The organism is Pseudomonas sp. MSSRFD41, assembly GCF_014230245.1.
Taxonomy (GTDB): domain Bacteria; phylum Pseudomonadota; class Gammaproteobacteria; order Pseudomonadales; family Pseudomonadaceae; genus Aquipseudomonas; species Aquipseudomonas piscis.
Map to the genome: position 1 here is coordinate 168007 of NZ_JACKZK010000007.1, position 57671 is coordinate 225677.

Sequence of the window (57671 nt, forward strand, 5' to 3'; positions counted from 1 at the left end):
TCACCGCGTTCATGGAGGCCTATGTTTATCCGGCTGAAGCGGTTTTCGAGCGCCAGGTTGCCGAAGGCGACCGCTGGCAGCCGACCGCCATCATGGAAGAGCTCAAGCTCAAGGCCCAGGCCGAAGGGTTGTGGAACCTGTTCCTGCCCGAGTCCGAACTGGGGGCCGGGCTGACCAACCTGGAATACGCGCCATTGGCGGAAATCATGGGGCGCTCCATGCTCGGGCCGGAGCCGTTCAACTGCTCGGCCCCCGACACCGGCAACATGGAAGTGCTGGTGCGGTATGCCAATGAGGAGCAGAAGCAGCGCTGGTTGCAACCCTTGCTGCGTGGCGAGATCCGCTCCGCCTTCGCCATGACCGAACCGGACGTGGCGTCGTCCGACGCCACCAACATGGCGGCCCGGGCGGTGCGTGATGGCGACGAGTGGGTGATCAACGGCAAGAAATGGTGGACCTCGGGTGCTTGCGATCCGCGCTGCAAGATCCTGATCTTCATGGGCCTGAGCAACCCGGATGCGCCGCGCCACCAGCAGCACTCGATGATCCTGGTGCCGGTGGATACCCCCGGGGTGAAGATCATCCGCCCGCTGCCGGTGTTCGGTTACGACGACGCGCCTCACGGTCACGCCGAGGTGGTCTTCGACAACGTCCGCGTGCCCTATGAAAACGTGCTGCTGGGCGAGGGGCGGGGCTTCGAGATCGCCCAGGGGCGCCTGGGCCCGGGGCGCATCCACCACTGCATGCGGTCGATCGGCATGGCCGAGCGCGCCCTGGAATTGATGTGCAAGCGTTCGGTGAACCGTACCGCGTTCGGCAAGCCACTGGCGCGGCTGGGGGGTAACATCGACAAGATCGCCGATTCGCGGATGGAGATCGACATGGCGCGCCTGCTGACCCTCAAGGCCGCCTACATGATGGATACCGCCGGTAACAAGGTGGCCAAGAGCGAGATCGCCCAGATCAAGGTGGTGGCACCGAACGTCGCCTTGCGGGTGATCGACCGGGCGATCCAGATCCATGGCGGGGCCGGTGTTTCCAGTGACTTCCCGCTGGCCTACATGTATGCGATGCAGCGTACCCTGCGCCTGGCCGATGGCCCGGATGAAGTGCACCGGGCGGCGATCGGCAAATACGAGATCGGCAAGTACGTGCCTCGGGAACTGATGCGCAGCGGCGGACACTGATAGCCGCTCTGGCAGCCTGTCGATGGGGGCATCGGCAGGCTGTGCATGGGTTCAATAGACCCACACTTCCACTCGCCGGTTCTTGATCCGGCCCTCGTCGAGATCGTTGGTGGCCACCGGCAACTGTGCGCCGAAGCCGCGGATCTCGCGCAACACCACGCCACTCTTCACCAGTTCCCTACGTACCGCCATGGCCCGCAGCTTGGACAGCAGGGCGGCGCGGCCGGGGTCGTCCTTGGCATCGCCGAAGCCGGCCAGGGTTACCTGGCGGGTCATCTTGCCATGCTGGCGCAGGTAGTCCAGGACCCGAGTCAGATCCTGGCGGGCCTTGTTGTCCAGGTTGGCGCTGCCTTCCTCGAAGCGAAAGTTCACGCTCAGGCGCTGGGCCTCCCGGGTCAGTGCCTGGTAAGCCTCGGGCATCTGCGGATTGGGCGCCACGCTCATGGCTTGCACGGTCTGGGCGACGAAGCCGTTGGCGGCCACGATGGCTTGTCCCTTGGCGCTCTGGGCGAAGCTCACCAAGGCCTTGGCCCAGGGGTTCTGGCTGTCGGGCGGCAAGTACAGGTACAGGCGGCGCGACAGCGGATAGTCCTCGGTGGCGATCAGGCTGTTGAGTGGCAGCATCGGTTGCGAATCGCCGTCGACGATGGCCACCGCCTTGGCCTGGCGCACATAGGGCAGGCCGATGAAGCCTATGCCCTGGGGATCCTGGCTGACGGCGTCGGACAGTTGCTCGCTGGATTCGAAACGCTTGGCACCGGGGCTCAGGGCCTTGCCGCGTCGGCCAAGGACCAACTCCCTGAAGGTGTCGTAGGTACCCGACTGGTCATCCCGGGCATACAGGTGCACCGGGCCGCCGATCCCGCCCAGGTCTTCCCAGGTCTTGGTCTCGCCGCTGAACAGTCGCGCCAGTTGCTCGGTGCTCAAGCGGGTCAGCGGGTTGCGTGGGTGGAGGATGATCGCCAGGCCGTCGATGGCGATGACTTGCTCGGCGTCGGGGCTTTTCAGGTCACCGAGGTTCTCCAGTTCCACCAGTTCACTGTCCTTGATGGGCCGTGAGGCGGCGGCCAGGTCGGCTCGGGCACTGTTCAGCGCGGCAAAGCCGGTGCTCGAGCCATGGGCGGCCACCTCCGCCCGGACCTGGCCGCCCTGGGCGGTCTGGCCGATGACCCGTTGCTCGTTGTCCTTGCTGCTGGCCTCGATCCTGATGCCATGCAGGCCCTGTTGTTCCATGAGCCCCTTGACCAGCGCCGGGCCCAGCCGGGCGCCGATGGTGTTGGAACCCTGGATACGCAGCACTGCGGTGTCGTCCGCCGCCAGGGGCAGGGCGGCGAATACCGACCAGGGTAGGGAATAACAAATGAAACCGATCAGGAACAGGCTGATGGTCCGGCACCAGATGTCTCGTTCACTGGCGGAGAAAACGCGGGGCATGGGGCACTGGCCTTCTATATAGAGGAAGAGGTAAGTGCCGGCGAGATTAAGTCAGGGAGATGACAGGCCTGTGACGAAGGACGCGTATCATCGTTAGATAGCGAAAGTCCTACGTCATAAATAGCTGTTTTCTCTAGATTTTTTGAGATTTTTCCTAAAGACCAGCCTTTGGGGCCTGCGTAGAGTGGACAACTTTGTCTGTAGGGGATTGGGGCGACTGCCAACGCGTTATCCCCGCAGATGCCCCGGCAGCGTGGAGCTGCCAGTTCTCGTGACTTTCAAAGGAGTTGCAGATGAGTGCCTGGTTTGAACTGAAGCAGTATGGCAGTGGTGCGTGCAGATTCTTGCTCAAGACAGAGGAGGCGCAGACCATGCTTCAAAGCGACCGCTACCCTTGCCGGGACAGTGCCGAGGCAGCCCTCGCACTGTTCCGCGCACACTGCGCCTCTCCCGAGCGCTACGTCAAGAAAATTTCGTCGGGCGGCAAGCCCTATTTCAAGCTCAAGTCCGGCAGTGAGGTGATCCTCGTCAGCCATCTTTACGATTCGCAAGAGGCCCTGGAGAGAGCCATCGGCGAGATTGCCAGCGCCGGCACCACGGACCGCATCCAGCGCGTCCAGCTCTAAGCGGCAGAAAGAAGCCCATCGTCAGATGGGCTTTTTCGTGCCTGGCGATCAGCTCAATTCGAGCCAGATCGGCGCATGGTCCGAAGGTTTCTCCATGCCCCGCAGTTCATAGTCGACCCCGGCAGCCTTGACCCGCGGCAGCAGGCCACGGGACGCCAGGATCAGGTCGATGCGCAGGCCACGCTTGGGTTCGTCCTCGAAGCCACGGCTGCGGTAGTCGAACCAGCTGAAGCGGTCGTTCACCTCGGGATTCAGGTGGCGGAAGCTGTCCACCAGGCCCCAGTTCTTCAGGCGTGCCATCCACTCGCGTTCTTCCGGCAGGAAGCTGCACTTGCCGGTCTTGAGCCAGCGCTTGGCGTTGTCGGCGCCGATGCCGATGTCGCAGTCTTCCGGGGAAATGTTCACATCACCCATGACCACCAGGGGCTGGTCGTTGCTGAAGCGGCTTTCCAGCAACTGTTGCAGGTCACTGTAGAAGCGTTGCTTGGCCGGGAACTTGGTAGGGTGGTCGCGGCTTTCGCCCTGGGGGAAATAGCCGTTCATGATGGTCACCGGCGTGCCGTCGGCGTCGGCGAAAGTGCCCCAGATGAAGCGGCGCTGGGCGTCTTCGTCATCGCCGTCGAAGCCCTTGTGCAGGGCCAGCGGCGCCTGGCGCGAGAGCAAGGCGACGCCGTAGTGGCTTTTCTGGCCGTGGTAGTGCACGTGATACCCCAGGGCCTGGACCTCGGCGAGGGGAAACTGCTCGTCGGCGACCTTGGTTTCCTGCAGGCCGATCACATCCGGCTGGTGCTTGTCGATCAGCGCCGCCAGCTGATGGGGGCGGGCGCGCAGCCCGTTGATATTGAACGAGACGATCTTCATGGTCGGCGGTCCTGGCAAAACAGCGATGCTAGCTGACAACGCCTGGGTCGACCAGCGTGGCAGTGCCGCCGATGCGCTGCTAATGTCCTTGGGCGCGGGAACGTTCAGCGGCGCGCCAGGTTCGTAATACAAGAGCGCGACCTTTCGAGCCGCGCCAGGGAGGAGTGACCGTCATGCCCGAGGCCAGCAATGCCATCGCCGATATCCACATGCTCGACAGCGGGTATTCCCGCGAAGCGCGGTCGCTGTTGTACCAGGCCTATCGCCACGAACCGACCTTCGGTTTCATCTTCGAGTCCGAGCGCCCCGGCTACGAGCAACGGGTGCGGGCCACGGTGCGCGAGCTGGTCAAGCAACACTTCTTGCAGGAGCTGCCTGCCATCGGCTTGCTGGTCAACGACCGGCTGATCGGCATCGCGCTGATCGCGCCGCCCCAGCGCCGGCTGGGCATCACCGAAAGTTGGGCCTGGCGGCTGCGCATGGTGTTGAGCACGGGCTTTCGCTGTACCCGGCGCTACCTGGAATACCATGACGCGGTGCAAGCCTGCCTGCCCAGCGATGCCCTGCATGTATTGCCACTGTTGGGCGTGCATCCGCAGTTCCAGGGCCAGCATTTTGGCGAACAGTTGCTGGAGGCGGTGCACAACTGGTGTGCGGTGGACGCCAACTCCCAGGGCGTGGTGCTCGATACCGGCAACCCGCGCTATCTCGCGTTCTACCAGCGCCAGGGTTATGCAGAGATCGGCGAGGTGGCGATAGGGCCGGTCCGCGAGCATGTGTTTTTCCATCCCAATCCACAGCGCTTACAAAGCGCAACAGGCTGAATCGAACTTTCCCCGTCCTCGAGCGCTCTATCGCCCTCCCAAGCTCGTGATAGCATCCGCGCCTATGAAGTTTTCCGGAAGATTCACCAGCGGTTTCTTGCTGCTGTTCAGCAGTTGCGCGGCGCTGGCGCAAAGCGAATTGGCGGTCAGGATCAAACCTGCCGACGACGAGTTGAAGGCCAACATCGAAGGTTATATCGGCGATCTTGGCGACCGAGATGAAGAAGCCCTGCTGAGGTTCAGCAGGGGTGCCGAGGAGCAGGCCAAGAAAGCCGCCCAGGCCCTGGGCTACTACCAGCCATTGATCTCCAGCGAAGTACGGGGCGGCGACAAACCGCGCCTGTTGTTGCGTATCGACCCTGGCGAGCCGGTGCACCTGCGCGAGGTGACCATCCGGGTCGAAGGCCCGGCCGCCTCCCTCAAGTCCTTTCGTACCCCCGACAGCGACCAGCTCAAGCCTGGCGCGGTGCTCAACCATGGGCGCTACGAAGACGCCAAGCGCCTGATCCAGAACCAGGCCTCGCGCTATGGCTTCTTCAGCGGGCGCTTTACCCGGCAGCAACTGCGGGTGGACCCGCTGGCCGGGGTGGCGGACATCGAGCTGGTCTACGACAGCGGCCCGCGCTATGCCCTGGGCAAGGTCAGCTTCAGCGGGGACTCGCTGTTCGATGAAGACCTGCTGCGGCGCATGGTGCCGTTCAAGGCCGGTACCGCCTACGACTCCGAATTGATCGCCGAACTCAACCAGGCCCTGCAGTCCAGTGGCTATTTCGAATCCGTGCGGGTGGATGCCACGCCTACCGCTGCCGAGCATGAAGTGATTCCGGTGGCGGTCCAGCTCGACACCCGCAAGCCCCGCACCCTGGGCCTGGGCCTGGGCTACTCCACCGACGTCGGTCCACGGGTCAAGGCCAACTGGACCCGGCACTGGGTCAATCCCCAGGGCCACAGCTATGGCTGGGAGGCAGAGGTCTCGGCGCCACGGCAGAACGTCGGGCTGTGGTACGACATTCCCCTGGACCCGCCCCTGACCGACAAGCTGCGATTTGCCGGCGGCTACCAGAACGAAGAAATCTCCGGCACCGATACCCTGAGCAAGCTGTTGACCCTGGGCCCCGAGTGGCACAGCAAGCTGCCCAGTGGCTGGCAACGGGTGGTTTCGCTCAAGTACCAGCGCGAAGAGTATCGGCTCGGCGATGACTCGGGCCTGAGCAACCTGCTGATGCCCGGCCTGACGTATTCCTATCTGCGCAGTGACAACCGTATCGATCCGCACAACGGTTATCGCATCCAGTTCGATACCAAGGTGGCCAAGGAGGGCCTGGGCTCGGACAACAACCTGTTGTACGGCACGGTGTTGCTCAAGGGCCTGGCCACGGCCTGGGACAACCATCGCCTGCTGGGCCGGGTGCAGTTCGGCGGGAGCGCCACCAACGGCTACAAATCGGTGCCGCCGTCCCTGCGTTTCTTCGCCGGTGGCGACCAGAGCGTGCGAGGCTACGACTACCAGAGCCTGTCGCCGAAGAACTCCAAGGGCGATCGCATCGGGGGGCGCTACATGGTCGCCGGCAGTGTCGAGTACCAATACTCGATCGCCGAAAAATGGCGCATCGCGACCTTCATCGACCAGGGCAACTCCTTCGACAAGCTGGAGTTGCCGAACCTCAAGACCGGGGTCGGGCTCGGGGTGCGCTGGGTCTCGCCGGTGGGCCCGATCCGGGTCGACCTGGCCCACGCCATGAATGATGACGGCGGTGTACGTTTGCACTTTTCCATGGGGCCAGAGCTGTGATGCGTGGGTTGAAGATAACGCTGCTGGCGATCCTGGCGCTGGTGGTCCTGGTCATCCTCACGCTGGCCGCGGTCCTCGGGACCCAGGCCGGCAGCCGCTGGGCCTTGCGCCAGGTGCCGGGGTTGAGCCTGGAGCAGTTCGACGGTCGCCTCGGGGGGCAGTGGAGCGCCGGGCATCTGCTTTGGCAGCAGGACGGCACGCGGATCGAACTGCGCGGCGTGCAGTTTTCCTGGTCGCCAGCCTGCCTGCTGCGCATGACCCTGTGCATCGAGCAACTGGAGGCCGACCAGGTCAGCCTGCAGTTTCCGGCCGGTGGCCAAGAGAGCCCGGGGCCCATCAGCTTGCCGGAGTTGCACCTGCCGCTGGCCATCGAGCTGGGGCGGGTACGGCTCGGCAGCCTGCTGCTCGACGGCAGCGAGCAACTCAAGAGCCTGCAACTGGCGGCCCACTGGACTACCCAGGGGCTGCGCATCGATGCGTTGCAACTGCAACGCGACGACCTGGCCCTGGCGTTGACCGGCCTGCTGCAACCCACGGGCGACTGGCCCCTGACTGCCCAGGGCCGCCTTGGCCTGCCGGCTCCCGGCGGCGGTCCCTGGGAGCTGGCGCTGCAGGTCGAGGGCGACCTGCTCAAGACCCTCAAGTTGCAGGCCGACAGCAGTGGTTACCTGCAAGGGCGCCTGAGCGGTGAACTGCAACCGTTGGCCCAGGACCTGCCGGCCCAGGTACGGATCACCGCGGATGGCTTCAAGGCCAGTGCCGACCTGCCGGATACCCTGCAATTGGACCAGCTGCAGCTCACCGGCAAGGGCGACCTGAAACGCGGCTACCAGCTCGTCGGCCAGGCCAGCCTGCCGGCCGAGCAAGGGCCGGTGGCCTTGTCGTTGCAGGGCAAGGTCGATGCCAAGGGCGCCCAGATCACCACCCTGGAACTGCAGGCCAGCGACCACCAGAGCCTCAAGCTCGAGGGCCAGCTGGACTGGAGCCAGGGCTTTGTCGCCGAGGCCCGGCTCGCCTGGCTGGATTTTCCCTGGCATCGCCTCTACCCACGAATCGAAGAGCCGGCCGTGGCCCTGCGCAAGTTCAACGCCGAAGTGGCGTACCGCGATGGCAACTACCTGGGCAACTTCCAGGGGGACCTGGAGGGGCCGGCCGGGGTCTTCAGCCTCGGCAGTCCGTTCAGTGGCGACCTGGGCCAGGTGCACCTGCCGCAATTGCAATTGACCGCCGGCCAGGGCAAGGCCCAGGGGCACTTGAACCTGCAGTTCGCCGATGGCCTGGCCTGGGATACCGCCCTGGACCTGTCGGCCATCAACCCGGCCTACTGGCTGGCCGAATTACCCGGAACCCTTGCCGGACCCTTGCGTAGCCAGGGGGAGCTGAAGACCCAGCAGCTCAAGCTCGCCGCCGACCTGGATCTCAAGGGCCGCTTGCGGGGCCAGCCCGCGCTGCTGCAGGCCAAGGCCGACGGCGCCGGCGAGCAGTGGCGCCTCAATACCCTGGACATTCGCCTGGGGGATAACCGGATCAATGGCGCGGGCAGCCTGCAACAGAAGGTCAGCGGCCAGTTGGACATCCGTCTGCCGCGCCTGGGCCAGCTCTGGCCGCAGTTGCGCGGCCAGCTCAATGGCCGGGTGGACCTGGCCGGGACGCTCGCGGCGCCCCAGGGCAAGGCGGAGTTGAACGGGCAGCAGTTGGCCTTTGCCGACAACCGCCTGCAAAGCCTCAAGCTCGATGCCACCCTCGATGGGGCGCAGAGGGCTCGCATCGAACTCAAGGGCAGTGGCATCCAGGCCGGCGATACCCAGCTCGGTAGCCTGACCCTGGCTGGCCAGGGCGACATCCGCAAGCAGCAGCTGCAACTGGACCTGCAAGGCCCGCTGTTGAAGCTGGCCCTGGGCCTGGATGGCACCCTGGACCAGGGCGCCTGGCGCGGACGGCTGGCCAGCGGTGAGGTCCAGAGCGGTGGCCAGGACTGGAAGCTGCAGAACCCGGCGCGGCTCGAACGCTTGGTCAACGGTACGGTCAACTTCGCCGCCCATTGCTGGGTCAGCGGCGACGCCAGCCTGTGTGGCGAAGACCAGCGGCTGATGCCCGAGCCGAAGCTGCGCTACCACCTCAAGCGCTTCCCCATCGACAGCCTGGCCCAGTGGCTGCCCAAGGATTTCGCCTGGAAGGGCCTGCTCAATGCCGATGTCCAGCTGGACCTGCCGGCCAGCGGCCCCAAGGGCCAGATCGTCGTGGATGCCAGTGGCGGCACCCTGCGGGTCAAGGACAAGGAGCAGTGGCTGGACTTTCCCTACCAGGCGCTCAAGCTCGACTCGCGGCTGGGGCCACGGCGCATCGACAGCCAATTGCAGTTCGATGGCGGCAAGCTCGGGCAGTTGATGGTCCAGGCGCAGATCAACCCGCTGCCCAAGAACAAGCCGCTATCCGGGGAGTTCCGCCTCAGTGGCCTGGACCTGTCCGTGGCGCGGCCGTTCGTGCCCATGGTGGAAAAGCTCAATGGCAACTTGAACGGCAGCGGCCGGCTGTCCGGCGGCCTGCTGGCGCCCCAGGTCAACGGCAGCCTGCAGCTCAGCGGTGGCCAGGTGTCCGGTTCCGAACTGCCCACCAGCATCGAGGACCTGCAACTGACCGCGCAGATCATGGGTGAGCGCGTGCGGCTCGACGGCACCTGGAAGGGCGGCAAGAGCGGGCAGGGCAGCCTCGATGGCAACCTCGCCTGGGGCCGGGAGCTGCTGGTGGACCTCAACCTCAAGGGGGCGCAACTGCCGGTGACGGTCGAGCCCTATGCGGCGCTTGAGGTGGCGCCCGACCTGAAGATCGCCCTGCAGGACAACCGGCTGGCGATCAGCGGCAAGGTGGCGATTCCCAAGGGCCAGATCACTGTGCGCGAGTTGCCGCCATCGACGGTCAAGGTCTCCGATGACACGGTGATCGTTGGCCAGCAGGCCGTCGAGGGCAAGGCGCCCATGGCCATGGCGATGAACATCGACGTGGAAGTGGGCCAGGACAAGCTGGCCTTCAGCGGCTTCGGCCTGACGGCCAACCTGCAGGGCCATGTGCACATCGGCGACAACATGGACACCCGTGGCGAGCTATGGCTCAACGATGGTCGCTATCGTGCCTACGGCCAGCGCCTGACGGTACGCCGGGCGCGGTTGCTGTTCGCCGGTCCCATCGACCAGCCCTACCTGGATATCGAGGCGGTGCGCCAGACCGACAACGTGATCGCCGGCATTCGTTTGAGCGGCAGCGTCGAGCAGCCGACGACCAAGATCTTCTCCGAGCCAGCCATGAGCCAGGAGCAGGCCCTGTCCTACCTGGTGCTGGGACGGCCGCTGAGCTCCGGCGGCGAAGACAACAACATGCTTGCCCAGGCGGCCCTCGGCCTGGGCTTGATGGGCAGTTCGGAGCTTACCGCAGGTATCGCCAAGAACCTGGGGATCCAGGATTTCCAGCTCGATACCCAGGGCAGCGGCAATGCCACCAGCGTAGTGGCCAGCGGCAACATCTCCGAACGACTCAGCCTGCGCTACGGGGTAGGGGTCTTCGAGCCAGCCAGCACCATCGCCTTGCGCTACAAGCTGAGCAAGAAGGTCTACCTGGAGGCCGCCAGCGGCTTCGCCAGCTCCCTGGACATCTTCTACAAGCGCGACTTCTAGCGCTTGCCGGCCTCGGCCACTGGCGCTTGGCGCGCCGGTGGCCGGGGCAGGTCTTTCCTTCGTTCATGGCCTCCTGCGGCCTTCGCGCGCCATCACCGGCCCTGCTTATAAGCCAGGTAAAGAGCATGCTAATTATTACATTGACATTCGCTGCCTAGGCAGTAACATCTCGTCACACACTCCCTGCCTAGGCAGCTAATTGGTGAGCAGATGAAGCATTTCCAACCGGACGACTTCCACAATTGCCATCTTGGCCTGCTGCTGGGGCGTGCCGCCTTGCTCAAGGACCGGATCCTCGACACCCACATGGAACCCCACGGCATCACCGCCGCGCAGTTCAAGGTGCTGATCATCATGGCCCAGTTCGGTGGCGATACCCCGGCCGAACTGTGCCGTCACTTGTCCCTGGATAGCGGTTCCATGACCCGCATGCTCGATCGTCTGGAACAGAAGGATTTCCTGGTGCGCAGGCGTTCCGAAGGCGATCGCCGCCAGGTGCAGCTGGTGCTCACCGAGGAAGGCCGCAAGCTCACCGACCGCTTGCCCGTCATCGGTGCCGAAGCGATGAACGAATTGACCGGTGCCATCACTCCCGAGGAGTTGGCCACCCTGGAACAGATCCTCAAGAAAATGCTGCTGGCAGCCGGTGACCCGATCACCATCCAGCGAGTAGGTGCCAAATGAGCAGTAGAACCTTGCGTACTCGCGCCAGCCTGGTGCTGATGGCCATGAGCCTGGCCGGTTGCGCCAACTACAGTGGCCTGGACACCGAGGGCGTGAGTCTCTCGGCCCAGAGCCTGGCCACCGGCCAGGCGCTCAATGGCGTCAGCCTGTCGCCGGCAGCCTGGCCCCGTGCCGACTGGTGGAAGAGCCTGGGCGACAGCCAGCTCGACGGCCTGATCCAGGAGGCCCTGCGCGACAGCCCGGACATGCAGATCGCCAGCGCTCGCGCGCATCAGGCCAGTGCCGCGGCCTATGCCGCCGATGCCGAGCGGATGCCGACCCTGGACGCCAGCGCCGGTGTCAGCCGTTCGCGCCTGGCCCGTGACCAGGATCCCCGAGGGCAGGGCGGAGCCTATTCCACGGTGCGCAACCTGGGCGCCCGCTTCAACTACAACTTCGATCTCTGGGGCGGTCAGCGCGCGGCCTGGGAAGCGGCCCTGGGCCAGGCCCGGGCCGCCGAGGTCGATCGCCAGGCCGCCAGCTTGAGCCTGGCCGCCGACGTCGCCCGGGCCTATAGCGACCTGGGGCGTGCCTATATCGTCCATGACCTGGCCACCGAGGACCTCAAGCGGACCCGGCAGATGCTCGACCTGAGCCAGCGGCGCTTGAGCGCCGGGATCGACAGCCAGTACCAGTACCAGCAGACCGAGAGCCTGGAGGCCAGCTCCCAGGCCAGCCAGATCGATGCCGAGAAGCAATTGCAGAGCGCCAAGATCGCCCTGGCGGTGTTGCTGGGCAAGGGACCGGAGCGCTCCGACGAAATCCGTCGGCCCAAGGTCCTGCAGGCCAGTGCCGTGGCGCTGCCGTCGGTGTTGCCGGCGGAGTTGCTGGGGCGTCGCCCCGACCTGGTGGCGGCCCGCTGGCGGGTGGAGGCGGCGAGCAAGGACATCGACGCCAGCAAGACCCGTTTCTATCCCAACCTCAACCTGAGCGCCAGTGCCGGTGCCGAGTCGGTGCTGGGGGATGCGATGTTCGGCTCCGCCAGCCGTTTCTTCAATATCGCCCCGACCGTCTCGCTGCCGATCTTCGACGGTGGGCGGCTGCGGGCCAGCCTCGACGCCCGGGATGCCGACTACGACCTGGCGGTGGCCCAGTACAACAAGACCCTGGTGACGGCCCTCGGCGACGTCAGCGACAGCGTCACCCAGTTGCGCGATATCGGCCGGCAGATCGCTGCCCAGCAACATGCCACCGACATCGCCCAGGAGTCCTATGACACGGTGGTCCAGCGCTACGGCTCGGGTATCGGCAACTACCTGGACGTGCTGAGCATCGAGCAGCAATTGCTGCAGACCCAGCGCCAACTGGCCACGCTCAACGCGCAACAGATCGACCTGTCGATCCAACTGATGCAGGCCCTGGGGGGCGGTTTCGACACCCAGAACCTGGCTTCGGCCAATCCCAGCCCCGCCCCGCAGACCAAATAATTCGAGGTATTTGTCATGGCTACCGCCGACACTCAAAACACTCCAAGCACTCCGGACACCGCCAACCCACGCAAGCGCAAGGTCATGCTGCTGGGGCTGGCGGCCATCGTCGTACTGGGCGGCCTGGGCGTCTACGCCTGGCATGAGCTCTATGGCCGCTGGAATGAAAATACCGACGACGCCTACGTCAACGGCAACGTGGTGGAGATCACCCCGCTGGTCACCGGCACGGTGGTCAGTATCGGCGCCGACGATGGCGACCTGGTGCATGAAGGCCAGGTGCTGATCAACTTCGACCCCAACGATGCCCAGGTCGGCCTGCAGAGCGCCGAGGCCAACCTGGCGCGGACCGTGCGCCAGGTGCGCGGCCTGTACAGCAATGTGGATGGCATGCGGGCCCAGGTGGCCGCGCAGAAGGCCGAGGTGCAGAAAGCCCAGGACAACTACAACCGCCGCAAGAACCTCGCGGCCAGCGGGGCGATTTCCCAGGAAGAGCTGTCCCACGCCCGGGATGACCTGACCAGCGCGCAGAATGCCCTGGCCAACGCCCAGCAGCAGCTCAACACCACCAACGCCCTGGTGGACGACACCGTGGTTTCCAACCATCCGGACGTGCAGTCGGCGGCCGCGCAACTGCGCCAGGCCTACCTGAACAACGCGCGCAGCACCTTGATCGCCCCGGTCACCGGCTACGTGGCCAAGCGCACCGTGCAACTGGGCCAGCGCGTGCAGCCGGGCACGGCGCTCATGGCGGTGATTCCCCTGGACCAGCTGTGGATCGATGCCAACTTCAAGGAAACCCAGCTGCGCGACATGCGCATCGGCCAGCCGGTGGACATCGAGGCCGACATCTATGGCAGCGATGTGAAGTACAGCGGCACCGTGGACAGCCTCGGCGCCGGTACCGGCAGCGCCTTCGCCCTGCTGCCGGCGCAGAATGCCACCGGTAACTGGATCAAGATCGTCCAGCGGGTGCCGGTGCGGATCCACATCAATGCCGAGGAGCTGGCCAAGCATCCGCTGCGGGTCGGCCTGTCGACGGTGGTCAACGTCAACCTGCGGGACCAGAGCGGACCGGTGCTGGCCCAGCAGCCACCGCAAAAGGCCTCGTTCAGCACCGCTGTCTACGACCGCCAGTTGGTGGAAGCCGATGCCCTGATCACCCGGCTGATCCACGACAACAGTGCGGCCATCGGCAAGACGGCCAAGCGCTGATTCGCCAATCCGTCCGTCCCGGCTCCGCCTAGGAGCCGGGAGGCCTGTCCCGTCCCAAAGGATTCGCGATGAGCAATAACGCCTCTTTCACCCCGCCCAGCTTGCTGTTGAGCACCATCGGCCTGTCGCTGGCGACCTTCATGCAGGTGCTCGACACCACCATCGCCAACGTGGCGCTGCCGACCATCTCGGGCAACCTGGGGGTGAGTTCGGAGCAGGGCACCTGGGTCATCACCTCGTTCGCCGTGAGCAACGCCATCGCCTTGCCGCTCACCGGTTGGCTGAGCCGGCGCTTCGGCGAAGTGAAGCTGTTCATCTGGGCCACGCTGCTGTTCGTGCTGGCCTCGTTCCTGTGCGGCATTTCCACCTCGATGCCCGAGCTGGTGGGCTTCCGGGTGCTGCAAGGGGTGGTGGCCGGGCCGTTGTACCCGATGACCCAGACCCTGCTGATCGCCGTCTATCCGCCGGCGAAGCGAGGCATGGCCCTGGCGTTGTTGGCGATGGTCACGGTGGTGGCGCCCATCGCCGGGCCGATCCTCGGTGGCTGGATCACCGACAGCTACAGCTGGCCCTGGATCTTCTTCATCAACATTCCCATCGGGCTGTTCGCCGCCTGGGTGGTGATGCAGCAGCTCAAGGCGCGGCCGGTGGTCACCAGTCGCCAGCCGATGGACTACGTCGGCCTGCTGGCGCTGATCATCGGTGTCGGTGCCTTGCAGATCGTCCTCGACAAGGGCAACGACCTGGACTGGTTCGAATCCAACTTCATCGTCATTGGCAGCGTGATCTCGGTGATCGCCCTGACGGCGTTCGTGATCTGGGAAATGACCGATCGCCATCCGGTGGTCAACCTGCGGCTGTTCGCCCATCGCAACTTCCGCATCGGCACCATCGTGCTGGTGGCCGGTTACGCGGGGTTCTTCGGGATCAACCTGATCCTGCCGCAATGGTTGCAGACCCAGATGGGCTACACCGCCACCTGGGCCGGCCTGGCCGTGGCGCCGATCGGTATCCTGCCGGTGTTGATGTCGCCCTTTGTCGGCAAGTATGCGCACAAGATCGACCTGCGCCTGCTGGCGGGCCTGGCGTTCCTGGCCATGGGCCTGAGCTGCTTCATGCGTGCCGGCTTCACCAACGAGGTGGACTTCCAGCATGTGGCCCTGGTGCAGTTGTTCATGGGCATCGGCGTGGCGCTGTTCTTCATGCCGACCCTGAGCATCCTGATGTCGGACCTGCCGCCCCACGAGATCGCCGATGGCGCCGGCCTGGCGACCTTCCTGCGGACCCTGGGCGGCAGCTTCGCGGCCTCGCTGACCACCTGGATCTGGATTCGCCGGGCGGACCAGCACCACGCCTACATGAGCGAGCACATGAGTGTCTTCGACCCGGCCACCCGGGAAGCCCTGAACAGCCTGGGCGGCGCCAGCACCAAGGCCTACGCGCAGATGGACCAGATCCTCACCAGCCAGGCGTACATGCTGTCCACCGTGGACTACTTCACCCTGCTGGGGTGGAGTTTCATGGGCCTGCTCCTGCTGGTCTGGATGGCCAAGCCGCCGTTCGCCGCCAAGGCCGGCCCGGCCTCGGGCGGGCACTGACGGGCATAGCAGCGATAAAGAACACCGGCGTGCCGGCGGAGCGCTCCTCGAACCTATGGCAAGTTCGAGAACCTCTTCGCCGGCACGCCGGTGTTCGTTTCAGGCAAGCGTTGCTTCAGGGAGAGTCCGGTAGCGCCAGCTGAGTGGGTACGAAGTCGAAGGCCGCCAGTTGCATGCCGTGTTCGTCCACCTGCAGCGCCCAGCCCTGACGGTCCCAGTCGCCCAGCACGATGCGCCGGGCCGCCTGGTCGCCGATCTGCAGTTTGTGGAACGCCGGGCGGTGGGTGTGGCCATGCACCAAGGTGCGCACCCCCTGTTGCTGCATCACCAGTGGCACTTGTTCCGGGGTGACGTCGACGATGTCGTTGGCCTTCATCCGGGTTTGCGCCCGGCTTTCGCTGCGCAGCTTGCGCGCCAGCTTGTGGCGGGTACGCAATGGCAGGTGGCGCAGGATCCACAGGCTCAGCGGGTTGCGCAGGTAACGGCGCATGCGCTGGTAGGCTTCGTCGCGGGTGCACAGGCTGTCGCCATGCATCAGCAGTACCGGCTCGCCGTAGAAGTCGACGACGCTGGGGTCCTTGAGCAGGGTGGCGCCGGCGGCCTTGCAGAAGGCCTGGCCGAGCAGGAAGTCGCGATTGCCGTGCATCAGGAATACCTGGGTGCCGCTATCGCTCAGCTCTCGCAGCGCCTGGCAGATGGAAAGCTGGTAGGGGGTCATGGCATCGTCGCCGATCCATACCTCGAAGAAGTCGCCGAGGATGTACAGCGCCTCGGCGTCGCGGGCGCGGCCACCGAGTAAATCCAGAAACGCCCGGGTGATGTCCGGGCGTTGCTCTTCCAGATGCAGGTCTGAAATCAGCAGTATCACTCAATGATCTCGGCTTTCTCGATGATCACGTCTTCTGCCGGTACGTCCTGGTGGCCGGCTTTCATGGTGGTGGCCACGCCCTTGATCTTGTCGACCACTTCGCTACCGGCGATCACCTTGCCGAACACCGCGTAACCCCAGCCCTGTACGGTCTTGCCGCTGTGGTTGAGGAAGCTGTTGTCGGTGACGTTGATGAAGAACTGCGCGGAGGCCGAATGCGGCTCCATGGTACGGGCCATGGCGATGGTGTACTTGTCGTTGGAGAGGCCGTTGTCCGCTTCGTTCTGGATGCTTGGGCGCTTGTCTTTCTTCTCTTTCATGCCAGGTTCGAAGCCGCCGCCCTGGATCATGAAGTTACCGATGACGCGGTGGAAAATGGTGTTTTCGTAATGACCGGCTTTCACGTATTCGACGAAGTTGGCCACGGTCAACGGGGCTTTCTCGGCGTTCAGTTCCAGCACGATCTCGCCGTGGTTGGTGGTCAGTTTGACTTGGGTCATGGTCGGTACTCTTTATAAGGAAAGCGTTTTCAAGAAAATCTTCGCGGCCGGGACAGGCAAGTGGTCCGGGCCGATTTGGCAGCATCCTGCGGCCAAGGAGCGCAGTTTAGCCTGAGAGCCATGAATTTCGAGGTGGTTTTTTAACGGGCCTGCTATTAATAGCCGCAGTTTTAAAGCTGCGCTCTGTCAGGCACTTGACAGCATCGGCTATGATATCCGTTTTGATTTATCAGGCCGCATCCGGCCGCGCACTTGTACGTTCAAGGATCCTATGAGCAAGCCCACTGTCGACCCTACCTCCAATTCCAAGACTGGACCGGCCGTACCGGTCAACTTCCTGCGCCCGATCATCCAGGCGGACCTGGACTCGGGTAAACACACGCAGATCGTGACCCGCTTCCCGCCGGAGCCCAACGGCTACCTGCACATCGGTCATGCCAAGTCGATCTGCGTGAACTTCGGCCTGGCCCAGGAATTCGGCGGCGTCACCCACCTGCGTTTCGACGACACCAACCCGGCCAAGGAAGACCAGGAGTACATCGACGCCATCGAGCGCGACGTCAAGTGGCTGGGTTTCCAATGGGCCGGTGAAGTGCGCTATGCCTCGCAATATTTCGACCAGTTGCACGATTGGGCAGTGGAGCTGATCAAGGCGGGCAAGGCCTATGTCGACGACCTGACTCCCGATCAGGCCAAGGAATACCGTGGTACCCTCACCGAGCCGGGCAAGAACAGCCCGTTTCGCGAGCGCTCGGTGGAAGAGAACCTGGACTGGTTCGCCCGCATGAAGGCCGGCGAGTTCAAGGACGGCGAGCGCGTATTGCGGGCCAAGATCGACATGGCCTCGCCGAACATGAACCTGCGCGACCCGATCCTCTACCGCATCCGCCATGCCCACCATCACCAGACCGGCGACAAGTGGTGCATCTACCCGATCTACGACTTCACCCACGGCCAGTCGGACGCTATCGAAGGCATCACCCATTCGATCTGCACCCTGGAGTTCGAAAGCCATCGTCCGCTGTACGAGTGGTTCCTGGACAACCTGTCGGTGCCATGCAAGCCGCGCCAGTACGAGTTCAGCCGCCTGAACCTGAACTACACCATCACCAGCAAGCGCAAGCTCAAGCAGCTAGTGGACGAAGGCCACGTCAACGGCTGGGACGACCCGCGCATGTCGACCCTGTCGGGCTTCCGCCGTCGTGGCTACACCCCCAAGTCGATCCGCAACTTCTGCGAGATGATCGGCACCAACCGTTCCGACGGCGTGGTGGATTTCGGCATGCTCGAATTCAGCATCCGCGACGACCTCGACCAGAGCGCCCCGCGTGCCATGTGCGTGCTGCGCCCGTTGAAGGTAGTGATCACCAACTACCCGGAAGGCCAGGTCGAGAACCTCGAGCTGCCGCGTCACCCGAAAGAAGACATGGGCATGCGCGTGCTGCCGTTCGCCCGTGAAATCTACATCGATCGCGACGACTTCATGGAAGAGCCGCCAAAAGGCTACAAGCGTCTGGAGCCGGCCGGTGAAGTGCGCCTGCGTGGCAGCTACGTGATCCGCGCCGACGAGGCGATCAAGGATGCCGATGGCAACATCGTCGAACTGCGCTGCTCCTACGATCCGGACACCCTGGGCAAGAATCCGGAGGGCCGCAAGGTCAAGGGCGTGATCCACTGGGTGCCGGCCGCCGCCAGCGTCGAGTGCGAAGTACGCCTGTACGATCGCCTGTTCCGTTCGCCGAACCCGGAGAAGGCCGAGGACGGTGCGAGTTTCCTGGACAACATCAACTCTGACTCCCTGCAAGTGCTCACTGGTTGTCGTGCCGAACCCTCGTTGGGCAACGCACAGCCGGAGGACCGTTTCCAGTTCGAGCGCGAAGGCTACTTCTGCGCGGATATCAAGGACTCGAAACCAGGTGCCCCGGTATTCAACCGTACCGTGACCCTGCGCGACTCCTGGGGTCAGTGATTCAGTCAAGGAACTAACGTGCTAACGATCTACAACACGCTCACCAAGAGCAAAGAAGTCTTCAAGCCCCTGGATGGCAACAATGTGCGCATGTACGTGTGCGGCATGACCGTGTACGACTACTGCCACATCGGCCACGGCCGCAGCATGGTCGCCTTCGACCTGGTGACCCGCTGGTTGCGTTTCAGCGGCTACAACCTGACCTACGTGCGCAACATCACCGATATCGAAGACAAGATCATCAATCGGGCGCGGGAGAACGGCGAGCCGTACAACGCCTTGACCGAACGCATGATCAAGGCCATGCACGAGGACGAGGCCCGGCTGAACATCAAGAAGCCGGACCTGGAGCCACGGGCCACGGATCATATCCCGGGCATGCTGAGCATGATCCAGACCCTGATCGACAAGGGTTATGCCTACGCGCCTGGCAATGGCGACGTGTACTACCGCGTCGCCAAGTTCATGGGCTACGGCAAGCTGTCGCGCAAGAAGATCGAGGACCTGCGCATCGGTGCGCGGATCGAGGTCGACGAAGCCAAGCAGGACCCGCTGGACTTCGTCCTGTGGAAGGCCACCAAGCCGGGCGAGCCGAGCTGGGAGTCGCCATGGGGCGCCGGGCGTCCGGGCTGGCACATCGAGTGCTCGGTGATGTCCACCTGCTGCCTGGGCGAGACCTTCGACATCCATGGCGGCGGCAGCGACCTGGAGTTCCCGCACCACGAGAACGAGATCGCCCAGAGCGAGGCGGCCACCGGCAAGACCTACGCCAATGCCTGGATGCACTGCGGCATGATCCGCATCAATGGCGAGAAGATGTCCAAGTCCCTGAACAACTTCTTCACCATCCGCGACGTGCTCGACAAGTACCATCCGGAGGTGGTGCGCTACCTGCTGGTGTCCAGCCATTACCGCAGTGCGATCAACTACTCGGAAGACAACCTCAAGGACGCCAAGGGCGCCCTGGAGCGGTTCTACCACGCGCTCAAGGGCTTGCCTAAAGTGACCCCTGCCGGCGGCGAGGCCTTCGTCGAGCGTTTCACCCAGGTGATGAACGACGACTTCGGTACCCCGGAAGCCTGTGCCGTGCTGTTCGAGATGGTGCGCGAGATCAACCGCCTGCGTGAGAGCGATCTCGACGCGGCGGCGGGCCTGGCGGCTCGCTTGCGGCAACTGGCAGACGTACTGGGCGTACTGCAACTGGAGGCCGAGGACTTCCTGCAGGCCGATGCCGGTGGTCGGGTCGACGCGGCGCAGGTCGAGGCGCTGATCCAGGCCCGCCTGGCGGCCCGGGCCAACAAGGATTGGGCCGAGTCCGACCGGATCCGCGACCAGATCACCGCCATGGGCGTGATCCTGGAAGACGGCAAGGGTGGCACCACCTGGCGCCTGGCTGACTGAGCCCTGGTTCGCAAGCAATAAAAAACCCGCCTCGTGCGGGTTTTTTATTGGCTGCGGGAAAAAGCCCCCTCAGGTCAGCGCAGCCAGGCGCTGCATGGTATCCGGGAAGCGTTCGACCAGGCGGATCAAGGTGGTGGCCTGGGCACTGGGAGTGGCGCGGCCTTGTTCCCAGTTCTCCAGGGTGCGGGTGTTGGTGCGCAGGTACATGGCGAATACCGAGCGCGAGAGGTTCAGTCGCTGGCGGACCTTCAGGACCTCGGCAGCGCTGATGGGCGGCAGCTTGGCGAGCTTCACCTGCTGGCTGCGCAGGGTGATCTGGCCCTGGCGCTCCAGGGTGAGGGCCTGGACGCCCTCCAGTGGCTCGGGAAAGATCTCGTGTCTGCTCATTGCTTCTGTCCTCGACCTTATTTTTCCAGCGATGCTCCGGCTCGTTGCCAGACCGAGGGGATAGCCTAGGACGGGGATCCGCAAGCGGCTTTCGGAATCAATCGCCAGGGCGCCGGGGAGGATTCCGAGCATTGGTGGGAAGAGGGGAGGGCGGGGCGCCTGAAATGCAAAACGGCACCCGAAGGTGCCGTTTTGTGTGGAGCGTTGTCGCTTGGGCGATCAGCCCGCCAGGCCGGAATGCTGGACCAGGGTCAGCAGTGGCTGCGGGTACACACCGAGGAAGAACGCCAGCACCGCGATGGCCAGCAGCATGACGCCACCGGCTTTCTGCTCCCAGTGCAGCTGGGCATCGACGCGACGCAGGTTCGGCTCGATCAGGTACAGGGTGACCATCACGCGCAGGTAGTAGAACACGCCGATGGCACTACCCAGGATCAGCGAGCCCACCAGCCACCATTGGTGCGCTTCGACACCGGTGGCGATGATGTAGAACTTGCCGATGAAGCCTGCGGTCAGCGGGATACCGGCCAGGGACAGCATCATCACGGTCAGCACGGCGGTCAGGTACGGACGGCGCCAGAACAGGCCGCGATATTCGTACAGGGCGTCGGCGTCGCGGCCTTTGTAGGGCGAGGACATCAGGGTGATCACGCCGAAGGCGCCGAGGCTGGTGATCACGTAGGTGACCAGGTACACGCCGATGGCTTCCATCGCCAGGCCCTTGCTCGCCACCAGGGCGATCAGCAGGTAACCGAAGTGAGCGATGGACGAGTAACCCAGCAGGCGCTTGAGGTTGCTCTGGGTCAGCGCCAGCAGGTTACCCACCAGGATCGAGGCAATGGCGATCACGGTCAGTACGTTGCTCAGGACGCCGCTGCTGGCCACTGGCGACAGCTGGAACAGGCGCACCAGCACCGCGAACACCGCGACCTTGCTGGCGGTGGCCAGGAAGGCGGCTACCGGGGCAGGAGCCCCTTCGTAGACGTCCGGGGTCCACAGGTGGAAAGGCACCAGCGACAGCTTGAACGCCAGGCCGACCAGCATCATGCCCAGGCCCAGCTGTGCCAGCGGGCTTGGCAGGCCGGTGGCCGCCAGGGCCTGGCCGATGCCGCTGAAGCTCAGGCTGCCGGCTTCTGCATAGAGCAGGGCCATGCCGAACAACAGGAAGCCCGAGCCGGCGGCCGACAGCACCATGTACTTGATGCCGGCTTCCAGGGAGCGCTTGTTGAAGAAGGCATAGGCCACCAGGCCGTAGACCGGTACCGACAGCAGTTCCAGGCCGATGAACAGGCCGGCCAGGTTCTGCGCGCTGACCAGCACCAGGCCACCTGCGGCGGCCAGGAGGATCAGCAGGTACAGTTCTTCACGGTTGCCCGGGTAACCACTGCTGCCGTCGCCCAGGTAGGCGTGGGCCAAGGTCACGCAGGCCAGGGTGGCCACCAGGATCAGGGCCATGTAGAGGCAGGCGAACTGATCGATCTGCAACAGCGGCGTGACCGCGATGGGTGCCACTTTCAGCACCGGGAAGATCGACAGCAAGGCCAGGTTCAGGCCCGCCACCGAGAGGAGGAAGGTCTGGGCGTGATTGCGACGCCAGGCGATCGCCAACATCACCACCACAAGGGTGGCGCTGGTGATCAACAGCGGCGCCAGGGCGATAAAGTGTTGAATCGTAAAGTCCATAGCGCTCTTACCGGGCCGAAGCGAGTTGAGTGAAGGCGGTGCTGAGCCATTGCTGCACGCCATGCATGGTGGCGGCAGAGGTATCGAGGAACGGTTGCGGGTACACGCCGATGTAGATCAGCAGTACCGCCAGTCCCAGCACCATGATCAGTTCGCGAGCATCCATGCCGTGCAGCACGGCGTCCGACTTGGACGGGCCGAAGTAGGCACGGTGGATCATGATCAGCGAGTAGACCGAGCCGAACACCAGGCCGGAAGTGGCGATCGCGGTGATCCATGGCGCACTGACGAAGGTACCGATCAGGATCAGGAACTCGCCGACGAAGTTGCCGGTGCCCGGCAGGCCCAGGGAGGCGGCTGCGAAGAACAGGCTGATGGCCGGCAGGTAGGCGATACGCGACCACAGGCCGCCCATTTCACGCATGTCGCGAGTATGGGTGCGCTCGTACAGCTGGCCGCTGAGGATAAACAGCGCGGCTGCCGAAACACCGTGGGCCAGCATCTGGATCACCGCGCCCTGCAGGGCTTGCTGGCTGCCGGAGTAGATGCCGATCAGCACGAAGCCCATGTGGGACACGCTGGAGAAGGCGATCAGGCGCTTGATGTCGGTCTGGGCGAAGGCCAGGAAGGCACCGTAGAAGATGCCGATCAGGCCCAGGGTCATGGCGATCGGTGCGAACTCCGCCGAAGCGTTGGGGAACAATGGCAGGGCGAAGCGCAGCAGGCCATAGGCCGCGGTCTTCAGGAGGATACCGGCCAGGTCCACGGAGCCGGCGGTCGGTGCCTGGGCGTGAGCGTCAGGCAGCCAGGAGTGGAGCGGCACCACTGGCAGCTTCACCGCGAAGGCGATGAAGAAGCCGAGCATCAGGATGTACTCGGTGGCGGTGGACATCTTGGTCTTCAGCAACTGGGCGTAATCGAAGGTGATCACCCCGGTGTTGTTGAAGTTGACCAGCACCAGGCCCAGGATCGCCACCAACATGATCAGGCCGGAAGCCTGGGTGAAGATGAAGAACTTGGTCGCCGCGTAGATCCGGGTCTTCTTGCCATCGGCCGAGCTATGACCCCAGAGCGCGATGAGGAAGTACATCGGCACCAGCATCATTTCCCAGAAGAAGAAGAACATGAACAGGTCCAGCGCCAGGAACACGCCGACAACGCCGCCCAGGATCCACATCAGGTTCAGGTGGAAGAAGCCCACGTGGCGCTCGATCTCTTTCCAGGAGCAGAGTACCGAGAGGATACCCAGCAGGCCGGTCAGCAGGATCATCAACAGCGACAGGCCGTCCAGGGCCAGGTGCACGTTGATGCCGAAGCGCTGGATCCACTGGTGCTTGAACTCGATGGCCCAAGTCGGATCGACGCCAGGCGCCGGAGCAAATGAATAGTTACCGTGGGCCCACAGCCAGAGGCCGAGGGCGAGTTCCAGGGTCATGGTCAACAGCGCAATCCAGCGGGGGAGGGTGGCGCCGAAGCGCTCACCCAGCCAGCACAGCAGGCCGCCGATGAAGGGGATCAGGATTAGCCAAGGCAGAATCATGACGGGCTCAATTCCTTTCGCAAGTTCGCAAGGTTCATATCAGACCGCTACCAGCACGACGGCGCCGATGACCAGCACGGCACCGGCAGCCATCGAGGCGGCGTACCAACGCAGTTGACCGGTTTCGGTACGGCTCAGGGAGTTGTGGCCCCCCTTGGCCATACGCGGGATCAAACCGATGGTCTGATCGAGCGGGTCCTTGCGCAGTACATGGCTGATCGCCAGGTATGGCTTGACGAACAGTTTGTCGTAGATCCAGTCGAAGCCCCAGGCGGCGAACCACCAGGCCGAGAGCAGACGCCCGATGCCGCTGTTGGCGATGGCGGTGACCACGCGACGCTTGCCAAGGAACAACAGGGCGGCCAGCAGGATACCGGCCAGGGCGATGGCGCCCGAGGCGATTTCCAGGCTGTGCTTGGCTTCGCCGCCAGCATGGCCGGCGCTCAGGGGCAGCACGCCGTGCAGGGGCGGAGTGATCATCGCGCCGATACCGGTGGACAGCACGATCAGCACCACCAGCGGCAGCCAGTGGGAAATGCCGTGGCCGGCGTGGGCTTCGGTCTTGGCTTCACCGTGGAAGGCGATGAAGATCAGGCGGAAGGTGTACAGCGAGGTCATGAACGCACCCACCAGGCCGGCATACAGCAGGCCTTGGTTGCCGCTGGCGAAGGCTTCCCAGAGGATCTCGTCCTTGGAGTAGAAGCCGGCGGTGACCAGGGGCAGGGCCGCCAGGGCCGCGCCACCGACGATGAAGCTGGCGTAGGCCAGGGGCAGTTTCTTCCACAGGCCGCCCATCTTGAAGATGTTCTGCTCGTGGTGGCAGGCCACGATCACCGCACCGGAGGCCAGGAACAGCAGGGCCTTGAAGAAGGCGTGGGTCATCAGGTGGAAGATCGCGCCATCCCAGGCACCCACGCCCAGGGCCAGGAACATGTAGCCGATCTGGCTCATGGTCGAGTAGGCGAGGATGCGCTTGATGTCGGTCTGTACCAGCGCGGCGAAGCCGGCCAGGACCAGGGTCACGCCGCCGACCAGGCCCACCAGGTGCAGGATTTCCGGCGCCAGGGTGAACAGGCCGTGGGTACGGGCGATCAGGTAGACACCCGCGGTCACCATGGTCGCGGCGTGGATCAGTGCCGAAACCGGGGTCGGGCCCGCCATCGCGTCCGCCAGCCAGGTCTGCAGCGGCAGCTGGGCCGATTTACCGACGGCGCCGCCGAGCAGCATCAGGGTCGCCAGGGTGATCCAGAAATCACCGGCCTGGAACTTCTGCGGCGCTGCCACCAGCAGTTCCTGGACGTTCAGGGTGCCCAGTTGCTGGAACAGGATGAACAGGCCGATGGCCATGAACACGTCGCCGATACGGGTGACGATGAAGGCCTTGAGTGCAGCGTTACCGTTGTTGCGGTTGCTGTAGTAGAAACCGATCAACAGGTACGAGCACAGGCCCACGCCTTCCCAACCGAAGTAGATGAACAGCAGGTTATCGCCGAGGATCAGGAACAGCATGCTGGCGATGAACAGGTTGGTGTAGGAGAAGAACCGCGAGTAGCCGGCTTCGCCACGCATGTACCAGGACGCGAACAGGTGGATCAGGAAGCCGACGCCGGTCACCACGCCAAGCATGGTCACCGACAGGCCGTCCAGGTACAGGGTGAAGTTCGGCGCGAAGCCGTCCACCGACATCCACTGCCACAGCAGCTGGCTGTACGCGCCGCCTGCTGGCGGGGCGACATTGAACTGCCAGATCACGTAGGCGGCGGTGGCGGCCGAGAGGCCTACCGAGCCGACGCCGATCAGCGCGGACAGGTTCTCCGAGAACCGCCCGCGGGAGAACGACAGCAGCAGGAAGCCGATCAGGGGGAAGACGAAAGTCAGGAAGAGAAGGTTCATCCGCGCATCTCACTGGCAGCATCGATGTCGAGAGTGTGGAAGCGGCGATACAGCTGCAGCAGGATCGCCAGGCCAATGCTGGCCTCGGCGGCTGCCAGGCTGATCACCAGGATGAACATCACTTGTCCATCCGGCTGCGCCCAGCGGGCGCCAGCGACGATGAAGGCCAGTGCCGAGGCGTTCATCATCACTTCCAGGCTCATCAACACGAAGAGGATGTTACGGCGGACCATCAGGCCGACCAGGCCGAGGCAGAACAGGATGCCGGCAACCGCCAGCCCATGCTCGAGAGGGATAGTAGGCATCGTATTACTCCTTCGCCTCGTTGCGGCCCAAGTGGAACGCCGTGACGGCTGCGGCGAGCAGCAGCATCGAGGCGAGTTCGACCACCAGCAGGTAAGGACCGAACAGGCTGATGCCCACGGCCTTGGCGCCTACGGTGGTTTGACCGACGCCGGCACCGCTCTGGTGGCTGAACAGGACGTACAGCAGTTCGACCAGCAGCAGCGCAGCGAGGATCACCGGCCCGATCCAGATGCCCGGCTTGAGCCAGATACGCTCTTGCTGGACCGCAGCCGGGCCGAGGTTGAGCATCATCACCACGAATACGAACAGCACCATGATGGCGCCGGCGTAGGCGATCACTTCCAGGGCGCCGGCGAACGGCGCGCCGAGGCTGAAGAAGGTCATCGCCACGGCGATCAGCGAAATGATCAGGTAGAGCAGGGCGTGCACAGGGTTGGTATTGGTCACCACACGAAGCGTGGAGACCACCGCAACACCTGACGCGAAATAGAAAGCGAATTCCATCGTTCTTCCTTAAGGCAGCAAGCTCTTCACGTTGATCGGCTCGGCTTCGTTCTGCGCGGTGCCTTTGGGCTTACCGGCAATGGCCATGCCTGCAACACGATAGAAGTTGTAATCAGGGTTCTTTCCGGGACCGGAGATCAGCAGATCTTCCTTCTCGTAAACCAGGTCCTGACGTTTGAACTCGGCCATCTCGAAATCCGGTGTCAGCTGGATCGCGGTGGTCGGACAGGCTTCCTCGCAGAGACCACAGAAAATGCAGCGCGAGAAGTTGATGCGGAAGAAGTCCGGGTACCAGCGACCGTCTTCGGTTTCAGCTTTTTGCAGCGAGATGCAGCCCACCGGGCAGGCCACCGCGCACAGGTTGCAGGCTACGCAGCGCTCTTCGCCGTCGGGATCGCGGGTCAGTACGATGCGACCACGGTAGCGGGGCGGCAGGTACACCGGCTCTTCCGGGTATTGCAGGGTGTCGCGCTTGCGAAAGCCATGGCCGAAGACCATGACCAGGCTGCGCAACTGGGTACCAGTACCCTTCACGATGTCGCCAATATATTTGAACATGGGTCAAATCCTCACTGGGCCGCAACGGCTGGCGCGTTGTAGAGCACGAGCGCAGCGGTCACCAGCAAATTGATCAGGGTCAGCGGCAGGCAGAACTTCCAGCTGAAGTCCATCACCTGGTCATAGCGTGGGCGCGGGATCGAGGCGCGCAGCAGGATGAACAGCATGATGAAGAACGCGGTCTTCAACGCGAACCAGACGAAGGACAGTTGCGGCAGGATGCCGAACGGACCGTGCCAGCCACCGAAGAACAGGGTGACCAGCAGTGCCGAGATCAGGATGATGCCGATGTATTCGCCAACGAAGAACATGCCCCACTTCATGCCGGCATATTCAATGTGGTAACCGTCGGCCAGTTCCTGTTCCGCTTCGGGCTGGTCGAAGGGGTGACGGTGAGTCACGGCCACGCCTGCGATGAAGAAGGTACAGAAGCCGAAGAACTGCGGAATGATGAACCACAGGTTCTGCGCCTGGTAGTCGACGATGTCGCGCATGTTGAACGAACCGACCTGGGCCACGATGCCCATCAGCGCCAGGCCCATGAACACTTCGTAGGACACGGTCTGGGCCGAGGCACGCAAGCTGCCCAGCAGGGCGAACTTGTTGTTGCTCGACCAGCCGGCGAACAGCACCGCATAGACCGAAAGGCCGGCCATGGCGAAGAAGAACAGCAGGCCGATGTTCAGGTCCGCGACACCCCAGGTCGGGGTGATCGGGATGATCGCGAAGGCGATCAACAGGGCGCTCATGGCCACCACCGGTGCCAGGGTGAAGATCACCTTGTCGGCGAACGGCGGGGTCCAGTCTTCCTTGAAGAACATCTTCAGCATGTCGGCGGCGATCTGGAACATGCCGAACGGGCCAACGCGGTTCGGACCGTAGCGGTCCTGCCACCAGCCCAGCAGGCGACGTTCGACGAAGCTCAGCAGCGCACCGGCGATCACCACCGCCAGCAGGATGACGATCGCCTTGACGACCGTGAGGATCACGTCGATCACTTCAGGGGTAAACCAACTCATTGCGCCGCCTCCTGCAGACCGTCAACGGATTTGCCTGCGAACGCCGGAGGAATTCCGGCCAGGCCGACTGGCAGGGCCACCAGGCCGGCACCCAGCTCTTCGTTGATCCGCAGCGGCAGGCGCAGGGTCTGGCCAGCCAGTTTGATCGCGAGCATGGCGCCATCGTTGACGCCCAGGCGGTCGGCCTCGGACTTGGCCAGGGCCACGTAGGCGGCTGGAATGCGTTCTTGTATCGGAGCGGCCTTCGAGGAGTTCTCCTCGCTGCCGAACAGGTGGTAGAACGGCACGGCCTGCCAGGTGCCCTGGGCCGGGGAGAAGGCCTTCGGTGCGCTGGCGAACCAGCTCAGGCGATCGCCCTGGCTTTCGATCAGGCGGGTACCCGGGTCGCCGGCGCGCAGGTGGCCGCCGACTTCATCCTGGAACTTGTTCCAGGCTTGCGGCGAGTTCCAGCCCGGTGACCAGGCGAATGGCACTTGCGAGCGCGGTTCGGCGGAGCCCGAGTAACCTTCCATGGAGTAGGCGAAGGCGGTATCCGGGTCTTGCGATGTACGCGGTTCGTGCACGCTCTGGTTGGCGCGCATGGCGGTCCGGCCGCTGTAGCGCAGCGGTTCGCGCGCCAGCTTCAGGCCCTTGATGCGGAACGCGGCGGACGGCGCGGCATCGACGATGCTGGCCAGTTGCGCGTTACTCGCGGCGCAGGCAGCGGTCACCTGGTCCAGCTGGGTCCAGTCGACCGGCTTGTTCAGCAGGGTGCTACGCAGGGCGTGCAGCCAGCGCCAGCCTTCGTGGACCATGATGCTGGCGTCCAGGTAGGTCGGGTCGAAGACCTGGAAGAAGCGCTGGGCGCGACCTTCCTGGCTGACCAGGGTGCCATCGCCTTCGGCGAAGCTCGCCGCCGACAGCACCAGGTGCGCGCGTTCCACGGTAGCGGTCTGCTGGTGGTCGGCCACGATCACCACCTTGGCGGCGTTCAGTGCGGCATCCACCTTGGCGGCGTCGGTGCGGGTGTACAGGTCGTTTTCCAGGACCACGATGGCGTCGGCACGGCCGTCGATCACCGCTTGCAGGGCCGCGTCCACCGATTCGCCACCGAGCATGGCCAGGCCGAGGCTGTTGGCCTCTGGCACCACCAGGCTGATGGAGCCGGCCTTGTCACGCAGCTTCAGGGCCTTGGCGATGTTGGCCGCGGCCTCGATCAGTGCCTTGGAACCCAGGGAAGTACCGGAAACGATCAGCGGGCGCTTGGCGGCCAGCAGGGCATCGGCGATGCGCTGGGCCAGTTCCTGGGCTTCGCGGTCCAGGCCTTCCACCGCTGGAGCGCTGGCGTCGATGGCGTGGGCCACGGCGAAACCGATGCGGGCCAGGTCGTCGGGAGCGGCGTGTACACACTCTTCGGCGACGTCGTCGAGGCGGGTTGCAGCCAGGCTGGCGATGAACAGCGGGTTCAGCGCGTGCTGGCCGATGTTCTTCACCGCAGCGTCGAGCCATGGCTGGACGCGCATGGCGTCGGCCATTTCCTCGGCCTTGCCCTTGACCGACTGGCGCAGGGCCAGGGCCATGCGGGCGGCGGTCTGGGTCAGGTCCTCGCCGAGGACGAACACCGCGTCGTGGTCTTCCACTTCACGCAGGTTGGGAATCGGCAGCGGGCTGTCCTTGAGCACTTGCATCGCCAGGCGGATGCGCTCCAGCTCGCTGGCTTCGATACCGGAATAGAAGTGCTCGGCGCCGACCAGCTCCAGCAACGCATAGTTGCTTTCCAGGCTGGCGCGTGGCGAGCCGATGCCGACGATGTTGCGTCCGCGCAGCAGGTCGGCAGCCTGGTCCAGGGCCTGGTCCAGGTTCAGCTGGGTGCCGTCGGCCAGGCGTGGCTGGCGAGGACGGTCCTTGCGATTGACGTAGCCATAACCGAAGCGGCCACGGTCGCAGAGGAAGTACTGGTTGACCGAACCGTTGAAGCGGTTCTCGATGCGTCGCAGTTCACCGTAGCGCTCGCCGGGGCTGATGTTGCAGCCGCTGGAGCAGCCATGGCAGATGCTCGGCGAGAACTGCATGTCCCACTTGCGGTTGTAGCGCTCGGAGTGGGTCTTGTCGGTGAACACACCGGTCGGACAGACCTCGGTGAGGTTGCCGGAGAATTCGCTTTCCAGCACGCCATCTTCGACGCGACCGAAGTACACGTTGTCGTGGGCGCCGTAGACACCCAGGTCGGTGCCGCCAGCGTAGTCCTTGTAGTAGCGCACGCAGCGATAGCAGGCGATGCAGCGGTTCATCTCGTGGGCGATGAACGGGCCGAGTTCCTGGTTCTGGTGGGTACGCTTGGTGAAACGGTAGCGGCGCTCGTTGTGGCCGGTCATTACCGTCATGTCCTGCAAGTGGCAGTGACCGCCTTCCTCGCACACCGGGCAGTCGTGCGGGTGGTTGGTCATCAGCCATTCGACGACGCTGGCGCGAAACGCCTTGGACTCTTCATCGTCGATGGAAATCCAGGTGCCGTCGGAGGCAGGGGTCATGCAGGACATGACGATACGACCGCGGGTGTCGTTCTCGTCGGTGTACTGCTTGACCGCACACTGCCGGCAGGCGCCGACGCTACCGAGCGCCGGGTGCCAGCAGAAATAGGGGATGTCGAGGCCGAGTGACAGACAAGCCTGTAGCAGGTTGTCCGCACCGTTGACTTCGAGCGCTTTGCCGTCTACGTGGATAGTGGCCATGGTTCAAAGTTCTTCGTTGGCCCGCGCGAGCGGGCGTGGCTAATGGAAATCGGTGGACCTGCGGCCCGCACCGAACGAGTCGGGCGGGCCGCGAGGCCGGCGGATGGCACGGACCATCCGCGATTCATCTTGTTATGCGCCGACCACGATCGGCCCGGCCTGGATTGGCTTGGCCAGGTTCGGGCGCAGGGCGTCGCCAGCAGTTGCTGGAGCGACACCGGCCTCGAACTCGGACCGGAAATACTTGATGGCACTGCCCAGAGGCTCGACGGCACCCGGTGCGTGAGCACAGAAGGTACGGCCTGGGCCGAGGAAGTTGACCAGACCCAGCAGGGTCTCGATGTCTTCGGCGCGGCCCTGGCCCTTCTCCAGGGCGCGCAGCATCTTCACGCTCCATGGCAGGCCGTCGCGGCATGGGGTGCACCAGCCGCAGGATTCACGGGCGAAGAACTCTTCCATGTTGCGCAGCAGCGAGACCATGTTGATGCTGTCGTCCACCGCCATGGCCAGGCCCGTACCCATACGGGTGCCGACCTTGGCGATGCCACCGGCGTACATCTGCGCGTCGAGGTGCTCGGGCAGCAGGAAGCCGGTACCGGCACCGCCTGGCTGCCAGCACTTGAGCTTGAAGCCGTCGCGCATGCCACCTGCGTAGTCTTCGAACAGCTCGCGGGCGGTGACGCCGAACGGCAGTTCCCACAGGCCCGGGTTCTTCACCTTGCCGGAGAAGCCCATCAGCTTGGTGCCGTGGTCCTCGCTGCCTTCGCGGGCCAGCGACTTGTACCAGTCGTTGCCGTTGGCGACGATGGCCGGGACGTTGCACAGGGTTTCGACGTTGTTCACGCAAGTCGGCTTGCCCCACACGCCGACGGCGGCAGGGAAGGGCGGCTTGGAGCGAGGGTTGGCGCGGCGGCCTTCCAGGGAGTTGATCAGCGCGGTTTCTTCACCGCAGATGTAGCGACCGGCACCGGTGTGCACGAACAGCTCGAAGTCGAAGCCGCTGCCCAGGATGTTCTTGCCCAACAGGCCCGCGGCCTTGGCTTCCTCGATGGCACGGTTCAGGTGCTTGGCCGCGGTGGTGTACTCGCCACGCAGGAAGATGTAGCCGCGGTAGGCCTTCAGCGCACGGGCGCTGATCAGCATGCCTTCGACCAGCAGATGGGGCTGTTGCTCCATCAGCATGCGGTCCTTCCAGGTGTTGGGTTCCATTTCGTCCGCGTTGCACAGCAGGTAGCGGATGTTCATGGACTCGTCTTTGGGCATCAGGCCCCACTTCACGCCAGTGGGGAAGCCTGCGCCGCCACGGCCCTTGAGGCCGGAGTCCTTGACGGCCTGGACGATATCGTCCTGGGACATCTGCGCCAGTGCCTTGCGGGCAGCGGCGTAGCCGTTCTTGGCCTGGTACTCTTCGAGCCAGACCGGCTCGCCGTCGTCACGCAGGCGCCAGGTCAGCGGGTGGGTTTCGGCCGAACGGGCGATGCGGTTGGCCGGGCCGAAGGAAGTGATGGTCATACGTAACCCTCCAGCAGCTTGGCGACGCCAGCGGGCTGCACGTCGCCAAAGGTGTCGTCGTCGATCATCAGCGCCGGGGCCTTGTCGCAGTTGCCCAGGCAGCACACCGGCAGCAAGGTGAAGCGACCGTCGGCGGTGGTCTGGCCGAGGCCGATGCCCAGTTCGCTCTGGATCTGGCTGACCACCGACTCGTGGCCACCGATGTAGCAGACCATGCTGTCGCACACGCGAATGATGTGGCGACCGACTGGTTGGCGGAAGATCTGACTATAGAAGGTGGCTACGCCCTCGACGTCGCTGGCGGGGATGCCCAGCACTTCGCCGATGGCATAGATAGCGCCGTCCGGCACCCAGCCTCGTTCCTTCTGGACGATCTTCAGGGCTTCGATGGACGCCGCGCGCGGGTCCTCGTAGTGATGCATCTCGTGCTCGATGGCCGAGCGCTCGGTTTCGCTCAGGGCGAAACGGTCTGTCTGGATAAGCGTGCTGTTCATGCTTAGCGGTCCACGTCGGCCATAACGAAGTCGATACTACCCAGGTACGCGATCAAGTCCGCGACCATGCTGCCGCGGATCACCGAAGGGATCTGCTGCAGGTGGGCGAAGCTCGGGGTACGGATCCGGGTGCGGTAGCTCATGGTGCCGCCATCGCTCGTCAGGTAATAGCTGTTGATGCCCTTGGTCGCTTCGATCATCTGGAAGGATTCGTTGGCCGGCATCACCGGACCCCACGAAACCTGCAGGAAGTGCGTGATCAAGGTCTCGATGTGCTGCAGGGTGCGCTCTTTAGGTGGCGGCGTGGTCAGCGGGTGGTCCGCCTTGTACGGGCCTTCCGGCATGTTGCGCAGGCACTGGTCGATGATACGGATACTCTGGCGCATCTCCTCGACGCGGACCATGCAGCGATCGTAGGCATCGCCGTTGTGGCCCAGCGGGACTTCGAACTCGAAGTTCTCGTAACCCGAGTATGGGCGGGCCTTGCGCAGGTCGAAGTCGCAACCGGTGGAGCGCAGGCCGGCACCGGTGGTGCCCCACTCCAGGGCTTCCTTGGTGTTGTAGGCGGCGACACCGATGGTCCGGCCACGCAGGATGCTGTTCTGCAGGGCGGCCTTGGTGTATTCGTCGAGGCGCTTGGGCAGCCAGTCGACGAACTCCTTGACCAGCTTGTCCCAGCCGCGCGGGAGGTCGTGGGCCACACCGCCGATGCGGTACCAGGCCGGGTGCAGGCGGAAGCCGGTGATGGCTTCGATCACCTTGTAGGCGCGCTGGCGGTCGGTGAAGGTGAAGAACACCGGGGTCATGGCGCCCACGTCCTGGATGTAGGTCCCCAGGAACAGCAGGTGGCTGGTGATGCGGAAGAACTCGGCCAGCATGATGCGGATGGTGTCGACCTTCTCCGGCACCTTGATGCCGGCCAGCTTCTCGACCGAGAGCACGTACGGCAGGTTGTTCATCACCCCGCCGAGGTAGTCGATGCGGTCGGTGTAGGGGATGAAGCTGTGCCAGGACTGGCGCTCGGCCATCTTCTCGGCGCCCCGGTGGTGGTAGCCGATGTCCGGCACGCAGTCGACGATCTCTTCGCCGTCCAGTTGCAGGATGATGCGGAAGGCACCGTGGGCGGAAGGGTGGTTCGGGCCCAGGTTGAGGAACATGTAGTCCTCGTTGGCCCCGGAGCGCTTCATGCCCCAGTCTTCAGGGCGGAAGCGGGCGGCTTCTTCTTCGAGCTGCTGCTTGGCCAGGTTCAGGCTGAACGGATCGAATTCGGTGGCACGGGCCGGGAAGTCCTTGCGCAACGGGTGACCTTCCCAGGTCGGCGGCATCATGATCCGCGAGAGGTGAGGGTGGCCGGCGAAATCGATGCCGAACATGTCCCAGACTTCGCGCTCGTACCAGTTGGCGTTGGGCCAGATACTGGTCACGGATGGCAGGTTCAGGTCGCCCTCGGACAGGGCCACCTTGATCATCACGTCGCTGTTTCGCTCGATCGACAGCAGGTGGTAGAACACGCTGAAGTCGGCACCTGGCAGGCCCTGGCGCTTGGTGCGCAGGCGCTCGTCCACGCCGTGCAGGTCATAGAGCATGACGTACGGCTTGGGCAGGTTGCGCAGGAAGGTCAGGACTTCGACGAGCTTGGAGCGCTCGACCCACAGCACCGGCATGCCGGTGCGGGTGGCCTGGGCGGTGAACGCCTCGGGGCCAAAACGGTTGTTGAGTTCGACGACCACATCCTGGTCGTCAGCCTTATAAGGCGGGATGTACAGAGCACTGCCTGTAGTCATGGTTTTTTATCGCTTTCGGTCAACGTAAAGAGTGAAGCCAGTGTCGTTTCTTGGTTAAGAACAGATCTGGATCAGACTTCGTCAGGGCTGCGCAGGTTGGTGACCTGAATACGCTGTTCGCGGCGCTGTTCCTTCTGCGACGGCATTTCAGCGCGATACACGCCTTGGTCGCCGACGACCCAGGAAAGTGGGCGACGCTCCTGGCCAATGGATTCTTGCAAGAGCATCAGGCCCTGCAGGAATGCCTCGGGACGGGGCGGGCAGCCAGGTACGTAGACGTCCACGGGCAGGAACTTGTCCACCCCCTGAACTACGGAGTAGATGTCGTACATGCCACCGGAGTTGGCGCACGAACCCATGGAGATGACCCACTTGGGCTCGAGCATTTGCTCGTAGAGACGCTGGATGATCGGTGCCATCTTGATGAAGCAGGTACCGGCAATGACCATGAAGTCCGCCTGGCGTGGCGATGCCCGGATAACCTCGGCGCCAAAGCGCGCGATGTCATGGGGCGCCGTGAAGGCGGTGGTCATTTCCACGTAGCAGCAGGAGAGACCGAAGTTGTACGGCCAAAGGGAGTTCTTGCGCCCCCAGTTGACCGCGCCACTCAGCACGTCTTCCAGCTTGCCCATGAAGATGTTTTTGTGGACCTGATCCTCTAACGGATCGGCGACGGTTTCCCGCTGGCCGATTGGATACTGGTCGTTAGGAGCATCGGGGTCGATCCTGGTGAGATTGTATTGCATTGCCAAAGCCTCATTGTTTTAGCTTCGCCTGCCGCTTACGACGACCTTCCGGAGCCCAATCAAGAGCCCCCACTCGCCAAAGGTAGACAAGACCTGCCAACAGAATTGCTATGAAAACGAGAGCTTCGGCGAATCCGGTCCAGCCGCTTTCGCGGACGGACACAGACCAGGCAAAGAGAAATAGGGCTTCGATATCGAAGATCACGAAGAGCATCGCGACCAGATAGAATTTGGCTGAGAGCCGCAAGCGGGCGCCACCTGTAGGTAGCATGCCGGACTCGAACGGTTCGTTTTTACTGCGGCCCCAGGCTTTTGACCCGAGGAGGCTGGAGAGGCCGAGCATGAAGGCGCATAGGCCGACAACACCCAGAAGGAAAATGGCAAAGCCCCAGTTGTGGGCCATGAGTCCTGTCGCTTCGGGCATGCTGGTAATCCTTAACAGAGAGCAAGAGTCTCTGAGCTTGATAAAGAAACAAAGCAGTGACGATATGTCGCAGTGCAATCAATCGCGCTGATTTTATGGCTAAACACCGGGCAAGTAAAATTTCTGAAGCGAAATTGTTTATCGCAATAAGGACATAGCTCACCTCGGTAGCGCCGCAGGCCGCGGCCTGTGGGCATTAGCGGGAGTTTCGTTAATTATCTTTTGTTGTGGCTGTAACGAAAGTCGCAATATCTAAATGATAATCAATATTGTTTGGGGGCTGATTTAAACTGCTTTCCTCGACAGGGTGGGAAAGTTGCTTGTTATATCCCTGTTACTACAAGTAGCAGGACCGTACCTTTTAGCCTGTTTCGCTGCTGTGAATGCCGCCCTGGGTCAATGTTTTGCCAGTTTTTGTGCGTTGGTTGCGTTGTGGTGGGGGAGCGAAGGCAAGGAGGATGACGGCCGTATCGTCCTGGTCAATTCAGGATGGGCAAAAAAACGCCCCGAACCAGTCGGGGCGTCAGATTTACAGCAGTGCAGTCGTTCTTACCGGCCTGCATTGGCCGCTCGATCAGGGCGTGATGCCTGGATCAGTGGAACTGTTCTTCTTCGGTGGAGCCGGTCAGGGCGGTTACCGAGGACTTGCCGCCCTGGATCACGGTGGTCATGTCGTCGAAGTAGCCGGTGCCCACTTCCTGCTGGTGCGCCACGAAGGTGTAGCCTTTGGAGGCGTCGGCGAATTCCTGCTCTTGCAGCTTCACGTAGGCAGTCATGTCGTTGCGGGCGTAGTCGTGCGCCAGGTTGAACATGCCGTGCCACATGTTATGGATGCCGGCCAGGGTGATGAACTGGTGCTTGTAGCCCATTGCCGACAGCTCGCGCTGGAACTTGGCGATGGTGGCGTCGTCCAGGTTCTTCTTCCAGTTGAACGAAGGCGAGCAGTTGTAGGACAGGATCTGGTCCGGGTACTCCTTCTTGATCGCTTCGGCGAAACGACGGGCTTCGTCCAGGTCCGGCTTGGCGGTTTCACACCAGATCAGGTCGGCGTAAGGCGCATAGGCCAGGCCGCGGGCGATGGCCTGGTCGAGGCCGGCGCGGACCTTGTAGAAGCCTTCCGGGGTGCGCTCGCCAACCACGAACGGTTGGTCGTACGGGTCGCAGTCGCTGGTCAGCAGGTCGGCGGCGTTGGCGTCGGTACGGGCCAGGATGATGGTCGGTACGCCGGCAACGTCGGCCGCCAGGCGAGCAGCGGTCAGCTTCTGCACCGCTTCCTGGGTCGGAACCAGTACCTTGCCGCCCATGTGGCCGCATTTTTTCACGGAGGCCAGCTGGTCTTCGAAGTGAACGCCGGCGGCGCCTGCCTCGATCATGTTCTTCATCAGTTCATAGGCGTTCAGTACGCCGCCGAAACCGGCTTCGGCGTCAGCCACGATCGGTGCGAAGTAGTCGACGTAGCCTTCGTCACCTGGGTTCTTGCCGGCTTTCCACTGGATCTGGTCGGCACGACGGAACGAGTTGTTGATGCGCTTGACCACGGTTGGAACCGAATCCACCGGGTACAGCGACTGGTCTGGGTACATGGACTCGGCCGAGTTGTTGTCGGCAGCCACTTGCCAGCCGGACAGGTAGATGGCCTGGATGCCAGCCTTGACCTGTTGCACGGCCTGGCCGCCGGTCAGGGCGCCCATGCAGTTGACGAAATCTTTTTCAGGGCGGAAGGATGGGTGGGCGCCCTTGGTCACCAGGTTCCACAGTTTTTCCGCGCCCATGCGGGCCAGGGTGTGCTCTGGCTGGACGGAACCACGCAGGCGAACGACATCGGCGGCGGTGTAGGTACGGGTCACGCCTTTCCAGCGCGGGTTTTCGGCCCAGTCTTTTTCGAGGGCTGCAATTTGCTGTTCGCGTGTCAGTGCCATGGAGATAAACCTCGTCGCATAGGTCTTGGTGGAAAATTCCTGCTCCGCCGATTACGCAGGTCCTGAAAAAGTGCGTAGAAGGCTGTTCGCTGACCAGGGGCTGGGTGCTCAAGTCGGTCTGGCGCGATGGCGACGGGTGAACGATGGGCTCGAGGGGAAGTGAGCAGGTGGAGGCCAGCTGCAGGGCGCATCCGGGCGTCGTGGGCCTTCATGCGATCCTTCAGTGTGTTGCCGATCTACCTAATTACGCTTCCGTCCCTCGGGACAACTTCGTTCCAGTCGCAATCTCGTCAAACGCGCCTTGTGGGCGGTACAGACACGAATCGGCTCAGGTGGGTGGGTTAGAGCGGCGATCCGAAGGCCCTTGCTAGGGCCCCTGATTAGCGGGAGCGAGGCCATCATGCCCGCGGTTTTTTGGCTCGTCAAATGTTTTGTAGTGCTTTTTTTAAGGCACTACATCTTTGGTCTAATACGACTAATCAGTCAGTTTTCGGTGCCTTGGTCCAAGGCGTCGACCTTGACCCGCAAGGTCATGTCATCCCGCCCCTGGGTCGAGTAGCTGCGGCCCAGGCCCTGCTTGTCGGCCTGGGTCTGGCGGTTGACGCCGGCCAGGGGGATCCACTCGCCCAGCCGTCCGCTGACCGTTGTGTCGGTACTTTGCACGTTCACTACATCAGGACGTTCCTGGCTCATGCGGTCACGGTTGGTGCTGATGCTCAGGTGCACGGTCTCGCCGGTGACGCTGGCCGTCACGTAGAAGCCTTGGGTGACGTTGCGGTACTGGGTCTGGTTCAGCAGGCGGCCGTAGGAGTCGGTCTGGGTGCTGGTCAGGGGTACGCTCTGGCCGACCTGGATCAGCGCTGGCACGCCTTCGCTGGCCTGGACCTGCTGGATGCCGCCGTCACGGCTTTCGGTGCTGCGGTTGATGATGCGAGCCTGTGGCGCACCGTTGATCGTGTAGCCCTGGTTGCCCTGGAAGTTGTTCTCGTTGGTGTCGACGGTGATCAACAGGCGCCTGGCCGGGGTGTCGAGCTGGGCGATGAAGGCGCGTAGCTCGGCGATACGGCCCGGCTCGGCATTGACGATCAACTGGTTGCCATAGGCGCTGACCTTGCCGTCCTTGCCGATGAAGTTCTGTGCCAGCGGCAGCAGGTCGGCGCTGGTGCGGTTGTTCAGGGGCACGATTTCGGTAGCGGCGATGACCGAGCAGCTGAAGGTCAGCAGCAGTGTCGTGAGCAGGGTGCGTAGGGACATATCCGTTATCTCCGCGAGTAGCTGGCGTAAGGCCTTGAGTTTGACACTTTGTCGGCCCAGGGTGGGGCAAGTTGAATCCCGGACGGCAAAACGCCCCGCCATCCTGGTCCCGGCCTCGAGGCGCAGGGGATGGCGGGGCGTCTTACACGCGCTTGGGCGAGTGGGCTGTCAGGCGCCACGCACCATGTCGACGTGGGGGATGCCCGCTTCGAGGAATTCCTCGCTGACGATGGAGAAGCCCAGGCGCTCGTAGAACGGCGTCGCCTGGACCTGGGCGCTGAGCATCTGCTGCTTCAGGCCGCGTTTCTCGGCTTCATCGATAACGGCACGCATCAAGGCGTCGCCGACTTTCAGGCCGCGCCAGTCCTTGAGTACCGAGACTCGGCCGACGTGGCCGTCGGGCAGCAGGCGCGCGGTGCCGATGGCGAAGTCGCCCTCGAAAGCCAGGAAGTGCACGGCGCCGTTGTCGTCCGAATCCCACTCCAGTTCGGGTGGAACCGATTGTTCGGCAATGAATACCGCTTCACGAATGCGCCGGATCTCGGCGTTATCCTTTTGCCAGTCTGCGACACGTACGTGAATCTTATTCATCGGCAAATCCCAGGCTCCCTTGCTTGACCAGTTCGCACAGCAGGCCGCGTCCGTCGTCATCCGCCAGCCAGGGGCCGAGGTTGTCGATGTGCAGCGCATCGGCGGCGCAAATCATTTTCAACAGCTCGCGCAGTTTACCGGGAAGCAACCGGCTTTGGCCGCTGGCAAACAGTAACAAGTCTTCGTCCACCTCGGACCAGGCCAGGCGTGCGCTCGGGTTGCGAATCAACACCGCGCCCTGTTCCAGGCTGTCCAGCAGTTCGTCTTCTTCCATCGCTTCCGGGCCTGTCACCAGCTCCGGATAGCGCGGCTCGGTCATGAACTGGCCGAACCAGGTCAGCAGCAGGCGTTCGTCGCCCATGTGTTCGGCCAGCAGGCCCTTGAGGCGGTCGAGGGCGTCGTGCTGGATCTGGTGCGGATCGATGGCCGGTTGTGCGTCGGCGTCGGTATAGCGCTCTTCGTCCGGCAGGAACTGGCTGAGGAAGTCGGTGAAGTGGGTCAGCACTTCGGCGGCGCTCGGTGCGCGGAAACCTACCGAGTAGGTCATGCAATCGTTGACCGCGACGCCGTAGTGGGCCAGGCGTGGCGGCAGGTACAGCATGTCGCCGGGTTCCAGGACCCAGCTTTCGGTTTCTTCGAATTCGGCGAGGATGCGCAGGTCCGCGTGCTGCAGCAACGGGCTGTCGGCGTCGCACATCTGGCCGATCTTCCAGTTGCGCTTGCCGTGGCCCTGCAGCAGGAACACGTCGTAGTTGTCGAAGTGCGGGCCGACGTTACCGCCAGGGGCGGCGAAGCTGATCATCACGTCGTCGATACGCCAGCTGGGCAGGAAGCGGAAATGCTCCAGCAGTTCGGCGACTTCCGGCACGAACTGATCCACCGCTTGCACCAGCAGGGTCCAGTCGCGCTCGGGCAGCTTGCTGAATTCGTCCTCGGCGAAAGGGCCGCGACGCAGTTCCCAGGGGCGTTCGCCGTTTTCGATCACCAGGCGCGACTCGACTTCTTCTTCCAGGGCCAGGCCGGCCAGTTCGTCGGCATCGATCGGGCTTTGGAAGTCAGGCATGGCCTGGCGCACCAGCAGCGGTTTCTTCTGCCAGTAGTCGCGCAGGAATTCCCGCGCGGTAAGGCCGCCCAGAAGTTGCAGGGGAGTATCAGGATTCATGTGTAACCTATTGAAAAAATGTATTTTTCTAGCAGGAATAAAAACGCCCGGCGCGGCCGGGCGTCAGAAGGTCAGGCCGCGCTTCAGATGCGTTTTGCCTGGGCCGCGGCGTTGCCGATGTAGCTGGCCGGGGTGAGCTGCTTCAGCTCGGCCTTGGCGGTCGCCGGCATGTCCAGCCCGTCGATGAAGGTCTGCAGCGCTTCTGGGCTGATGCCCTTGCCGCGCGTCAGTTCCTTGAGTTTTTCGTACGGGTTTTCGATGTTGTAGCGACGCATCACGGTCTGGATCGGCTCGGCCAGTACTTCCCAGCAGGCGTCCAGGTCGTCGGCGATCTTCTGGGCATTGAGCTCCAGCTTGCCAATGCCCTTGAGGCTGGCTTCGTAGGCGATCACGCTATGGGCGAAGCCGACGCCCAGGTTGCGCAGCACGGTGGAGTCGGTCAGGTCGCGCTGCCAGCGGGAAATCGGCAGTTTGCTGGCCAGGTGCTGGAACAATGCGTTGGCGATGCCCAGATTGCCTTCGGAGTTCTCGAAGTCGATCGGGTTGACCTTGTGCGGCATGGTCGAGGAGCCGATTTCGCCGGCGATGGTCTTCTGCTTGAAGTAGCCCAGGGAAATGTAGCCCCAGATATCCCGGTCGAAGTCGATCAGGATGGTGTTGAAGCGGGCGATGGCGTCGAACAGCTCGGCGATGTAGTCATGCGGCTCGATCTGCGTGGTGTAGGGGTTGAAGGCCAGGCCCAGCTCATCTTCGATGAAGGCGCGGGCGTTGGCTTCCCAGTCGATGTCCGAGTAGGCCGACAGGTGGGCGTTGTAGTTGCCCACGGCGCCGTTGATCTTGCCCAGCAGCGGCACGGCGGCAACCTGGACGATCTGGCGCTCCAGGCGGTACACGACGTTGGCCAGTTCCTTGCCCAGGGTGGTCGGGGAGGCTGGCTGGCCGTGGGTGCGCGAGAGCATTGGCACGTCGGCGAAGCGGTGGGCCAGTTCGCGGATCGACTCGGCGATCTGGCGCATCAGCGGCAGCAGCACGCTGTCGCGGCCTTCGCGCAGCATCAGGGCGTGGGACAGGTTGTTGATGTCCTCGCTGGTGCAGGCGAAGTGGATGAATTCGCTGACCTTGGCCAGCTCAGGGAGCTTGGCGGCCTGCTCCTTGAGCAGGTATTCGATGGCCTTGACGTCGTGGTTGGTGGTGCGCTCGATTTCCTTGACGCGCTCGGCGTGCTCGAGGGCGAAGTCGTCGGCCAGGCTGTTGAGCAGGGCGTTGGCGTCGGCGGAGAAGGCCGGCACTTCAGCGATTTGCGGGTGGGCGGCCAGGCGCTGGAGCCAGCGCACCTCGACCAGGGCGCGGAAACGGATCAGGCCGTATTCGCTGAAAATAGGCCGCAGGGCCTGGGTTTTGCCGGCGTAGCGGCCGTCAACAGGGGAAACCGCAGTGAGCGAAGAGAGCTGCATGGGGTGTTCTCGGACAGTCGGGCAACGAAATGGGGCGCGTATCATACATGAAAATATCCGCCGGTCCGTTGCCAACTGACCAGCGTCTTACGCGCAGCTCTTGAAAAAAACGCTTGGGCGAGCGCAGCTCAGTGGCTGCGCATCAGGGGATAGAGTTCTTTGAGCAGTTTGCGCCGGCTCAGTACCAGCTGCCAGCGATGGCCGCCCAACTGCCGCCACAGGCGTGCCGAACGGATGCCGGCCAGGAGCAGGGCGCGGATCTTCGAGGCGTTGCTCGGCTGCTGCAGGTTGCGCATGTCGCCATGGACCTGGATGCGCTGGCGCAGGGTGCTCAGGGTGTCCTGGTACAGCCCGCCGCAAGCGGCGATCACGTTTTCATGGGCCGGGCCGAAGTGCTCCACCTGGGACTGGATCTGCGGCAGGCGCTTGCCGATGGTATCGAGCATGTCGCCACGCTTGGCCAGCTGGCGTTCCAGGCCGAGCATCGACAGGGCGTAGCGCAACGGCTCGCGCTGCAGCGAGCTGGGGTCGCGCTCCAGGGCACCGATCAGGGCTCGATAGCCTTCACGCAGGTTGATGTCGTCGCCGCCATAGACTTCCAGGGTGTCCTTGGGGTCGCGGATCAGCAGGCTGCCGAGCATGCAGCTCAGGGCCGCTTCGCTGACTTGGCCGGTCTTGGCTATCCGATCCACCAGTACCGCGGCGAGGAACACCCCGCCCAGTGCCGTTAATTGCTCCTGGATCGGGCTCATGGGCGCTGGTCCTTGCTGGTCCAGGGCTCGGCGACTTCGATGACGCCGCCGCCGAGGCAGATTTCACCGTCATAGAACACCACGGACTGGCCGGGGGTCACGGCGCGTTGCGGATCGTCGAAGGTCGCGCGGTAGCCGTTGGCGGTCTCTTCCAGGGTGCAGAGCTGGTCGCCCTGGCGGTAGCGCACCTTGGCGGTCAGGCGCCGAGGCTGGCTGAGATCGACGGGGTTGACCCAATAGATCTCCGAGGCCAGCAGGGCGCGGGAGAACAACCAGGGGTGGTCATTGCCCTGGCCGACGATCAGCTCGTTGTGCTCCAGGTCCTTGGCCAGCACGTACCACGGCTCGTCGCCGGCGTCCTTCAGGCCGCCGATGCCCAGGCCCTGGCGCTGGCCGATGGTGTGGTACATCAGGCCGTGATGGCGGCCGATGACTTCGCCCTCGGTGGTCCTGATCTCGCCGGGCTGGGCCGGCAGGTACTGCTTGAGGAAGTCGCTGAAGCGTCGTTCACCGATGAAGCAGATGCCGGTGGAGTCCTTTTTCTTGGCGGTGGCCAGGTCATGTTTCTCGGCAATGGCGCGTACTTCGGGTTTTTCCAGTTCGCCCACCGGGAACAGGGTCTTGGCGATCTGCTCGCCGCCCACTGCATGCAGGAAGTAGCTCTGGTCCTTGTTCGGGTCCAGGCCCTTGAGCAATTCGGTGCGGCCGTCGATATCACGGCGACGCACATAGTGGCCGGTGGCGATCAGGTCGGCGCCGAGCATCATGGCGTAGTCCAGGAACGCCTTGAACTTGATTTCCCGGTTGCACAGGATGTCCGGGTTCGGCGTGCGGCCAGCCTTGTACTCCTCCAGGAAGTGCTCGAACACGTTGTCCCAGTACTCGGCGGCGAAGTTGGCGGTGTGCAGCTTGATGCCCAGTTTGTCGCAGACGGCCTGGGCGTCGGCCAGGTCGTCCATGGCGGTGCAGTATTCGGTTCCGTCGTCTTCCTCCCAGTTCTTCATGAACAGGCCTTCCACCTGGTAGCCCTGCTCCATCAGCAGGAGGGCGGAAACGGAAGAATCCACGCCGCCGGACATGCCGACAATGACGCGCTTCTTTTGGGTGTCAGAAGGGGCTGGCTCACGCATAGGAATTCAACGGGTGTCTGGAAAAAGGACGGGATTCTAACAGGCTGACGCCCGCAAGGGGGAAACTGCGATCAAAGCGACGGACGGATCAGTGCCAGGCTGTGGGGTTGGCCAGCCAGGTAATCGTCCAGGCACTGCAGGACCAGCTCGCTGCGCCACTGGGGGCGCTGCTCCAGCAATTGCTCGCGGGTCAGCCAGCGTGGGCCGATGATGCCGTGGTCCAGTCGGTAGTCGGGATGGTGGCGCAGCGGCCTGGCGGCGAAGCACACGCGCTGGTAGGTCACGCCGTTACTGGGGGCGGTGTAGAGGTAGATGCCCACTACGCCGGTCAATTCCACGTCCCAGCCGGTTTCCTCGAGGGTTTCGCGCACGGCTGCCTGCAGCAGGCTCTCATTGGCGTCCAGGTGTCCGGCGGGCTGGTTGAGCACGGCCTGTTCGCCCTGGAATTCCTCGACGAACAGGAAGCGTCCCTGGTCCTCGACGATAGTGGCGACGGTGATATGGGGTTGCCATTGCATGGATAAGACTCTGTCTTGAATGGGACGATCATCATAAAACGAACGCTGACCCCTGTAGGAGCGAAGCTTGCTCGCGATGAAGGCAGCGCGTTTCGGCTGAGTCGCCGCGGCGCTTCTGTCGCGAGCAAGCTTTGCTCCTGCGGTGGAGGTGTGGTCCAGAAAGCACAAACCCCGGCACGGGGCCGGGGTTTGCGTTGCAGCGGTATGGCTTAAGCCAGCGCAGCGATAGCCGCGTTGAGGGTGGCGCTGGGGCGCATGGCCTTGCTCACCAGCTCAGGGTTGGCTGCGTAGTAGCCGCCGATGTCCACTGGCTTGCCTTGTACGCCGTTGAGCTCGGCGACGATGGTCGCTTCGTTCTCGGTCAGGGCCTTGGCCAGGGGAGCGAACTGCGCTTGCAGTGCTGCGTCCTCGGCCTGGGCTGCCAGGGCCTGGGCCCAGTACAGCGCCAGGTAGAAGTGGCTGCCGCGGTTGTCGATGTTGCCGACTTTGCGCGATGGCGACTTGTTGTTGTCCAGGAACTGGCCGGTGGCCTGGTCCAGGGTCTTGGCCAGGACCAGGGCCTTGGCGTTGTCGTAGGTGTTGCCCAGGTGTTCCAGGGAGGCGGCCAGGGCCAGGAACTCACCCAGGGAGTCCCAGCGCAGGAAGTTCTCTTCCAGCAGCTGTTGCACGTGCTTCGGAGCGGAACCGCCGGCACCGGTCTCGAACAGGCCGCCACCGTTCATCAGCGGCACGATCGACAGCATCTTGGCGCTGGTGCCCAGTTCCATGATCGGGAACAGGTCGGTCAGGTAGTCACGCAGTACGTTACCGGTCACCGAGATGGTGTCCTTGCCGTCGCGGGTGCGGGCCAGGGTGAACTTCATGGCTTCGACCGGCGACATGATGCGGATGTCCAGGTCGCTGGTGTCGTGGTCCTTCAGGTAGGCCTGGACCTTCTCGATCATCACGCCGTCGTGGGCGCGCATCGGGTCGAGCCAGAAGATCGCCGGGGTGCTGCTGGCACGGGCGCGGTTGACGGCCAGCTTGACCCAGTCCTGGATCGGCGCGTCCTTGGTCTGGCACATGCGGAAGATATCGCCGGCCTCGACTGTCTGTTCCAGCAGCAGGTTGCCCTTGCTGTCGGTAACGCGTACCACGCCGTCGGCCTTGATCTGGAAGGTCTTGTCGTGGGAGCCGTACTCTTCGGCTTTTTTCGCCATCAGGCCAACGTTCGGCACGCTGCCCATGGTGGTCGGATCGAAGGCGCCATTGGCTTTGCAGTCTTCAATCACGGCCTGGTAGATGGTGGCGTAGCAACGATCCGGAATCACCGCCTTGGTGTCGTGCAACTGGCCGTCGGTGCCCCACATCTTGCCGGAGTCACGGATCATGGCCGGCATCGAGGCATCGACGATCACGTCGCTCGGCACGTGCAGGTTGGTGATGCCCTTGTCGGAGTTGACCATGGCCAGGGCAGGGCGAGCGGCGTAGACGGCCTGGATGTCAGCTTCGATCGCAGCTTGCTGCTCGGCTGGCAGGGCCTTGATGCGGGCGTACAGGTCGCCGATGCCGTTGTTCAGGTTGAAGCCGATTTCCTGCAGCACTTGGGCGTGCTTGGCCAGGGCGTCCTGGTAGAACTCGGCAACGATCTGGCCGAACATGATCGGGTCGGAGACCTTCATCATGGTGGCTTTCAGGTGGACCGACAGCAGTACGCCCTTTGCCTTGGCGTCTTCGATTTCGGCGGCGATGAAAGCGCGCAGGGCCTTCTTGCTCATTACGGCGCAGTCGAGGATCTCACCGGCTTGTACGCTGGTCTTTTCCTTCAGGACGGTGGCGGTGCCGTCCTGGGCGATCAACTCGATCTTGACGTTGTCTGCGGCTTCGATCAGCGCGGCCTTCTCGCTGCCGTAGAAGTCGCCGTTGCTCATGTGGGCTACATGGGACTTGGAGTCCGGGGCCCAGGTACCCATCTTGTGCGGGTGCTTGCGCGCGTAGTTCTTGACCGACAGCGGGGCGCGGCGGTCGGAGTTGCCTTCACGCAGGACCGGGTTCACGGCGCTGCCCTTGACCTTGTCGTAACGGGCCTTGGCGTCTTTCTCGGCGTCGGTGGTGGCGTTTTCCGGGTAGTCCGGCAGGGCGTAGCCCTGGGCTTGCAGTTCCTTGATCGCGGCCTGCAGCTGCGGTACCGAGGCGCTGATGTTCGGCAGCTTGATGATGTTGGCTTGCGGGGTGACCGCCAGCTCGCCCAGTTCGGCGAGGTGATCCGGCACGGCTTTGCTGTCCAACTGCTCGGGGAAGCTGGCGAGGATGCGCCCGGCCAGGGAAATGTCGCGGGTTTCCACGGCGATATCAGCCGAAGCGGTGAAGGCTTCTACGATAGGCAGCAGGGAATAGGTGGCGAGGGCGGGGGCTTCGTCGGTGAAGGTGTAGATGATCTTCGAGCGGGTGGGCATATTCGGATTAACTCTCTTCTTTGCTAAAGCGTGCGCAGAAACTCGAGGTGCGCCGGGTAAAGCGCTTTCGTTCAAAGGTCATCCATGAGCCGAATGTCGAGGTTTCTTCGCGGTGATGTTGGGTGCATCAGTCGAGCGTCAAGCGGGTGGGTTGCGGTAACAACCCGGCTTCGTGCGGCCAGTCTCGGCTAGTCTTTTTCCGGTTGCAGAGCGTTCGGCCGTCGTGACTCTGTGGTCAGCGGCGGCATTATACATAGGTGGCTAGCAAAACGCCGGTGCTTCATATGTGTGGGCGCTCGTCCATTGGTCTAAAGGTCGCAGGCAAGGTGACGGCGTAGAGTCGTCGCCAGTGCTTGAATTTGGCGCTTTTCCCTTTTCGTTCAGGCTTGTAGGCCGCGAGTTGCAACGCTTTCACGGCATCCGGGTGGAACATGAGGTTCCCGTCCAGATACAACTGGGTTACGCTCGAATGCAGCCAGATGTTCAATCCACACAACGGAGTTCAGCATGGGATACAAGAAGATTCAGGTTCCAGCAGTCGGCGACAAAATCACCGTCAATGCAGACCATTCTCTCAATGTTCCTAACAACCCGATTATCCCTTTCATCGAAGGCGACGGTATTGGTGTCGATATCAGCCCGGTCATGATCAAGGTTGTCGATGCTGCAGTGAAAAAAGCCTACGGCGGCGAACGCAAGATTTCCTGGATGGAAGTGTATGCCGGGGAAAAAGCGACTCAAGTGTACGACCAGGACACCTGGCTTCCCCAGGAAACCCTGGATGCGGTGAAGGACTACGTGGTTTCCATCAAGGGCCCGCTGACCACTCCGGTCGGTGGCGGCATCCGCTCCCTGAACGTGGCGCTGCGCCAGCAGCTGGACCTGTATGTGTGCCTGCGTCCGGTGCGCTGGTTCGAAGGCGTGCCCAGCCCGGTGAAGAAGCCTGGCGATGTGGACATGACCATCTTCCGCGAGAACTCCGAGGACATCTATGCCGGTATCGAGTGGAAAGCCGGTTCGGCCGAGGCCACCAAGGTGATCAAGTTCCTTAAAGAGGAAATGGGCGTCACCAAGATCCGTTTCGACGAAAACTGCGGCATCGGCGTCAAGCCGGTTTCCCTGCAGGGCACCAAGCGCCTGGCGCGCAAGGCGCTGCAATACGTGGTGGACAACGATCGTGATTCGCTGACCATCGTGCACAAGGGCAACATCATGAAGTTCACCGAAGGTGCCTTCAAGGAGTGGGCCTATGAAGTGGCGGCCGAGGAGTTCGGCGCGACCCTGCTGGACGGTGGTCCGTGGATGCAGTTCAAGAATCCCAAGACCGGCAAGAACGTCATCGTCAAGGATGCCATCGCCGATGCCATGCTCCAGCAGATCCTGCTGCGTCCGGCCGAGTATGACGTAATTGCTACCCTCAACCTCAACGGTGACTACCTGTCCGACGCCCTGGCGGCCGAAGTAGGCGGCATCGGTATCGCTCCAGGCGCCAACCTGTCCGACACCGTGGCCATGTTCGAAGCGACCCACGGTACCGCGCCCAAGTATGCCGGCAAGGACCAGGTCAACCCGGGCTCGCTGATCCTCTCCGCCGAGATGATGCTGCGCCACATGGGCTGGACCGAAGCGGCGGACCTGATCATCAAGGGCACCAACGGCGCGATCTCGGCCAAGACGGTGACCTATGACTTCGAACGCCTGATGGACGGTGCGACCCTGCTGTCTTCCTCGGCCTTCGGTGATGCACTGATCTCGCACATGTAAGCCACGCGGCGAGCAAAACGAACCGGCCGATTCAATCCTTTGAATCGGCCGGTTTTTTATGACTGGATGTTGGGTAAATCAGCTCAAGGCGCTTTCAGGCTGGGCCTCGGCGGCAAGGATTTCTCCGGGCGCCTTCAAGGAGCTTATCTTGACCGCATGCAGCCCCTTGGGTCCTTGGATGATCTCGAAGCTCACGGCCTGTCCGGCTTTCAAGGTCTTGTAGCCATCCATTTCGATGGCCGAGTAGTGGGCGAAGAGATCGTCGCTCTTGCCCTCCTCATTAATAAAGCCGTAACCCTTGGCATTGTTGAACCACTTGACCTTACCGCTAGCCATACTCATATCCCTCTGCAACAGACTCCATCACTGGAGTATCATCCAGTTCATCCACCGCCAAACTTGGTAAAAAGGTTGACGCCGTGGACGTTTATTACCCAATGTGGGCCCTATTGGTTGTAACACCGTTTTGCCGATAGTCAAGGTGACCCGGCGGTCGGAGTTGAATTCCCCCCAGGGCGCCCCCACCACTGTATTCGCACAACTGACGAACCTTCTTTCCATGCATGCAATCAGCCAGATTCGACTAACATTCAATCAGGATCGCCCGGACTTGCACGACGACGATTCCGCTGGCTTGGCGGTACAGGAGGCCAAGCCTGCGCTTCAGGCGCCGCCGATGTACAAGGTGGTTTTGTTCAACGATGACTACACCCCGATGGATTTCGTCGTCGAAGTGCTCGAGATGTTTTTTAACCTGAATCGCGAGCTGGCGACCAAGGTCATGCTGGCCGTCCATACCGAAGGGCGGGCAGTGTGTGGATTGTTTACCCGCGACATCGCCGAGACCAAGGCCATGCAGGTCAACCAGTACGCCAGGGAAAGCCAGCATCCGCTACTCTGTGAAATCGAGAAGGACGGTTAACGCCGACCACTTGGGTATGAGGTGAAGCTATGTTAAACCGTGAGCTCGAAGTCACCCTCAATCTCGCCTTCAAGGAGGCTCGTTCGAAGCGTCATGAGTTCATGACCGTCGAACATCTCCTGTTGGCTCTATTGGATAATGAGGCCGCTGCCACTGTTCTCCGTGCCTGCGGAGCGAACCTCGACAAGCTCAAGCATGACCTGCAGGAGTTCATCGACTCCACTACGCCATTGATTCCTGTGCACGATGAAGATCGCGAGACTCAGCCAACCCTGGGTTTCCAGCGGGTGCTGCAGCGCGCGGTATTTCATGTGCAGAGTTCGGGCAAGCGTGAAGTAACCGGTGCCAACGTATTGGTAGCGATCTTCAGCGAGCAGGAGAGCCAGGCAGTGTTCCTGCTCAAGCAGCAGAGCGTTGCCCGCATCGACGTGGTCAACTATATCGCCCATGGCATCTCCAAAGTGCCAGGGCATGGCGATCATTCCGAGGGTGAGCAGGAAATGCAGGACGAGGAGGGTGGTGAGTCGTCTTCTTCGGGCAATCCTCTGGATGCCTATGCCAGCAATCTCAACGAACTGGCCCGCCAGGGGCGTATCGATCCATTGGTCGGGCGTGAGCACGAGGTCGAGCGCGTGGCGCAGATCCTGGCTCGCCGGCGCAAGAACAATCCGTTGTTGGTGGGCGAGGCAGGCGTGGGCAAGACCGCGATTGCCGAAGGCCTGGCCAAGCGTATCGTCGACAACCAGGTACCTGATCTGCTGATCAACAGCGTGGTGTATTCCCTGGATCTCGGTGCCTTGCTGGCCGGTACCAAGTACCGCGGCGACTTCGAGAAGCGCTTCAAGGCGCTTTTGGGTGAGCTGAAGAAGCGTCCGCAGGCGATCCTGTTCATCGACGAGATCCATACCATCATCGGTGCCGGCGCGGCGTCCGGTGGGGTGATGGATGCCTCCAACCTGCTCAAGCCACTGCTTTCTTCCGGTGACATCCGTTGCATCGGCTCGACCACTTTCCAGGAGTTCCGTGGAATTTTCGAGAAAGATCGGGCCCTGGCCCGGCGCTTCCAGAAGGTCGACGTCACCGAGCCTTCGGTCGAAGACACCATCGGTATCCTGCGCGGGCTCAAGGCTCGTTTCGAGCAGCACCACAGCATCGAATACAGCGACGAAGCCCTGCGCGCGGCGGCGGAACTGGCCTCGCGCTACATCAATGACCGGCATATGCCGGACAAGGCCATCGACGTCATCGACGAGGCGGGCGCCTTCCAGCGCCTGCAGCCTGCCGAGAAGCGCGTCAAGCGCATCGAAGTGGCACAGGTCGAAGACATCGTGGCGAAAATTGCCCGTATTCCGCCGAAACATGTCACCAGTTCCGATAAGGAGCTGCTGCGCAACCTCGAGCGTGATCTCAAGCTGACGGTATTCGGCCAGGATGCGGCGATCGACTCGTTGGCCACCGCCATCAAGTTGTCCCGTGCGGGTCTGAAATCGCCGGACAAGCCGGTCGGTTCCTTCCTGTTCGCCGGTCCTACTGGCGTCGGCAAGACCGAAGCGGCTCGCCAATTGGCCAAGGCCATGGGGATCGAGCTGGTGCGCTTCGACATGTCCGAGTACATGGAGCGGCATACCGTTTCGCGGCTGATCGGCGCGCCTCCCGGTTATGTCGGTTTCGACCAGGGCGGCCTGCTGACCGAGGCGATCACCAAGCAACCGCACTGCGTGCTGCTGCTCGATGAGATCGAGAAGGCCCATCCGGAAGTCTTCAACCTGCTTCTGCAGGTGATGGATCACGGGACCCTGACCGACAACAACGGACGCAAGGCGGATTTCCGCAACGTGATCATCATCATGACCACCAACGCCGGTGCTGAAACCGCGGCGCGAGCTTCCATCGGTTTCACTCATCAGGACCATTCTTCCGATGCCATGGAAGTGATCAAGAAGAGCTTCACGCCGGAGTTCCGCAACCGCCTGGATACCATCATCCAGTTCGGTCGCTTGAGTCATGAAGTGATCAAGAGCGTGGTGGACAAGTTCCTTACCGAGCTTCAGGCGCAGTTGGAAGACAAGCGCGTGCAGCTGGAAGTGACCGATGCCGCCCGCAGCTGGCTGGCCGCCGGTGGCTACGACGTAGCCATGGGGGCTCGTCCGATGGCGCGCCTGATCCAGGACAAGATCAAGCGTCCGTTGGCCGAAGAGATCCTATTCGGCGAGTTGTCCGACCATGGCGGTGTGGTGCATATCGACATCAAGGATGGCGAGCTGACCTTCGATTTCGAAACCACGGCGGAAATGGCCTGATAGAGTTCGTCCCGTAGAAATGCCAAAGGCACCGCAAGGTGCCTTTGTGCTGTCTGGAGAATGGATATTGAAACCCGCAGGCAGGTTTTTCAGGCGCCAACAAAAACGCCCGGCTTGGCCGGGCGTCTTGTATTGACTTGCTTAGCGAGCGCGGTAAGTGATACGCCCTTTGCTCAAGTCATAGGGCGTCAGCTCGACGCGCACCTTGTCACCGGTAAGAATACGAATGTAGTTCTTGCGCATCTTGCCGGAGATGTGCGCGGTTACGACGTGCCCATTTTCCAACTCCACGCGAAACATGGTGTTGGGCAGGGTGTCGACGACAGTGCCTTCCATTTCGAAGCTGTCTTCTTTCGACATGCAGTAAAGCCCTCGGTGTCCAGTTAATGGCCCGGTGCAACTGCGCCAGGCAAAAGCGGCGTGCATTGTGCCCGAAAAGTGGGGTTCAAGCCAAGACCTTCTAGTTCAGGAGCACCCAGCGCTGGTTGATCAGAAGCTCGATGGGGCGGTATTGAGTCTTGTAATTCATCTTTTTGCAGTTCTTGATCCAGTAGCCGAGATAGACCGCGTCAAGGCCCAGGCGCAGGGTTTCGCCGATCTGCCAGAGGATCGCGTAGCGCCCGAGGCTGCGGCGTTCTTCGTCGGGTTCATAGAAGGTATAGACCGCCGACAAACCGTTGGGCAGCAGGTCGGTGACGGCTACGGCCAGCAAGCGGCCCTCGAGGCGGAACTCATAGAAGCGCGAGAAGGGCAGGTCGCGGACCAGGAAAGTCGAGAATTGGTCGCGGCTGGGAGGGAACATGTCGCCATCGGCGTGGCGTTGCTCGATGTAGCGCTGGTACAGGTCGAAATATTCTTCGCTGAAACTGGGTTTGGCCGCTTGCACGGTCAGGTCGCTGTTGCGTTTGAGGATGCGTTTTTGCTGGCGATTGGGCAGGAACTGCGCTGCCGGGATGCGCGCCGGCACACAAGCGTTGCAGTTTTGGCAATGAGGCCGATATAGATGATCGCCGCTGCGGCGAAAGCCCATTTCCGACAGATCCGCATAGACATGCACATCCATGGGCTGGCTGGGATCGAGGAACAGGGTAGTGGCCTGTTCGCCGGGCAGGTAGCTGCAAGAATGGGGTTGAGTGGCATAAAACTTCAGGCGCGCCAACTCGGTCATGAGTCAACCCTCGGGATAAGCTGTGGCTCTAAGTGTAAGCCACCCCCGCCAAACCCGCCTAACAAACCCATGTGGCACGGCTCGGCTGGTCCAGATGGCGTTCCAGGTAATTGGAAAATTCCTGGCGGGTAATGGCGCGAGCACCCAGGCTATGCAGGTGGTTGGTAGGCATTTGGCAGTCGATCAGGACGAAGCCCCAGTCCTTCAGTCGCTGCACCAGCGTGGCGAAACCGAACTTCGATGCATTGTCGGCGCGGCTGAACATCGATTCGCCGAAGAACAGTTGTCCCATGGCCAGTCCGTAAAGCCCACCCACCAGTACTCCCTGGTCCCAGACCTCCACCGAATGGGCGTAGCCACGCTGGTGCAGTTGCAGGTAGGCGTTCTGCATCGCCTCGCTGATCCAGGTACCGTCGGCATAGGCCCGGGGGGCCGCGCAGGCGCTGATGACCGCGGCGAAGTCCCGATCGAACGTGACCTGGTAGCGCTGCTGGCGCAGGAGCTTGGCCAGGCTGCGAGATACATGCAGTTCGTTCGGAAACAACACGGTGCGCGGATCCGGCGACCACCAGAGGATCGGCTGGCCCTCGGAAAACCAGGGAAAGCAGCCGTGGCGGTAGGCCTGGACCAGGCGTTCGGCCGAGAGGTCGCCCCCCGCGGCCAGCAGGCCGTTGGGTTCGCGCATGGCTTTTTCCAGAGGGGGAAAGTCAAGGTTGTTGCGTTGTAACCAGGTCAGCATGGCATCCAGACTTACGGCAGGGGAGGGCGGTGGCAGGTCGCCAGGCGACCCGCCACAAGCCTAGGGCGAGGCCCTAGTTGTCGTCGAGGAATTTTTCCGCGTCCAGGGCAGCCATGCAGCCGGCGCCGGCGGACGTGACGGCCTGGCGGTAGACATGGTCCGCCACATCACCTGCAGCGAACACTCCGGGGATGTCGGTGGCGGTGACGTCGCCTTCGCTGCCGCCCTTGACCAGCAGGTAGCCGTTGCGCATCTGCAGTTGGCCCTGGAACAGGTCGGTATTGGGCTTGTGACCGATGGCGATGAACACCCCGGACAGCGTCAGGTCGGTGGTGGTGCCGGTCTGGCTGTCCCTCAAGCGCGCGCCCGTGACTCCGCTGGCATCGCCCAGTACTTCATCCAGATGCTGGTTCCAGTGCAGGCGGATGTTGCCATTGGCTGCTTTGTCGAACAGCTTGTCCTGAAGGATCTTCTCCGCCCGGAGCTTGTCGCGGCGATGCACCAGGTGCACCTCCCGAGCGATGTTCGACAGGTACAGGGCTTCCTCTACTGCGGTATTGCCGCCGCCGATCACCGCCACTACCTGGTTGCGATAGAAGAAACCGTCGCAGGTCGCGCAGGCCGAAACGCCCTTGCCGGAGAAGGCTTCTTCGGAGGGCAGGCCCAGGTATTGCGCCGATGCCCCGGTGGCGATGATCAGCGCGTCGCAGCTATAGCTGCCGCTGTCGCCGACCAGGACAAAGGGCCGTTGCTGCAACTGAGCGGTGTGAATGTGGTCATAGACGATCTGGGTGTCGAAGCGCTCGGCGTGTTTCTGCATGCGTTCCATCAGCACCGGACCGGTCAGGCCTTCGACATCGCCGGGCCAGTTGTCCACTTCCGTGGTGGTGGTCAGTTGGCCGCCGGCCTGCAGGCCGGTGATCACGGTCGGCTTGAGGTTGGCCCGGGCGGCGTAGATCGCAGCGCTGTAGCCGGCAGGGCCGGAGCCCAGGATGATCAGGCGTGAATGCTTCGCGTCGTTCATAAAAACACCTCATAAGCCTTTGTCAGCAAAGAGAATGCATGCTCCAATTGAACAGCGTATGACAGGCAGAAAGCGATGCCCGGCGAGCCTTCCTGGCGTGGCATGGAGTGAACAAACCCGTACAATGTGGCGTTATGGCGGGCTTATTCGCAATTGCACTGTTTCAGAAGCAAGTGACTGAATGTTAAAAGTAGCCCCAGTTACGCCGGTCAACTTTATTTACCTGCTCGGATTGAGCAGTATTTGTAGTCAATCACCCGTTGGACGCGCCCTTGGCGCAGGAAAAGACGCGTTTTGAAGAAATCCACCGCAGCACCCAAATCCGTTGTTCCGCTCTGGCGTCAACAGTTGCACTACCGGCTCAAGGAAGGTGCGCTGATCGCCATCGGAGCCTTGTGCCTGTTCTTGATGATGGCGCTTTTGACCTATGGCAAGGACGATCCGGGTTGGAGTCATAACAGCAAGATCGAGGACGTGCAGAACTTCGGTGGTCCCGCCGGTTCCTACAGCGCCGACATGTTGTTCATGGTGCTGGGTTACTTCGCCTATATCTTCCCGCTGTTGCTGGCGATCAAGACCTACCAGATCTTCCGCCAGCGCCATGAGCCCTGGCAGTGGAGTGGCTGGTTGTTTTCCTGGCGCCTGATCGGCCTGGTGTTCCTGGTGTTGTCCGGCGCGGCGCTGGCGCATATCCATTTCCATGCCGCCACGGGCCTGCCGGCCGGTGCTGGCGGCGCCCTGGGCGAGAGCCTGGGTGACCTGGCCAAGAATGCCCTGAACATCCAGGGCAGTACCCTGATGTTCATCGCCCTGTTCCTGTTCGGCCTGACGGTGTTCACCGACCTGTCCTGGTTCAAGGTCATGGACGTCACCGGCAAGATCACCCTCGATCTGTTCGAGTTGGTCCATGGCGCTGCCAATCGCTGGTGGGACGAGCGCATGGAGCGCAAGCAACTGGTGGCGCAACTGCGCGAAGTGGACGCCCGGGTCGACGAAGTGGTGGCGCCGAGCGTCGCCGACAAGCGCGAGCAGGCCAAGGTCAAGGAGCGCCTGATCGAGCGTGAGCAGGCCCTGAGCAAGCACATGTCCGAGCGTGAGAAACAGGTGCCGCCGGTGATCACGCCAGTGGCCACCAAGGCGCCGGAGCCGAGCAAGCGGGTGCAGAAGGAGAAGCAGGTACCGTTGTTCATCGACAGCGCGGTGGAAGGCACCTTGCCGCCGATCTCGATCCTCGACCCCGCGGAAAAGAAACAGCTCAACTACTCCCCCGAGTCCCTGGCGGCCGTCGGCCACCTGCTGGAGATCAAGCTCAAGGAGTTCGGGGTCGAGGTCGCGGTGGACTCCATCCACCCGGGACCGGTGATCACCCGTTACGAAATCCAGCCAGCGGCCGGGGTCAAGGTCAGCCGGATCGCCAACCTGGCCAAGGACCTGGCCCGTTCCCTGGCCGTGACCAGTGTGCGGGTGGTGGAAGTGATTCCCGGCAAGACCACCGTGGGTATCGAGATTCCCAACGAAGACCGGCAGATCGTGCGTTTCTCCGAGGTACTCTCGACTCCGGAATACGACAACTTCAAGTCTCCGGTGACCCTGGCCCTGGGCCACGACATCGGCGGCAAGCCGATCATCACCGACCTGGCGAAGATGCCGCACCTGCTGGTGGCCGGTACCACCGGTTCCGGTAAGTCGGTGGGGGTCAACGCGATGATCCTGTCGATCCTGTTCAAGTCCGGTCCGGAAGACGCCAAGCTGATCATGATCGACCCGAAGATGCTCGAACTGTCGATCTACGAGGGTATCCCGCACCTGTTGTGCCCGGTGGTCACCGACATGAAGGACGCGGCCAACGCCCTGCGCTGGAGCGTGGCCGAGATGGAGCGGCGCTACAAGCTCATGGCCAAGATGGGCGTGCGCAACCTCTCGGGCTTCAACGCCAAGGTCAAGGAAGCGGAAGAAGCTGGCACGCCGCTGGCCGACCCGCTGTACAACCGCGAGAGCATCCACGACGAAGCGCCTTTGCTGACCAAGCTGCCGACCATTGTGGTGGTGGTGGACGAATTCGCCGACATGATGATGATCGTCGGCAAGAAGGTCGAAGAGCTGATCGCGCGGATCGCCCAGAAGGCCCGTGCGGCGGGTATCCACCTGATCCTGGCGACCCAGCGGCCATCGGTGGACGTGATCACCGGCCTGATCAAGGCCAACATCCCGACCCGCATGGCGTTCCAGGTGTCGAGCAAGATCGACTCGCGGACCATCATCGACCAGGGTGGCGCCGAGCAACTGCTGGGCCACGGTGACATGCTCTACATGCCGCCCGGCACCAGCCTGCCGATCCGGGTCCATGGCGCCTTCGTATCCGACGATGAAGTGCACCGCGTGGTGGAGGCCTGGAAGCTGCGCGGCGCGCCGGAATACAACGACGACATCCTCAATGGCGTCGAAGAGGCCGGTAGCGGTTTCGAAGGCAGCAGCGGCGGTGGCGAGGGCGATGACCCGGAAGCCGACGCGCTCTACGACGAAGCGGTGCAATTCGTGCTGGAAAGCCGCCGGGCCTCGATTTCCGCGGTCCAACGCAAGCTGAAGATTGGCTACAACCGCGCCGCCCGGATGATCGAGGCCATGGAAATGGCCGGGGTGGTGACGGCGATGAACACCAACGGTTCCCGCGAAGTCCTGGCTCCCGGCCCTTCGCGCGACTGATCGCGGTTTCGATATCGGCGGCGTGAGGCCACGCCGCTCCATCCACCTGAATGAGGAATCCCATGCGCCTGATTCGCATGTTGCTGCTGCCGGTATTGGCCGTGACCACCCTGTCGGCCCACGCCGATCCCAAGGATGTGGCCCGGCTGACCCAGTTGCTGGAAAAGTCCCAGACCCTGAGC

General features: G+C 62.9%; 48 protein-coding genes (2 of these 48 only partly in view). 16 read left to right on the plus strand and 32 right to left on the minus strand.

The genetic code is table 11. From position 1 onward, the window contains the following. Positions 1–1187, plus strand: partial view of an acyl-CoA dehydrogenase gene (locus H7A76_RS13695; RefSeq protein ID WP_185698982.1) — the 3' portion only. It extends 46 nt beyond the left edge of the window; only the last 1187 of its 1233 coding nucleotides appear in the window; the start codon falls outside the window, past its left edge; it ends in the stop codon at positions 1185–1187. A 51-nt stretch (positions 1188–1238) separates the two neighbouring features. Here the strand turns inward: H7A76_RS13695 and H7A76_RS13700 are convergent, their stop codons facing one another. Continuing rightward, on the minus strand, positions 1239–2621 hold the full coding sequence (locus H7A76_RS13700) for a substrate-binding domain-containing protein (RefSeq protein ID WP_185698983.1): 1383 nt from the start codon (positions 2619–2621) through the stop codon (positions 1239–1241). Positions 2622–2914: 293 nt separating this feature from the next. Here H7A76_RS13700 and H7A76_RS13705 point away from each other — a divergent pair, with 293 nt between their 5' ends. After that, positions 2915–3247: a YegP family protein gene (locus tag H7A76_RS13705; RefSeq protein ID WP_185698984.1), complete on the plus strand. Its 333-nt coding sequence runs from the start codon at positions 2915–2917 to the stop codon at positions 3245–3247. A 48-nt stretch (positions 3248–3295) separates the two neighbouring features. Here the strand turns inward: H7A76_RS13705 and xthA are convergent, their stop codons facing one another. Continuing rightward, on the minus strand, positions 3296–4108 hold the full coding sequence (gene xthA, locus H7A76_RS13710; protein ID WP_185698985.1) for an exodeoxyribonuclease III: 813 nt from the start codon (positions 4106–4108) through the stop codon (positions 3296–3298). Between the two features lie 173 nt (positions 4109–4281). Here xthA and H7A76_RS13715 point away from each other — a divergent pair, with 173 nt between their 5' ends. From H7A76_RS13715 to H7A76_RS13745, 7 genes are all read left to right on the plus strand, one after another. Further along, a complete protein-coding gene (locus tag H7A76_RS13715) occupies positions 4282–4932 on the plus strand; it encodes a GNAT family N-acetyltransferase (RefSeq protein WP_185698986.1) in 651 nt (216 codons plus the stop codon). A 64-nt stretch (positions 4933–4996) separates the two neighbouring features. Next, the gene (locus tag H7A76_RS13720) at positions 4997–6724 is read left to right on the plus strand and encodes an autotransporter assembly complex protein TamA (RefSeq protein WP_185698987.1); all 1728 of its coding nucleotides are present in this window, start codon (positions 4997–4999) and stop codon (positions 6722–6724) included. Further along, positions 6721–10392, plus strand: coding sequence for a translocation/assembly module TamB domain-containing protein (locus tag H7A76_RS13725; RefSeq protein ID WP_185698988.1), 3672 nt, complete (start codon positions 6721–6723; stop codon positions 10390–10392). Before H7A76_RS13720 ends, H7A76_RS13725 begins: the two co-directional genes overlap by 4 nt. Before the next feature lie 210 nt (positions 10393–10602). Beyond that, positions 10603–11076, plus strand: coding sequence for a MarR family winged helix-turn-helix transcriptional regulator (locus H7A76_RS13730; protein WP_185698989.1), 474 nt, complete (start codon positions 10603–10605; stop codon positions 11074–11076). Continuing rightward, positions 11073–12542 (plus strand): efflux transporter outer membrane subunit, encoded by a 1470-nt coding sequence (locus tag H7A76_RS13735; protein ID WP_185698990.1) that lies wholly within the window; start codon positions 11073–11075, stop codon positions 12540–12542. The genes H7A76_RS13730 and H7A76_RS13735 overlap by 4 nt, the downstream gene beginning before the upstream one ends. Positions 12543–12557: 15 nt before the next feature. Next, a complete protein-coding gene (locus tag H7A76_RS13740; protein ID WP_185698991.1) occupies positions 12558–13757 on the plus strand; it encodes an efflux RND transporter periplasmic adaptor subunit in 1200 nt (399 codons plus the stop codon). A 68-nt stretch (positions 13758–13825) separates the two neighbouring features. After that, on the plus strand, positions 13826–15355 hold the full coding sequence (locus H7A76_RS13745) for a DHA2 family efflux MFS transporter permease subunit (protein WP_185698992.1): 1530 nt from the start codon (positions 13826–13828) through the stop codon (positions 15353–15355). A 115-nt stretch (positions 15356–15470) separates the two neighbouring features. On the opposite strand, the gene H7A76_RS13750 is transcribed toward H7A76_RS13745, so the two are convergent. Continuing rightward, positions 15471–16223, minus strand: coding sequence for a UDP-2,3-diacylglucosamine diphosphatase (locus H7A76_RS13750; protein ID WP_185698993.1), 753 nt, complete (start codon positions 16221–16223; stop codon positions 15471–15473). Beyond that, the gene (locus H7A76_RS13755; RefSeq protein WP_022639660.1) at positions 16220–16723 is read right to left on the minus strand and encodes a peptidylprolyl isomerase; all 504 of its coding nucleotides are present in this window, start codon (positions 16721–16723) and stop codon (positions 16220–16222) included. The genes H7A76_RS13750 and H7A76_RS13755 overlap by 4 nt, the downstream gene beginning before the upstream one ends. 271 nt (positions 16724–16994) lie before the next feature. On the opposite strand from H7A76_RS13755, the gene H7A76_RS13760 reads away from it, so the two are divergent. Both H7A76_RS13760 and cysS read left to right on the plus strand, forming a co-directional pair. After that, positions 16995–18692, plus strand: coding sequence for a glutamine--tRNA ligase/YqeY domain fusion protein (locus tag H7A76_RS13760; protein WP_185698994.1), 1698 nt, complete (start codon positions 16995–16997; stop codon positions 18690–18692). An 18-nt stretch (positions 18693–18710) separates the two neighbouring features. Beyond that, complete coding sequence (gene cysS, locus H7A76_RS13765; RefSeq protein WP_185698995.1) at positions 18711–20093, plus strand: cysteine--tRNA ligase; 1383 nt, start codon at positions 18711–18713, stop codon at positions 20091–20093. Between the two features lie 69 nt (positions 20094–20162). Here cysS and H7A76_RS13770 read toward each other — a convergent pair whose 3' ends face one another. The 23 genes from H7A76_RS13770 to H7A76_RS13880 form a co-directional block, all read right to left on the minus strand. Continuing rightward, positions 20163–20480 (minus strand): DNA-binding transcriptional regulator, encoded by a 318-nt coding sequence (locus tag H7A76_RS13770; RefSeq protein ID WP_185698996.1) that lies wholly within the window; start codon positions 20478–20480, stop codon positions 20163–20165. 219 nt (positions 20481–20699) lie between these two features. After that, positions 20700–22163 (minus strand): NADH-quinone oxidoreductase subunit NuoN, encoded by a 1464-nt coding sequence (nuoN, locus tag H7A76_RS13775; RefSeq protein ID WP_185698997.1) that lies wholly within the window; start codon positions 22161–22163, stop codon positions 20700–20702. 7 nt (positions 22164–22170) lie between these two features. After that, positions 22171–23703 (minus strand): NADH-quinone oxidoreductase subunit M, encoded by a 1533-nt coding sequence (gene nuoM, locus H7A76_RS13780; protein WP_185698998.1) that lies wholly within the window; start codon positions 23701–23703, stop codon positions 22171–22173. Between the two features lie 39 nt (positions 23704–23742). Next, positions 23743–25596, minus strand: coding sequence for an NADH-quinone oxidoreductase subunit L (gene nuoL / locus H7A76_RS13785; protein WP_022639654.1), 1854 nt, complete (start codon positions 25594–25596; stop codon positions 23743–23745). Then, complete coding sequence (gene nuoK, locus H7A76_RS13790) at positions 25593–25901, minus strand: NADH-quinone oxidoreductase subunit NuoK (RefSeq protein ID WP_022639653.1); 309 nt, start codon at positions 25899–25901, stop codon at positions 25593–25595. Before nuoK ends, nuoL begins: the two co-directional genes overlap by 4 nt. Positions 25902–25905: 4 nt before the next feature. Then, positions 25906–26406 carry an NADH-quinone oxidoreductase subunit J gene (gene nuoJ / locus H7A76_RS13795; RefSeq protein ID WP_185698999.1) on the minus strand — a complete coding sequence of 167 codons (501 nt, stop codon included), beginning with the start codon at positions 26404–26406 and terminating at the stop codon, positions 25906–25908. Between the two features lie 9 nt (positions 26407–26415). After that, on the minus strand, positions 26416–26964 hold the full coding sequence (nuoI, locus tag H7A76_RS13800) for an NADH-quinone oxidoreductase subunit NuoI (protein ID WP_022639651.1): 549 nt from the start codon (positions 26962–26964) through the stop codon (positions 26416–26418). A gap of 11 nt (positions 26965–26975) precedes the next feature. Continuing rightward, positions 26976–27983 carry an NADH-quinone oxidoreductase subunit NuoH gene (gene nuoH, locus H7A76_RS13805; RefSeq protein ID WP_185699000.1) on the minus strand — a complete coding sequence of 336 codons (1008 nt, stop codon included), beginning with the start codon at positions 27981–27983 and terminating at the stop codon, positions 26976–26978. Then, positions 27980–30694: an NADH-quinone oxidoreductase subunit NuoG gene (nuoG, locus tag H7A76_RS13810; RefSeq protein ID WP_185699001.1), complete on the minus strand. Its 2715-nt coding sequence runs from the start codon at positions 30692–30694 to the stop codon at positions 27980–27982. The genes nuoH and nuoG overlap by 4 nt, the downstream gene beginning before the upstream one ends. 132 nt (positions 30695–30826) lie before the next feature. Further along, positions 30827–32206 carry an NADH-quinone oxidoreductase subunit NuoF gene (gene nuoF, locus H7A76_RS13815; protein WP_185699002.1) on the minus strand — a complete coding sequence of 460 codons (1380 nt, stop codon included), beginning with the start codon at positions 32204–32206 and terminating at the stop codon, positions 30827–30829. Beyond that, positions 32203–32700, minus strand: a complete 498-nt coding sequence (gene nuoE / locus H7A76_RS13820; protein ID WP_070091876.1) for an NADH-quinone oxidoreductase subunit NuoE — start codon at positions 32698–32700, stop codon at positions 32203–32205. Before nuoE ends, nuoF begins: the two co-directional genes overlap by 4 nt. Before the next feature lie 2 nt (positions 32701–32702). Beyond that, complete coding sequence (nuoC, locus tag H7A76_RS13825) at positions 32703–34484, minus strand: NADH-quinone oxidoreductase subunit C/D (RefSeq protein WP_185699003.1); 1782 nt, start codon at positions 34482–34484, stop codon at positions 32703–32705. Between the two features lie 71 nt (positions 34485–34555). After that, complete coding sequence (locus H7A76_RS13830) at positions 34556–35230, minus strand: NuoB/complex I 20 kDa subunit family protein (RefSeq protein ID WP_022639646.1); 675 nt, start codon at positions 35228–35230, stop codon at positions 34556–34558. Positions 35231–35240: 10 nt separating this feature from the next. Then, a complete protein-coding gene (locus tag H7A76_RS13835; protein WP_185699004.1) occupies positions 35241–35654 on the minus strand; it encodes an NADH-quinone oxidoreductase subunit A in 414 nt (137 codons plus the stop codon). Positions 35655–36247: 593 nt separating this feature from the next. Next, positions 36248–37573 (minus strand): isocitrate lyase, encoded by a 1326-nt coding sequence (gene aceA, locus H7A76_RS13840; RefSeq protein ID WP_185699005.1) that lies wholly within the window; start codon positions 37571–37573, stop codon positions 36248–36250. Between the two features lie 483 nt (positions 37574–38056). Continuing rightward, on the minus strand, positions 38057–38827 hold the full coding sequence (locus H7A76_RS13845) for a secretin N-terminal domain-containing protein (RefSeq protein ID WP_185699006.1): 771 nt from the start codon (positions 38825–38827) through the stop codon (positions 38057–38059). 168 nt (positions 38828–38995) lie between these two features. Next, positions 38996–39418: a GNAT family N-acetyltransferase gene (locus H7A76_RS13850; RefSeq protein WP_022639642.1), complete on the minus strand. Its 423-nt coding sequence runs from the start codon at positions 39416–39418 to the stop codon at positions 38996–38998. Continuing rightward, complete coding sequence (locus H7A76_RS13855; RefSeq protein WP_185699007.1) at positions 39411–40580, minus strand: cupin domain-containing protein; 1170 nt, start codon at positions 40578–40580, stop codon at positions 39411–39413. The genes H7A76_RS13850 and H7A76_RS13855 overlap by 8 nt, the downstream gene beginning before the upstream one ends. Before the next feature lie 83 nt (positions 40581–40663). Further along, positions 40664–42034, minus strand: coding sequence for an adenylosuccinate lyase (purB, locus tag H7A76_RS13860; protein ID WP_185699008.1), 1371 nt, complete (start codon positions 42032–42034; stop codon positions 40664–40666). Between the two features lie 128 nt (positions 42035–42162). After that, positions 42163–42786 carry a high frequency lysogenization protein HflD gene (gene hflD / locus H7A76_RS13865; protein ID WP_185699009.1) on the minus strand — a complete coding sequence of 208 codons (624 nt, stop codon included), beginning with the start codon at positions 42784–42786 and terminating at the stop codon, positions 42163–42165. Continuing rightward, positions 42783–43916, minus strand: coding sequence for a tRNA 2-thiouridine(34) synthase MnmA (gene mnmA / locus H7A76_RS13870; protein ID WP_185699010.1), 1134 nt, complete (start codon positions 43914–43916; stop codon positions 42783–42785). The genes hflD and mnmA overlap by 4 nt, the downstream gene beginning before the upstream one ends. A gap of 71 nt (positions 43917–43987) precedes the next feature. Next, positions 43988–44434, minus strand: coding sequence for an NUDIX hydrolase (locus tag H7A76_RS13875; protein ID WP_185699011.1), 447 nt, complete (start codon positions 44432–44434; stop codon positions 43988–43990). Between the two features lie 209 nt (positions 44435–44643). Beyond that, positions 44644–46869 carry an NADP-dependent isocitrate dehydrogenase gene (locus tag H7A76_RS13880; protein ID WP_185699012.1) on the minus strand — a complete coding sequence of 742 codons (2226 nt, stop codon included), beginning with the start codon at positions 46867–46869 and terminating at the stop codon, positions 44644–44646. Positions 46870–47376: 507 nt separating this feature from the next. Between H7A76_RS13880 and icd the strand changes: the two genes are divergently transcribed. Further along, entirely contained in the window at positions 47377–48633 is a 1257-nt protein-coding gene (gene icd, locus H7A76_RS13885) for an NADP-dependent isocitrate dehydrogenase (protein ID WP_011062175.1), read from the plus strand. Between the two features lie 78 nt (positions 48634–48711). On the opposite strand, the gene cspD is transcribed toward icd, so the two are convergent. Further along, a complete protein-coding gene (cspD, locus tag H7A76_RS13890; RefSeq protein ID WP_185699013.1) occupies positions 48712–48969 on the minus strand; it encodes a cold shock domain-containing protein CspD in 258 nt (85 codons plus the stop codon). Between the two features lie 223 nt (positions 48970–49192). Between cspD and clpS the strand changes: the two genes are divergently transcribed. Both clpS and clpA read left to right on the plus strand, forming a co-directional pair. Beyond that, on the plus strand, positions 49193–49555 hold the full coding sequence (gene clpS, locus H7A76_RS13895; RefSeq protein ID WP_011062173.1) for an ATP-dependent Clp protease adapter ClpS: 363 nt from the start codon (positions 49193–49195) through the stop codon (positions 49553–49555). Between the two features lie 29 nt (positions 49556–49584). Then, positions 49585–51855 (plus strand): ATP-dependent Clp protease ATP-binding subunit ClpA, encoded by a 2271-nt coding sequence (gene clpA, locus H7A76_RS13900; RefSeq protein ID WP_185699014.1) that lies wholly within the window; start codon positions 49585–49587, stop codon positions 51853–51855. Positions 51856–51996: 141 nt separating this feature from the next. On the opposite strand, the gene infA is transcribed toward clpA, so the two are convergent. The 4 genes from infA to trxB all read right to left on the minus strand — a co-directional run bounded on the left by infA (position 51997) and on the right by trxB (position 54786). Then, the gene (gene infA / locus H7A76_RS13905; protein ID WP_002553999.1) at positions 51997–52215 is read right to left on the minus strand and encodes a translation initiation factor IF-1; all 219 of its coding nucleotides are present in this window, start codon (positions 52213–52215) and stop codon (positions 51997–51999) included. A gap of 100 nt (positions 52216–52315) precedes the next feature. Next, positions 52316–53023: an arginyltransferase gene (locus H7A76_RS13910; RefSeq protein WP_053136616.1), complete on the minus strand. Its 708-nt coding sequence runs from the start codon at positions 53021–53023 to the stop codon at positions 52316–52318. A 58-nt stretch (positions 53024–53081) separates the two neighbouring features. Continuing rightward, positions 53082–53762: a leucyl/phenylalanyl-tRNA--protein transferase gene (gene aat / locus H7A76_RS13915; protein ID WP_185699015.1), complete on the minus strand. Its 681-nt coding sequence runs from the start codon at positions 53760–53762 to the stop codon at positions 53082–53084. A 73-nt stretch (positions 53763–53835) separates the two neighbouring features. Further along, complete coding sequence (gene trxB, locus H7A76_RS13920) at positions 53836–54786, minus strand: thioredoxin-disulfide reductase (protein ID WP_185699016.1); 951 nt, start codon at positions 54784–54786, stop codon at positions 53836–53838. A gap of 294 nt (positions 54787–55080) precedes the next feature. On the opposite strand from trxB, the gene H7A76_RS13925 reads away from it, so the two are divergent. Both H7A76_RS13925 and lolA read left to right on the plus strand, forming a co-directional pair. Next, positions 55081–57489 (plus strand): DNA translocase FtsK, encoded by a 2409-nt coding sequence (locus H7A76_RS13925; RefSeq protein ID WP_185699017.1) that lies wholly within the window; start codon positions 55081–55083, stop codon positions 57487–57489. 62 nt (positions 57490–57551) lie between these two features. After that, positions 57552–57671 carry the start of an outer membrane lipoprotein chaperone LolA gene (gene lolA, locus H7A76_RS13930; protein WP_022639628.1) on the plus strand. 504 nt of this gene lie beyond the right edge of the window, so only the first 120 of its 624 coding nucleotides appear in the window; its start codon is at positions 57552–57554; its stop codon lies beyond the right edge, outside the window.

Coding starts and splice junctions, on each gene's coding strand:
- infA (WP_002553999.1), bottom strand. CDS start 52,215: ATGTCGAAAGAAGACAGCTTCGAAATGGAAGGCACTGTCGTCGACACC.
- clpS (WP_011062173.1), top strand. CDS start 49,193: ATGCATGCAATCAGCCAGATTCGACTAACATTCAATCAGGATCGCCCG.
- clpA (WP_185699014.1), top strand. CDS start 49,585: ATGTTAAACCGTGAGCTCGAAGTCACCCTCAATCTCGCCTTCAAGGAG.
- H7A76_RS13730 (WP_185698989.1), top strand. CDS start 10,603: ATGAAGCATTTCCAACCGGACGACTTCCACAATTGCCATCTTGGCCTG.
- H7A76_RS13745 (WP_185698992.1), top strand. CDS start 13,826: ATGAGCAATAACGCCTCTTTCACCCCGCCCAGCTTGCTGTTGAGCACC.
- H7A76_RS13830 (WP_022639646.1), bottom strand. CDS start 35,230: ATGCAATACAATCTCACCAGGATCGACCCCGATGCTCCTAACGACCAG.
- aceA (WP_185699005.1), bottom strand. CDS start 37,573: ATGGCACTGACACGCGAACAGCAAATTGCAGCCCTCGAAAAAGACTGG.
- H7A76_RS13910 (WP_053136616.1), bottom strand. CDS start 53,023: ATGACCGAGTTGGCGCGCCTGAAGTTTTATGCCACTCAACCCCATTCT.
- nuoG (WP_185699001.1), bottom strand. CDS start 30,694: ATGGCCACTATCCACGTAGACGGCAAAGCGCTCGAAGTCAACGGTGCG.
- xthA (WP_185698985.1), bottom strand. CDS start 4,108: ATGAAGATCGTCTCGTTCAATATCAACGGGCTGCGCGCCCGCCCCCAT.
- H7A76_RS13705 (WP_185698984.1), top strand. CDS start 2,915: ATGAGTGCCTGGTTTGAACTGAAGCAGTATGGCAGTGGTGCGTGCAGA.
- nuoE (WP_070091876.1), bottom strand. CDS start 32,700: ATGAACAGCACGCTTATCCAGACAGACCGTTTCGCCCTGAGCGAAACC.
- aat (WP_185699015.1), bottom strand. CDS start 53,762: ATGCTGACCTGGTTACAACGCAACAACCTTGACTTTCCCCCTCTGGAA.
- nuoJ (WP_185698999.1), bottom strand. CDS start 26,406: ATGGAATTCGCTTTCTATTTCGCGTCAGGTGTTGCGGTGGTCTCCACG.
- H7A76_RS13720 (WP_185698987.1), top strand. CDS start 4,997: ATGAAGTTTTCCGGAAGATTCACCAGCGGTTTCTTGCTGCTGTTCAGC.
- H7A76_RS13845 (WP_185699006.1), bottom strand. CDS start 38,827: ATGTCCCTACGCACCCTGCTCACGACACTGCTGCTGACCTTCAGCTGC.
- nuoC (WP_185699003.1), bottom strand. CDS start 34,484: ATGACTACAGGCAGTGCTCTGTACATCCCGCCTTATAAGGCTGACGAC.
- H7A76_RS13740 (WP_185698991.1), top strand. CDS start 12,558: ATGGCTACCGCCGACACTCAAAACACTCCAAGCACTCCGGACACCGCC.
- trxB (WP_185699016.1), bottom strand. CDS start 54,786: ATGAACGACGCGAAGCATTCACGCCTGATCATCCTGGGCTCCGGCCCT.
- nuoL (WP_022639654.1), bottom strand. CDS start 25,596: ATGAACCTTCTCTTCCTGACTTTCGTCTTCCCCCTGATCGGCTTCCTG.
- nuoH (WP_185699000.1), bottom strand. CDS start 27,983: ATGAGTTGGTTTACCCCTGAAGTGATCGACGTGATCCTCACGGTCGTC.
- H7A76_RS13760 (WP_185698994.1), top strand. CDS start 16,995: ATGAGCAAGCCCACTGTCGACCCTACCTCCAATTCCAAGACTGGACCG.
- icd (WP_011062175.1), top strand. CDS start 47,377: ATGGGATACAAGAAGATTCAGGTTCCAGCAGTCGGCGACAAAATCACC.
- nuoF (WP_185699002.1), bottom strand. CDS start 32,206: ATGACCATCACTTCCTTCGGCCCGGCCAACCGCATCGCCCGTTCGGCC.
- H7A76_RS13835 (WP_185699004.1), bottom strand. CDS start 35,654: ATGCCCGAAGCGACAGGACTCATGGCCCACAACTGGGGCTTTGCCATT.
- nuoM (WP_185698998.1), bottom strand. CDS start 23,703: ATGATTCTGCCTTGGCTAATCCTGATCCCCTTCATCGGCGGCCTGCTG.
- H7A76_RS13850 (WP_022639642.1), bottom strand. CDS start 39,418: ATGAATAAGATTCACGTACGTGTCGCAGACTGGCAAAAGGATAACGCC.
- purB (WP_185699008.1), bottom strand. CDS start 42,034: ATGCAGCTCTCTTCGCTCACTGCGGTTTCCCCTGTTGACGGCCGCTAC.
- mnmA (WP_185699010.1), bottom strand. CDS start 43,916: ATGCGTGAGCCAGCCCCTTCTGACACCCAAAAGAAGCGCGTCATTGTC.
- nuoK (WP_022639653.1), bottom strand. CDS start 25,901: ATGCCTACTATCCCTCTCGAGCATGGGCTGGCGGTTGCCGGCATCCTG.
- nuoI (WP_022639651.1), bottom strand. CDS start 26,964: ATGTTCAAATATATTGGCGACATCGTGAAGGGTACTGGTACCCAGTTG.
- H7A76_RS13755 (WP_022639660.1), bottom strand. CDS start 16,723: ATGACCCAAGTCAAACTGACCACCAACCACGGCGAGATCGTGCTGGAA.
- H7A76_RS13700 (WP_185698983.1), bottom strand. CDS start 2,621: ATGCCCCGCGTTTTCTCCGCCAGTGAACGAGACATCTGGTGCCGGACC.
- H7A76_RS13855 (WP_185699007.1), bottom strand. CDS start 40,580: ATGAATCCTGATACTCCCCTGCAACTTCTGGGCGGCCTTACCGCGCGG.
- H7A76_RS13735 (WP_185698990.1), top strand. CDS start 11,073: ATGAGCAGTAGAACCTTGCGTACTCGCGCCAGCCTGGTGCTGATGGCC.
- H7A76_RS13715 (WP_185698986.1), top strand. CDS start 4,282: ATGCCCGAGGCCAGCAATGCCATCGCCGATATCCACATGCTCGACAGC.
- H7A76_RS13880 (WP_185699012.1), bottom strand. CDS start 46,869: ATGCCCACCCGCTCGAAGATCATCTACACCTTCACCGACGAAGCCCCC.
- H7A76_RS13770 (WP_185698996.1), bottom strand. CDS start 20,480: ATGAGCAGACACGAGATCTTTCCCGAGCCACTGGAGGGCGTCCAGGCC.
- hflD (WP_185699009.1), bottom strand. CDS start 42,786: ATGAGCCCGATCCAGGAGCAATTAACGGCACTGGGCGGGGTGTTCCTC.
- cspD (WP_185699013.1), bottom strand. CDS start 48,969: ATGGCTAGCGGTAAGGTCAAGTGGTTCAACAATGCCAAGGGTTACGGC.
- H7A76_RS13875 (WP_185699011.1), bottom strand. CDS start 44,434: ATGCAATGGCAACCCCATATCACCGTCGCCACTATCGTCGAGGACCAG.
- nuoN (WP_185698997.1), bottom strand. CDS start 22,163: ATGGACTTTACGATTCAACACTTTATCGCCCTGGCGCCGCTGTTGATC.